The following is a 45,954-nucleotide window of genomic DNA, read 5'->3' on the forward strand; positions in this document are numbered from 1 at the left end:
TCGGCTGACCCGAACGTGAAGGAGGACGTTATGACGGATCAGCAAAAAATTACGATACTCTACTGCCGCCTCAGCAACGAGGATTCGCAGGATGGCGAGATGCGTACAGGAGGGCTTTGAACTGGTAAAGCAGGGATTGGTAGGCTGCTGGCTTTGCAAAGACCTATCTCGCTTTGGTCGTGATTACCTGACTGTAGGCCAGTACATCGACATCATCTTCCCCAGCTACGATGTGCGCTTCATTGCCGTCAACGACGGCGTGGACAGCCAGCGCGGGGACGGTGAGGGCTTTGCCGCAATCCGCAACTTATTTAACGAGTGGTATCCAAGAGATACCTCCAAGAAAGTCCGCACCAGTCTGCGTCAGCGCGGCACCAGCGGCAAGCATCTGGGCAAACCGCCCTATGGCTACCGCTGCGACCCGAACGACAAGGACAAGTGGATTATGGATGAGGATGCCGCCCCGATTGTCAAGCGCATCTTTGACCTCTGCATTGACGGCAAAGGCCCGGAGCAGATTTCGAGGATTCTTGAAAGGGATCAGGTTCTCACGACCAAGGCGCTGTATGCCAGTCGTAAGGGAAAGCCGATGCCCAAGAACCCGTATGGCTGGAGCGATCAATCCATCGTAGGGATTCTGGAACGGCAGGAATACACCGGATGCACCTGCAATTTCAAGACCTACTCCAAGTCCTACAAGCTGAAAAAGAGGATTCCCAACAATCCGGAGGATATGTTCATCGTGCCGGACACGCAGGAAGCTATCGTGTCTCAGGCACAATGGGACAGAGTGCAGGAGCTGCGCAAAAACAAACGCCGTCCCGTGAAAGCGGAACGGCAGGGATTATTCGCAGGACTGGTCTACTGTGCAGGCTGCGGCAGCAAGCTTCATTTCGCCACCTGCAAGGGCTTTGAGGGCAAGCAGGATCACTATCGCTGCTCCAAGTACAAGAGCGGACGGGGCGAATGCAGCGCACACTATATCCGGGAAGATGTACTGCGGGAACTGGTACAGGAACGGATTCAGGCGGTCAATGCGTATATCCGCAGCGATGTGGAGGGCTTTCAAGAGGAGTGGCTGCATTACCGCCGCGCCGATCAGGAATGAGACATCCGGGAAGATCAGAAGCGCGTGGAGCAGGCAATAAAACGCCTTGCCAATCTTGATGTGGTCATGTCCCGGCTCTATGAGGATTATGCTCTCGGTGAGATCGGCAAGGAGAAGTATAAGAAAATGACGGCTGATTATGAAGCGGAGCAGGAACGGTTAAAGCTCGAAATTGAAACAACGGAAGAATGGGTCGAGCAGCGGCAGGCAATGGGCGATGATCTGGACGCTTTCATTGCGCTGACGAAAAAGTATGTGGATGTCACGGAGCTGACGCAGACGATTGTCAACGAGTATATCAAGAAGATCATCATTCACGCACCGGATAAGTCTGACGGCAAGCGCCGACAGAAGGTTGAGATTTTCTTCAACTTCGTGGACGATGTGGGGATCCCCGTGCTGGCAGAACCCATGATCGCAGAATCTACCCTTGGACGCAGAAAAACGGCGTGACCTTCACGGTCACACCGTTCTCTGCCCCAACCGCAAGACTTATAGTTCCTTACGACTGTTAAGCCTTGGTTTCGGGTTCTTTTTGTGTGTAATTGAGAATGGAGAATTGAGAATGGAAAATGAACGCAGTTTCTTTCTGGTTTGTGCAGGGTGTATCGTATGGGAGTACAGTGTGCGCCCATAGCACGACCGAACGCGCCCGGTTAACGGTGTTTTGGGTGCCTCTACGGTTAGGTGTTTGCAAATGAATTGACAAATGGCGGGGCGCTCCGGAGTGGTCTCTTGCATTTTGGGCAATTCACCCTCTGAGGGCACTCAACCCTACGGAGTATGTAGAACGGGTGCCGTTTTCACGAGGTTTACCAGTATATTCATCATTTATTTTCTGTTTTCAATTCTCCGTTTGCAACACGGGAAATAAAATTTCAGACAAAAACAAAACAGGCTCGGATAAAACCGAGCCTGCTTTGCTGTGATCGGGAGGTGTGATCCGATCACAAAGAAGAAAAGAGTAAAAAAGAAAGGAAAAAGAGAGATAGTCAATTAGTAAAGCTGTGTTTTACAGCGTTTGTGCTGTTTTTAAGCACTTTCTTTGAACAATTAAAGTATAGCGTGGTTTTCGTCAAAATGCAAGAAAAAATGTTCGGCAGTTTGTATAAAAATACTATAAAATTTTTCAGCGGGAATTGTGCTTTGCGTTGAGCGTGTGAAAAACTGCCGTCTCTCAAACCGCTTCGTTTGTGAAAAATCGCGTCTGGTGGAAATCTATCCCTTGACATATTGCTCATATTGTATATAATGAGTATATACAATAAAAGAGGGGGGGACGGCATGGACATCATAGTATCCAACATGGACAGCACGCCGATCTACGAGCAGATCACACGTCAGATCAAGGCGAAAATCCTCGGCGGAGAGCTGCAGCCGGGGGAGGCGCTGCCGTCTATGCGCCTGCTGGCGAAGGAGCTGCGCATCAGCGTTATCACGACCAAGCGTGCGTATGAGGAGCTTGAGCGCGAGGGCCTTATCACCAGCCAGACCGGACGCGGCAGCTTTGTTGCACCGGTCAGCAGCGAACGTTTGCGGGAAGCGCAGCTTCGCACGGTGGAAGACCACCTGACGGATGCTGTGCAGGCGGCAAGACTGGCCGGACTGTCTGCGGACGAGTTCGCAGAGCTGGCACGGACACTGTTTGAGGAGGAAGGATTATGAGAGAGAATGCACTGGAGCTGCACGGCGTCTGCAAGAAATACGGCGGCTTTGCGCTCCGCAATGTGGGATTTACCCTGCCGAGAGGCACGGTAATGGGTTTAATAGGAGAAAACGGCGCCGGAAAGACAACGACCATCAAGGCGGTGCTCGACCTCATCCGGCCGGACAGCGGCGAGATTACCGTGCTGGGGGGACACGGCTCGAACCCGTCTGTCCGTGAGAAGATCGGCGTGGTGCTCGAGAACGGCGGTTTCCCGAGCACGATGAGCGCCGTACAGGTGAGCACGCTGCTCAGCAGAGCGTATAAAAACTGGAACGCGGAGCAGTTTGCGTCGTACATCGAAAAATTCGGCATTGACCGAGAGAAGGCCATCAAGGACTACTCCAAGGGCATGAAAACCAAGCTGAATATCGCGGCAGCGCTGTCGCATCATGCGGAGCTGCTGCTGCTTGACGAGCCGACGAGCGGTCTTGACCCGGTCGTGCGGGATGAAGTTCTCGACCTGCTGTATGACTTCATGCAGGACGAAAATCACGCGATTCTGTTGTCCAGTCATATCACGAGCGATTTAGACAAAATCGCGGACGAGATCACCTTCATCCACAAGGGCGAGGTGCTGCTGAGCGAGCCGCGCGACGAGCTGCTCGACACCTGCGGTATACTGCGCTGCACCGCCGATCAGCTGAACGCCCTTGACCCGTCCGCCGTGCGGGCAAAGCGCGTGGGTGCATTCGGCTGTGAAGCCTTGGTAAGACGTGACGGCGTACCGGAGAACTGGTCGGTTGAGCCGGTCAACATCGAACAGATCATGCTGTTCCTGACGAGAGGGGAGGACGCAAGATGAAAGCAATGCTGTATGCGGACTGGATGAATCTGCGCCGATCGATGAAAGCGATGGTGATCGCAATAGTTGTAATTGCGCTGGCCTCGATCGTTTCCGGAAACGGGCTGTCGTTTGTACCGGCTATGCTGTTCATGCTGTCACTCATGGTGCCCGCAATGCTCATGAGCAGCGATTATGCCTACGGATGGGATAAGCTGAGTCTGTCGCTTCCGGTCTCTCGGAGCGATGTGGTGAGCAGCAAATTTGCGATCAGCCTGCTGGTCAATCTGACGGTTGTGGCACTGGGCATGATATGCATTGCGGGCATGAATGCCTTCGGCGGTGATGCGATGGCGGAGGATATGATGGGTATGCTGGCCTGTGAGGCGGTCGGTCTGGCGCTCATGGGTATTGAATTTGTACTCGTTTTACGGTTTGGTCCGGATCGCGGTCGGTATTTACTTCTTGCCGTGGTGTGGGTGCCGATCATCGTGCTGACCGTCGTCAAAAAGCATCCGGCATTCAATAAACTTGTGCAGGCGGTCGGCGGCATGGACAGCTGGCCGGTCGGACAGCTTGCGGCGTTCTTCGGCGGACTGGTGATTGTCGGTGCTATCGTGTACGCGGTATGCTGGCGCATCGGCGTGGGCATTTACCGAAAAAGAGAGCTGTAAATGCATAAAATCCCTCTCGCTCCATATAAATAGGAACGGGAGGGACGGAGATTGAGGATTTTCAGCTTTACACTGCCTCTGGCGGTCGGCGGACTTGCGGCGTGGCTGACGATGGGCAGTATGTCGCAGTATGCGGCGCTGGTGCAGCCGCCGCTTGCACCGCCGGCATGGATATTTCCCATTGCGTGGACGATTCTCTATGTGCTCATGGGCTGGGCGAGCCTGCGCGTGCGGCAGTCCGGATCGCCGGAGCGTAGCAACGCGCTCGCGCTGTATTACACGCAGCTTGCAGTGAATTTCGTGTGGCCGCTGCTGTTTTTTCGCGTTGGACTGTACGGAACGGCGTTCTGGTGGCTGATTCTGCTGCTGGCGCTTGTGCTTGTCACCGCAAGGGCGTTTTACCGCATTGACAAGCAGGCGGGATGGCTGCTCGTGCCATACCTGGTCTGGCTGGTGTACGCGGCTTATCTCAATGCCGGAGTCTGGTTCCTGAATGGATGAAAAAAGGGAGCAAATCGTGTGATTTGCTCCCTTTACGTTACTCATATCTCAGTTTTACGTTTTCTGCATTGCACAGATCAACGTACTCCTTCGGCGGTTCGCAGTCGGTGATGAACGCGGTCAGATCCTTAAGGTGGCAGAACGTGACAATCGCTTCCTTGCCGATCTTGGACGAATCGACCATGCCGTAGATGTTATCCGCGCGGTGAACAACGGCACGCTTGATCTCGGCTTCGAGGAAGGTGGTGTTGGTCATGCCTGCAGTCAGCGACACGCCGGTCGCGCCCATGAACGCCTTGTTGATACGCATGGTGGACAGCGCTTCGATCGCGGACAGGCCGACAAACGAATCCGTAGTCGGGCTGTAAATGCCGCCGAGCGAGATAATATTAAGGTTATCGTACTTGGAGGCCTCGCTCAGCGCGCCGAGCGAGTGTGTGATGATCGTAATTCGCTTTTTTGCTACAAGAAACCGCAGCAGACACAGGGTGGTCGTGCCGGAGTCGATAAAAATGGTATCGCCATCCGCGACCTCCTCGGCGGCCAGACGGCCGATGAGAGACTTGTCGATCTGGTTGAGACCCGAACGGATGGGCGTCGGCACGGCACCGGAGGGAACCGTAGCGGTCACGCCGCCGTATACCTTGGTGATGTGGCCGCGCTGCTCAAGCTCGTTCAGGTCGCGGCGGATGGTATTCTTGGACACGCCAAAAACCTCGCACAGCTCGTCAATGCTGACGGTCTCGCGCGAGATGACATATTGCTCTATCGAATTGAGACGGCTGACTTTCATATTCACAGCTCCCACATAATAATATCCGCCCAGTAGTATCCGAATGTATCCACAATGTTTTCTTTAGTTTATCAAATTTGTAACCAAATGTCCACCGCTCCCCAAAATGAGAATATAGCATGAATTTGGCGGAAAAGGTCGGAAATACATGAAAACTCTCGGTGAAAAACGGCAGAAAGTAAGCAAAATCCGTAAAACCGCCTTTCAAAAATAATTTCTGGCAGTGAGCGGGGAGAGAAGCGCTAACCCGTCTGCGGGGAGAGGGATACGCAGACAAACAGCAGAAACAGGACGGGATACCCCTTTTGAAAATATATTTTTACCGTTTTGCAAGAGGTTTACCAACAAAATAAATACATATAACCAGCAGATAACCAACAAATTACCTAATTTTACTCGAAATAAATTAGATATTTTCCATAAGGCGTTTGAATGAAATTGGAATTTTGCGAACAAATGCAGGAATTTCGGTTGAAATTTTGGCGGTTTGGTGATACACTTGTATTCGTAAAACAGTGGCATTGTGCCGCTGTACGCTGGAACCTGTTCCGCGGAGAGAAAATTATATTTTGAATTAGGCAGGTGTATGCAATGCAGAAAGCAGAAAAGATGCAGGAGCTTCGTGTATTTGCTCAGGAAATCCGTGTGGAGACCCTGAAGACCGTCGGTTCGCTTGGCTTCGGCCACGTTCCGGGTGCAATGTCCGTTATTGATGCGCTGGCAGTTCTGTACGGCGAAGTAATGAAGGTTGATCCGAAGAACCCGCATTGGGAAGATCGTGACTGGTGCGTACTGTCCAAGGGCCACGCTGGTCCGGCTATGTACGCTACCCTCGGTCTGAAGGGTTTCTACCCGATCGAGGACGCTTATACCCTCAATCAGCCGCACACCAATTTCCCGTCCCATACCGACCGCACCAAGACCCCCGGTGTTGACCTGACGACCGGTTCTCTCGGTCAGGGCATGTCCACCGCTACCGGTGCTGCTCTGGGCAACAAGCTCGACGGCCGCGACAGCCATGTATTCGTATTCGTTGGCGACGGCGAGTGCGATGAGGGCCAGGTTTGGGAGGCTGCTCAGTTCGCAGCTCACTACAAGCTGGACAACCTCGTTTGCTTCGTAGACGACAACAAGTACCAGCTCGACGGTGCTGTTGACAAGGTTATGAGCCACGGCAAGGGCATCGGTGCTAAGTTCGCAGCATTTGGCTGGAACGTGATCGAGCTGCAGGACGGCAATGACGTAGAGCAGATCTACGACGCTGTTCAGCTCGCTTACGACACCAAGGGCGTACCGACTTGCATCGTCCTGAACACCGTTAAGGGCCTGGGCGCCACCTTTGCTGAAGGCACTGGCGCGCACTCCTCTCAGCCGACTAAGGAGCAGTGGGATGAAGCCATTGCTGCTGCTGAGAAGAAGCTCGCTGAGATCAAGGCACAGTAAGGGAGGGTATTGAACATGAGCTTTACTTTGATTGGCAAGCACGAGAAGGATTCTCGTAACAACCGTGACGGTTTTGTTACCGCTATGCTGGACCTGATGGAGAAGGACAGCAAGGTTATGCACGTTGACTGCGACCTCGAGAACTGCATCAATACCGGCAAGCTGGCTAAGGCTTTCCCGGAGCAGACCGTAAACGCAGGTATCGCAGAGGCTAACGCTATGGGCGTTGCCGCAGGTCTGGTTGCTACCGGCCGCACCGTATTCATGCACTCCTTCGGCTGCTTCGCTTCCCGCCGTGCATTTGACCAGGCATTCATGTCCGCAGCTTACGCTAAGCTGCCGGTACACGTTATCGGTTCCGACCCCGGCGTATGCGCTGCATACAACGGCGGTACCCACATGCCGTTCGAGGACTGCGCTCTGTACATGTCCGTACCGGAAGCAGTCGTTATCGACCCGGTTGACTACGCTCAGATCAACTGCCTGACCAAGAAGCTGGCAGCATCCGGCAAGTTCTCCTACATGCGCATGATCCGTAAGGGCTTCACCACCGTTTACGGCGATGGCTCTGACTTCGAGATCGGCAAGGGCGTTACCCTGAAGGAAGGCAAGGACGTAGCTATCATCGCTTCCGGCATCATGGTAGACGAGGCACTGAAGGCTCAGGAGCAGCTGGCTGCTGAGGGTATCTCTGCCAAGGTTATCGATATGTTCACCTGGAAGCCGCTCGACGAGCAGCTCATCCTCGATTCCGCTGCTGAGTGCGGCGCTATCGTAACCGCTGAGAACCATCAGGTAAAGGTTGGTCTGGGTTCTGCTGTTGCTAACGTTGTTATCAAGAACAACCCGGTTCCGATGGAGATGGTAGGCGTTGAGGATCGCTTCGGCCAGGTAGGCGCTGAGTCCTTCCTGCGCGAGGAGTACGGTCTGACCGCTGCTCACATCGTAGAGGCTGCTAAGAAGGCTATCGCTCGCAAGAACGGCTAATCTTCCTCGCAGATACGCGAAGTAAAATTGCATCGAAAAGCGTTCCGACGTATGTCGGAACGCTTTTTTGTCGTTACATTGCACAGAAGCAAGCGCAGATTTTGCATGGTCTGGAAATAGACAATATCACCCAAATCTGCTACACTGAAAGCACAACAGTAAAAGGAGGAGGTGTACCGCATGAAAAAACGGTACGCGGCAGGACTGGCACTGGCTCTTGTGGGGATTTTGAGCGTGTGCGGACAGCCGGCGGCAGACAACACAATCAGCCTTACACCGGTGGAGGAAACGACCGCAGACCAGAGTGGCAGACTGATTGAGTATAATTTTTCCGGCCACAGGAGCGAAGCCGAGGGCGTATTGTTTGGCTGTTATATATGGGATGGCAGCACATGGCAGAAAGATGAGGATGCCACGTTTGGGTTGCGTTGTTCGGCGACACTGGGCAGCGGCAAGGGCACGATCAAATTCGAGCGTGACGGCGATGCGGCGAATGCGAACTATAAGATTGGAATGGATTCGCCACAGCTTGGCGGATATGCACAGGTTATGGATTCGCCCGAGAGAAACAGTCTGCCGATGGAGGGATTGACGGCAACTGTTGCTGCATGGGAGGAACCTGTCAATGGCTTGGCAGTCGACACGGAAATTCCGTTGCTCGTGCGTGTGTTCCGCACGGACGGTACGATCATTCCGGTATCTATTGATGCGTTTTCGGAACCGGAAAACAGCAAAGCCGTACAGAAAAGCGTGTATGCGGAAGCGTACACTGTAATTTTCTGTTATGAAATGTAAATGCTGAAACGGAGGTGTACCACATGAAAAAACGATACGCAGCAGGACTGGCACTGGCTCTTGTGGGGATTTTGAGCGGGTGCGGACAAACAAAGACACAGCCGGCGGATAATACGATTTCCATCACGCCGGTGGAGCAGGCTACGACAGAGAAACAATCGGGTGCGGTTGTAGAGTATCATTTTTCTGGCAACAACACAGAAGCCAACGGAATAACATTCAACAGCTACACATGGGATGGCAATGCGTGGCAGAACATGGACAAACCTATCGGTGCGTATGGTATGGGTCTGAATAGCGGCACCGGCAAAATCATTTTCCGGCATGATGCCGATACAATCAATGCGGCGTATGATATTGAGATGACGTTCCCGAGTGGCGGCGCTTCGACCCAGTATGGAGATTCGTCCGAGCTGAGCAAACTGCCAACGGACAACCTGACAGTGGCTGTCGCGGGACAGAAGAAGCCAATCGACGATTTAGCAGTCGATGTAGAGATACCGCTTGTTGTGCGTGTGTTTAACACGGATGGAGCAACGCACACGGTAGATATCAATGCGTTTATCGAACCAGATAGCAGCGAAGAATTGAAAAACTGCATCTATGCGGATGCCATTACGGCAACATTCGTATATGACGACAGCATTCCTAAATAAAACATGCAATGCCCTGACCTCTTGTCAGGGCATTTTTCTCTTTACGCCAACCGCGAATTTCACTATAATAGAGGAAGCAGAAAGGGGAGAGAACCATGTCCCAAACAGACAGCCCACTGGGTACAGCGCCGGTCGGCAAGCTGGTTCTGCAGCTTGCCATACCGGCCATGCTGGCACAGTTTGTCAATATTCTATACAGCGTGGTCGATCGCATGTACGTCGGCCACATTGCAGGCGCGGGCGATGCGGCACTGGCGGGTGTCGGTGTGTGCGCGCCTGTGGTGACCATGATTACCGCCATCGGTGCGCTCATCGGCTTCGGCGGCGGACCGCTGATGAGCATCCGCATGGGGCGGCGCGACATGGACGGCGCACGTCAGATCATCACGAACAGCTTCTACCTTTTGCTGGCGCTGAGCGTGCTGGCGACCGTGCCGCTGCTTATTTTCAAGCGGCAGATCCTGTTCACCTTCGGCTGCAGCGAGCTCCTGTGGGACTACGCGCAGGCGTACTTTACGACCTATGTTTCCGGCACGGTGTTCGCATTACTGAGCTACGGACTCAATCAAATTACAATGAGTCAGGGATTTTCGGGTACCGCAATGCGGTCTGTTATGCTCGGAGCGGCCGTAAATATCGCACTTGACCCGGTGTTCATTTTTGCGCTGCACATGGGCGTGCGCGGAGCTGCTCTTGCGACCGTGCTGTCGCAGGCGTGCTCGACGGCGTACATCCTGCGTTTTCTGATGAGTGACAGAGCCGCCGTCCGTATTACCCGTCAGCCGGTCAATTTCGGCTGGATACGCCGTATTGTGCAGGTCGGTCTGTCGCCTGCGCTCATCATCGCGCTCGATAACGTGCTGCTCATCTCCATCAACGTTATGCTGCGAAAATACGGCGGCGCAGACAGTGATATGCTCATCGCGTGTGCCGCCATCATGCAGAGCTTCATGCTCGTCATCACCATGCCGCTCGGCGGAATTACGGCGGGCACACAGTCCATTCTCGGCTATAACTACGGCGCGTGCGACGAAAAACGCGTCATGAAGGCGTTCCGGTGCATTGTGCTGCTGTGCCTCGTGTTCTGCGGCATCATGTTCCTGCTCGCGCAGACGGTCTCGGGTGCTTTTGTCAAAATCTTTACCAAAGACCCGGCGTATATTGATATGGCGGCGTATATGATCCGCACCTACTCGCTCGGCGTGCTCGGACTGACCATCCAGTACCCGTTCGTGGACGGCATGACCGGCATGGGCCTTGTCAAATGGGGACTGACGTTTTCCATGCTCCGCAAGGGCATTTTCCTTGTCAGCGTGTTCGTCCTGCCGCCGATTTTCGGGGCAACGGCCGTTATGTTTTCCGAGCCGCTGTCCGATGTCGTGTCGGCGGTGTTCTCCGGCTGCGCGGCCATGTTCCTCTTGCCGAAGCTGGTGACGAAACAATGCTGCAAGTAGAGTGAAGAGTTGAGAGTGAAGAGCATGAGAAGTTTAACCTTCTTCATGTTGTTACATTGCACATAAAATCTAAATCGTAGGGTGCGACAAGGTGTACCTTTATGATAATATGAAAAACGGAGAAACACGATGAATCATTACGTTCATTCTCTATCCGCCATTCTCCATTCTCAATTACTTCCCGCTCTTTGTACAAACTACCCCTTTACGAACGCATTTCTACTCTGTATAATAAGGTAAGATAGAAAACTCTTTCCGTCGAACGGAACAAGAACGATAACGGAGGAACAGAACATGGACGTTAAGGAACGTGCACTGCAGGCACACGAAAAATGGGGCGGCAAGATTGAGGTCGTAGCCCGCTGTGAGGTAAACAGCAAGGACGATCTGTCGATCGCGTACACGCCGGGTGTTGCCGAGCCGTGCCTCAAGATCAAGGACGATCCGTCTCTCAGCTACACCTATACGCGCCGCCACAATCTGGTTGCGGTCATCACGGACGGCACCGCGGTGCTCGGTCTGGGCGATATCGGTCCGATTGCCGGCATGCCGGTCATGGAGGGCAAGTGCGCGCTGTTCAAGGCGTTCGCTGACGTGGACGCGTTCCCGCTCTGTGTGGCTTCCAAGGATGTGGACGAGATCGTACGCACCATTCAGCTGATCTCCGGCTCGTTCGGCGGCATTAACCTCGAGGATATCGCGGCTCCGCGCTGCTTTGAGATCGAGCGCCGACTCAAGGAGGTCTGCGATATTCCGGTATTCCACGATGACCAGCATGGCACGGCTGTCTGCTGCGGCGCGGCGCTGCTCAACGCCTGCCGCCTGACCGGCCGCAAGGTGGATGAGATCAAGATGGTCGTCAACGGCTGCGGCGCGGCTGCTATCGCCGTTACCAAGTTCCTGATGTTCCTCGGTGTCAAGCACATCACGATGGTTGAGCGCTTCGGCATCGTCTGCGAGGGCGATGAGCGTCTGAATCCGGCACAGCAGGAGATGGCCAAGGTCACCAACCGCGAGCACATGACAGGCACGCTGGCCGATGCTGTCAAGGGTGCGGATGTATTCTTCGGCATGTCCGCTCCGCAGGTGCTTACTGCAGAGATGGTCTCCACCATGGCCAAGGACCCGATGGTATTCGCTATGGCAAATCCGGTGCCCGAAATCTGGCCGGAGGACGCAAAGAAGGGCGGCGCTGCCGTTGTCGGCACCGGCCGTTCGGACTACCCGAACCAGATCAACAACGTGCTTGCGTTCCCGGGCATTTTCCGCGGCGCACTCGATGTTCGCGCAAGCGACATCAATGAGGAGATGAAGCTGGCAGCGGCTAAGGCGATCGCGGCCTGCGTTTCCGATGAGGAGCTGAACGCGGAGTATATCATGCCGATGGCGTTCGACAAAAAGGTCATCCGTTCGGTAGCCGATGCCGTTGCACAGGCTGCCCGCGATTCCGGTGTGGCCCGTATCTGAGCGCAGCAGACGAAAAGTTACAGATAAGACAAAATCAACCGCGCGGGAACAATCTCGCGCGGTTTTTGCGCAAAAGTGCGTGCACGCACACGCACAAGTTCGCGGAATGACAAAAACAGCGGATTGCACAACTCGGCTTTGTGAAAAAATGCGTTTGACATTTACAGTGCATAAGGGTACAATAAGAATAACAAAAATGCGTTTGTTCTGCGCAGACGCAGAGAGAAGATTATGGAGGGAATAACTATGTTAGATCCGAAGAAAGTAAGACTGGGTATCTGCCCGATCGGCTGGTCCAATGATGATATGTGGGATCTCGGCGACGAGAACACCTTCCAGCAGTGCATCTCTGAGATGAAGCTCGCTGGTTTTGACGGCTGCGAAGTAGGTCACAAGTATCCGGAGGACAAGACTGTCCTCAAGCACATGCTGGACGCACGCAACCTGACCATCGCTTCCAAGTGGTTCTCCTCTTTCCTGGTTGACAAGCCGTACGAAGAGGTAGAGGCTGAGTTCATCAAGGAGCTGGATTACCTGTCCTACGTTGGCGCTACCGCAATCAACGTATCCGAGCAGTCCGGTTCTATCCAGGGCCAGCTGGACACCCCGGTTCTGGACGACAAGAAGCGCGTTCTGACCGACGAGGAGTGGGATCGCTTCACCACCGGCCTGAACAAGCTGGGCAAGCTGTCCATGGAGAAGTACGGCATCCGCACCTGCTTCCATCATCACATGGGCACCGTATGCCAGACCGTTGAGGAGACTACCCGCCTGATGGAGAACACCGATCCGAAGTATGTATTCCTGTGCTTCGATACCGGCCACTTCACTTTCGCTGGCGAGGATCCGGTAAAGATGCTCGAGAAGTTTGCTGACCGTGTTGGCCACGTTCATCTGAAGAACATGCGTATGCCGCTGGTTGAGAAGGCTCGCGCTGAGCACTGGTCCTTCCTGGATGCAGTTCGCGCAGGCGCATTCACCGTACCGGGCGATCCGGACGGCTGCGTAGAGTTCGACGCTGTATTCGATCTGCTTGACAAGGCTGGCTACACCGGCTGGATCATGGTAGAGGCTGAGCAGGATCCGGCTAAGGCTAATCCGTTCGAGTACGCTAAGATGGGCCGTGAGTACATCACTGCACACACCGGTCTGGGCGGCGAGGTTGTTCTGAAGAAGTAATTCTTCGCATATCGCGCAATAAAACACGAAACCGAGGGCATTTGCCCTCGGTTTTTTGCGTTCCCCAAAGGATATATGTCGTTAAGAACCGTTTGCACCGACCGGAAGCCTCCCCTGAAAGGAGAGGGGAACCGCCGAACGGCGGTGGAGGGGTTTGCCGTACCCACGGCAGAGGATTTCGCACGCTGCGGCGTGCGGGAATGTTGCCGCTGCGCGCGGCGGGCGCACAAGAGGGTAGACAACCTGCGGTTTTCCACCCTCTTGTGAATCACCCCTTTTCCCGCAAGGGCTTGGGTGCAGATGGTAGACTGCGTAAGCATGAAAAAGGGGAACGGCAGTCGGGTTACCGTTCCGTAGGGCAGACCAATGTGTCTGCCCATTTCTTTACCTATACGCAATGTCAGATACCTTTCTGCTACACATACGGTTTAGTCTACGCAGGCGCGGCATACCCGTGCCGCGCAACATTTTTACCTGTGCAGATTATCCAAATCCTGCGATTGCAGCCGGTTTGTGCCGGAAAACGAGTTGCGCGGCACTGTTATGCCGCGCGTAGCGGCAATCCCCGCCGCAGTCTACGGCACAACTCTTCGCCCGGAAGTGGTGAACCGCCTGCGCGGTTCGGATGCCCCGAAAACCGGTGCCGAAACCCCTCAGTCGCAGCAAGCTGCGCCAGCTCCCCTTTCAGGGGGGCTTGCAACCGTCCGGAGGGCGCAAACCGCTTCGCCTTTTATTCATTTGCCGCTATATAAATCGTTGCAAATTCTCCGAAAATAGGGTAGAATAGTAAACAGGAATAGAATAAGGAGTGTGGAGCATGGAAGCACAGAAATATAAGCGCGTACTGATCAAGATCAGCGGCGAAGCCCTTGCGGGCGATAAGCATTTCGGCCTGAACTTTGATGTCATCGGTCCGGTATGCGATGTGATCAAAAAATGCAACGAAGAGGGCTGCGAGATCGGCATTGTTGTCGGCGGCGGCAACTTCTGGCGCGGCGTAAAGGACGGCGGCGGCAAGATGGAGCGCACCCGCGCGGACCACATGGGCATGCTGGCAACCACCATCAACGCACTGGCTCTGCAGGATGCTCTGGAGCAGCGCGGCGTGGACGTTCGCGTGCAGACCGCTATCGAGATGAACAAGATCGCTGAGCCGTACATCCGTTCTCGCGCGACCCGCCATCTGGAAAAGGGCCGTGTCGTTATCTTCGGCTGCGGCACCGGCTGCCCGTTCTTCTCGACCGACACTGCAGCGGTTCTGCGTGCGGCAGAGATTGGCGCGGATGTTATCCTGCTGGCAAAGAACGTAGATGGCGTGTACGATTCCGACCCGGCTGTCAACCCGGATGCCAAGAAGTACGACCACCTGAGCTACATGGACGTGCTCAATCAGGGCCTCGGCGTTATGGATTCCACGGCAACCTCGCTGTCCATGGATAACCATATCCCGATTCTGGTATTCGCGCTTTCCGACCCCGAAAATATTCACCGCGCTGTTAACGGCGAAAAGATCGGCACGATCGTTGAGGAGGTAAAAAAATGAAGGAACAGATCAAGTCCCACGAGGCAAAAATGCAGAAAACGCTGGACGTGCTCTCCAAGGAGCTGGCAGCAGTCCGCGCAGGCCGCGCAAACCCGGCGGTTCTCGATAAGATCACCGTTGAGTATTACGGTGCACCGACCCCGCTGAATCAGGTTGCGGCAATCTCTACTCCCGACCCGCGCACGCTGGCCGTCCAGCCGTGGGACGGCTCGGTGCTCAAGGCCATCGAGAAGGCGATCCAGGTCTCCGACCTCGGCATCAACCCGCAGAACGACGGCAAGCAGATCCGTCTGAACTTCCCGCCGCTGACCGAGGAGCGCCGCAAGGAGCTGATCAAGGGCGTTTCCAAGACCGGTGAGGAGGCAAAGGTTGCACTCCGCAACATCCGCCGTGATGCACTGGACAAGTTCAAGGCAGCGCAGAAGAAGAGCGAGATCACCGAGGACGAGCTGCACGACGGCGAGGACAAGATGCAGAAGCTGACCGATAAGTACGTCAAGGAAATCGACGCAATGGTCGCTAAGAAATCTAAGGAACTCGCAGAGGTTTAATTCAGGGGGAAGTCCGCTGCCTGCAGCGGCATGAAATCGGATTTTCGCAGAAAATCCGTAAAAAGCGGGAGCATGTATCTCGCTTTTTACACAAGGGAGCATAGCTGTGTGCCGCAAAGCGGCGCGCAGATGTGCTCGCAGGACGTATCCGAGCGTATGCTCGGTACGTTTCGATCGACCGAAAACGTGTTTTCGGTCGAGGAGCGAAGCGACATTGGGGGCGGCGGATTCGTCGCCCTTTTGCATGAAATTGGCAGGAAAATCTGCCGCAAGAGGGATAAACAGGGAGGAAACAGGTTGGGTCTGTTCACACGAAAAAAGAAGGATAACGCGCCCGAAAACCGTCCGGTGCCGCGTCATATTGCGGTCATCATGGACGGCAACGGCCGCTGGGCCAAGAAACGCGGTCTGCCGCGCAAGGCCGGTCACAAGGTCGGCGCGGAGACGTTCCGCACCATTGCCACCTACTGCAAGGACATCGGCGTGCAGTATTTCACGGTCTATGCATTCTCTACCGAAAACTGGAAGCGTCCGCAGGACGAGGTGGACGCGCTGATGAACCTGTTCCGCTCCTATCTGAAGGAGGCGGCGGAAACCATGTTCGAGCGCGGCGTAGCCGTGCGCGTGCTGGGCGACCTGACTGTTCTGCCGGAGGATATTCGCGCGCAGATCGCGGAGGTGGACGAGATTGCCGATCGGCTTGGTCCGGACGCGGCAACAGCCTCGCTGTGCATCAACTACGGCGGCAGGGACGAGATCAAAAACGCCGTCCGCGCCATCGCGCAGCAGGTGAAAGCCGGCGAACTGGCACCCGAGGATATCACCGAGGATACCATCACCGCCAATCTGTACACCGCGCACATGCCCGATCCCGACCTCATCATCCGTCCTTCGGGCGAGATCCGCACGTCCAACTTCCTGCTGTGGCAGTCCGCCTACTCGGAGTACTACTTCACCGATGTGCTGTGGCCGGACTTCAAAACCACCGATCTGGATGCGGCAATCGACAATTTTAACAACAGAAACCGTCGTTTCGGCGGCGTATAATATCCAATTAGGGTGATAAACGTATGAAAGCAAGAGTATTGTTTGGCGTGTTCGGCTTTGCCTTTGTGCTGCTGGCGCTGTATGTGTTCCCGCCGATCGTGCTGGAGCTTGTCGTGGCGGCGCTGTGCGTGTTCGCCACCTATGAGGTGCTCGGCTCGACAAAACTGGTGCGCAACCACTTGGAACTGCTGCTCGCAATGGCCGTCTCGCTGGGACTGGCTGTCGGTCATTTCAGCATCCTGCCGCTGCGGCTTGAGAGCGTGATGCAGGGACTGGTGCTGGTGCTGCTGTTCGGTTCGTTTGCGATTGAGCTGAAATATCACGACGTTATGAAGGCTTCGCAGGTCTCGTGGGCGTTTTTCGGTGCGCTGCTCGTGCCGTACCTGCTGCTCAGTCTGCTGCGTATTTTCCAGATGCACTACCACCACGGCGCGTTCATCGTGCTGCTGCCGCTGCTCGCTGCCTGGGGCGCGGACACCTGCGCTCTGTTCTCGGGCATGCTGTTCGGCAAGCATAAGCTGGCGCCGGTCGTCAGCCCGAAAAAGACGGTAGAGGGTGCTATCGGCGGCGTGGTCGGCGGTGCCGTCCTCGTGCTGATCGCGGCTTTGATTATGAACCGGACGCTCGGCCTTGAAATGCCGCTCTGGTCGGCGGTCGTGCTCGGCGCAGTTGGCGCGGTGCTCGGAGAGATCGGCGACCTGTCGTTCTCGGTCATCAAGCGCCAGACCGGCATTAAGGATTACGGACATATTTTCCCGGGCCACGGAGGAGTGCTGGATCGCTTCGACAGCGTGCTGTTCGTAGCGCCTTTCGCGGAGCTGCTCTTTAGAGTCATTTGGTAATTGAAAATTGAGAATGGAGAATGGGAAATTGTGGTATCGTGCTTTGCGCGATGATTAAATTCCGCCCTTTGGGCGGCACCATAATTTTCAATTTTCCATTTTCAATTCTCCATTATCCCCAATCGTTTAACAGGAGAAAAATAATGAAGAAGATTGCGATTTTAGGTTCAACGGGTTCGATCGGCACGCAAACGGTCGATATTCTGCCTTCGATCGACGCCGAAGTCGTCGCATTGACGACCAACCGGCGCATAAACTTATTGGAGGAGCAGGCGCGTGCCCTGCATCCGAAAATGGTCTGCGCGATGGACGAAAGTGCAGCCAAAGAGCTGAAAATCAAGCTGGCAGACACGGATATTGAGGTTTTGACCGGCATGGACGGTCTGATCGCCTGTGCCGCGGAGAGCGGCGCGGACATCGTGGTAACGGCGGTTGTCGGCATGGTCGGCCTGCTGCCGACGATGGCGGCCATCAAGGCGGGCAAGGATATCGCGCTGGCGAACAAGGAGACGCTCGTGTGTGCGGGTGGTCTGGTGATGAGCGCCGCAAAGCAGTACGGCGTGCGCATCCTGCCGGTGGATTCCGAGCATTCGGCTATCTTCCAGTGCGTGCAGGCGGCAAACGGCAACCCGATCGACAAAATCCTGCTGACAGCCTCCGGCGGTCCGTTCTTCGGCAAAAAAATCGAGGAAATGCGCGGCATGACGCGCGAGCAGGCGCTTGCACACCCGAACTGGAGCATGGGTGCAAAAATCACGATCGACTCTGCGACTATGATGAACAAGGGTCTGGAGCTGATCGAAGCCATGTGGTTGTATGATCTGCCGCCGGAGGACATCGAAATTGTCGTCCACCGCGAGAGCATTGTGCACTCGGCGGTGGAGTTTGCGGACGGAGCGGTAATCGCGCAGCTCGGTCTGCCGGATATGCGTCTGCCGATCCAGCTGGCGCTGACATGGCCGCAGCGTGTGCCGTGCAAGGTGCCGCGCATGTCGCTCGCGGAGGTCGCAAAGCTGACGTTCTACGCACCCGACTATGAGGCGTTTCCGGCGCTGAACCTCGCCAAGCACGCCGCCTCCCTCAAGGGCGACCGCGGCGCTGTGCTCAACGGTGCAAATGAGGCCGCAGTCGGTCTGTTTTTGAATGGTAAGATCGGTTTTACCGACATCGCAGAGCGCGTTGCATACGCACTCGATACCATTCCGTACAAGAAGGACATCACGCTGGACGACGTTCTGGCGGCGGACAAAGCCGCGCGCGAGATCGTGCTCGGCTGACCGAAAGGAGCTACGCTTTGCTGCAAATCATTCTGGCAATCCTCGCCTTCGGTGTGCTGGTCATCGTGCATGAGTTCGGACATTTCATCACCGCAAAACGCGGCGGTGTGCAGGTCAACGAATTCTGGATCGGCATGGGCCCGACTCTCCTCAAGCACGAGCATAAAGGCACGCTGTACTGCCTGAAGCTGCTGCCGTTCGGCGGCGCGTGCGTCATGGAGGGCGAGGACGGTGAAAGTGAAAATGAGCACGCCTTCGGCAAGGCGAAGCTGCCGCGCCGCATGCTCATCGTGTGCGCGGGCGCGCTGATGAATTTCCTCGTGGGATTCCTTATCGTGCTGGCGGTCATGCGTCCGAACGGACCGAACGGCGGCTATATCGTCTCCACCATCAGCGAGGTCAATCCGGCGAGCACCGCCGCCGCAGACGGCGGTCTGGAGGCAGGCGACGAGATTCTCAAAATCGACGGCTACCACATCCTCGTGCGGACGGATTTCGATACCGCGCTTGCGCGCACCGGTTCGACCACGCATGAAATTACCGTGCGCCGCAACGGCGAAAAGGTGACGCTGCCAGCGGTCAAGCTCGAAGCGACAGTCACCGATGCAAACGGCAACAAGCGCATTGGCATCACCTTTGCGGAACTGCCTGACAGCCTTGGCATGCACCTCAATATGAGCGTGCGCACCGCCGTCAACTACGCGCGGCTCGTCTGGTCGAGCGTGGGCATGCTCGTCAGCGGACAGGTCGGCGTGGATCAGCTTTCCGGTCCGGTCGGCGTGGCCGAGGTCATGGCAGATACCGCCAAGTACAGCATGATCTCGTTCTTCCAGCTTGTGGCATTTATCTCGATCAACCTCGGCGTGATGAACCTGCTGCCGCTGCCCGCACTGGACGGCGGTCGGCTCGTGTTCCTCATCATCGAGGGCATTCGCCGCAAGCCTGTGCCGCCCAAGTACGAGGGCTATGTGCACGCGGCAGGACTTATGCTGCTGCTTATGCTGATGGTGTATGTGACCGGGCAGGACGTACTGCGCATTTTTATGCGCAGTAATTGAGAATTGAGAATGGAAAATGGAAAATGAATGTGCGGCGCATAGCGCCGTTATGCAATCATCGCGCAAAGCGCGATACCACAATTCTTCATTCTCCATTTTCCATTTGTGAGAGGTTAGAGCTATGAAAATAACAAAGCAAATCAAGATAAGGGACGTATTGGTTGGCGGCGGCGCGCCCATCGCGGTGCAGTCCATGACCAACACGGACACGCGCGACGCGAAGGCTACTCTGGCGCAGATTCGCGCACTGGCGGACGCGGGCTGCGACATTGTTCGCTGTGCCGTGCCGGATATGCAGGCGGCAGAGGCGCTGCGCGAAATCTGCGCGAACTCGCCGCTGCCGGTGGTCGCGGACATTCATTTTGACTACCGCCTCGCGCTGGCGGCGATCGAGTCCGGCGTGGACAAGATTCGCCTGAATCCGGGCAACATCGGCGGCGCGGACCGCGTACAGGCAGTCGTGAAGGCGGCAAAGGAACGCCATCTGCCAATCCGCATCGGCGTAAACTCCGGCTCGGTGGAGAAGCACATCCTCGAGAAATTCGGCGGGCCGACGCCCGAGGCAATGGTTGAAAGCGCGCTGTACCATGTCGGTCTGCTGAACGACTGCGATTTTGATGACATCTGCATTTCTATCAAGTCGTCCTCGGTGCCGAACACCATGCAGGCGTACCTGCTGGCGAGTGAAAAGACCGACTATCCGCTGCACCTCGGCGTTACCGAGGCGGGCACCGAGTACATGGGCACGATCAAGTCGGCGGCGGGCATCGGCGGCCTGCTGGCGCTCGGCGTGGGCGACACCATTCGTGTGAGCCTGACCGATGATCCGGTCAAGGAGGTCTACGCGGCAAAGGCGATTCTCAAGGCTGTCGGCAGAGCGGAAGAGGGCATCAACGTGGTTTCCTGCCCGACCTGCGGCCGCACGCGCATCAACCTCATCGACATTGCCAAAGAGGTTGAGCAGCGCTGCCAGAGCATTCGCGGCAAGAAGATGAAGGTAGCTGTTATGGGCTGCGTGGTAAACGGTCCCGGCGAAGCGCGTGAAGCCGATCTCGGCATTGCGGGCGGCGACGGCGTCGGCCTGATCTTCCGCCGCGGCGAGATCATCAAAAAGGTGCCGCAGGAGCAGCTTGTGGATGCACTGATGGACGAAATCGCACATTATGAAGGAGAATAATCGTGGCTGGAAAGCTGATTGATATTTTTCAAAACTGCAAATGTGTAAATGAGGAGAAGCACCTTGCCGCAGGCGAGGTGCGTTCTCTGGCATTTGGGGATAATAACACGGTGATGGTCGTGGAACTCGGTCTGCACGAGGTTGTCAGCCGCAAGGTGATTGCCAAGGCGGAAAAGCAGATCGCGGACACCTACGGTCTTGACCGCGTGATGATCGAGCCGCGCTACAATATGCCGGGTGAGCTGTCGAACGCGTACATCAAGTCGCTGTATGACGACATGGCGTACCGCATGCCGTCAGCCAAGGGTCTGCTCGACCACACCAAGTGGGAATTTGCGGACGGTGCGCTCCAAATCCCGATGGACGAGGTGAGCGAAAAGCATTTCGCAAACGCACTGCGGCATCTGGAGGCGCGGATTCAGCGGGAGCTGGGGAGAAGCTGTCCGGTGCACGCGGTCCGCGCGGACGCGCAGGATTTTACACCCGCACCCGAGCAGGAGGAGAGCCGCGAGGAAATTCTGCACAAGGCTGTGGAGCAGGCGGCGGCAGCCGCGGCGGAAACACCCAAGCCGAAAAAGCCGCGTCCGGCGCCGCAGCAGCATACCGGCTATCAGCGCCCGCGCGCCGAGAAGGTGCGCGAGGACGACCTCATCTTCGGCAAGCTGATTCAGGACCCTATTATTTCGGTCAACGAGGCGATTGCCGCCTATGACATGGTCACCATTCAGGGCGAGGTGTTCTTCACCGACAGCAAGGACATCCACAGCAAGAAAACCGGCAAGGATTACGTCAAGATTGCGTTTGATATGACCGACCGCACCAATTCCGTGCGCGTTTCCAAGTTCCTTGCGGCGGACAAGGCGGGCGATACGGCATCTAAAATAAAGAAGGGACTCTACTGCACCGTGCAAGGCAAGATGGTGTACGACACCTTTGCCAAGGAGATGGTGCTCGAGCCGACTGGCATCGTCAAGGCGAAAAAGCCCGAGCGCAAGGACACCTACGAGGGCATGAAGCGCGTCGAGCTGCACCTGCACACCAACATGAGCGCGATGGACGGCATGAGCAGCACCGCGTCTCTGCTGTGCCGCGCCGCCAAGTGGGGACACCGCGCGATGGCGATTACCGACCACGGTGTGGCGCAGGCGTTCCCCGAAGCGCTGCACGCGCAGGAGGGCAAGCAGAAGGACATCATCGGTGACATGAAGATCATCTACGGCATCGAGGCGTACTACATCAATGACGAGAACAGTATTTCGGTCGTGCGCGGCAGGAGCGCCGAGCCGCTCGACGGTACGTTCATCGTATTCGACCTTGAGACCACCGGACTCAATCCGGCGAGCGAGGAAATTACCGAGATTGCCGCTGTGCGCGTTGTGGAGGGCGAGATTCGCGATTCCTTCCAGACCTATGTCAACCCGCACAAGCCGATTCCGCCGGAAATCACCGAGCTGACCGGCATTTCGGACGAGACGGTAGCAGACGCGCCCGACCTCGACAAAGCCGTGCCGGAATTCCTCAAATGGGCAGGCGAGGGACAGTACCCGCTTGTGGCGCACAACGCAGGCTTCGATATGGGCTTCCTGCGGACGGCCTGCCAGAGACTGGGCATCGAGCGGGAGTTTACAAGCATTGATACTCTCGAGATGAGCCGCCTGATGCTGCCGCACATGCACAAATTCAAGCTGAACATTCTGGCGAAGGAGCTGCAGGTCGGCCCGTTCGAGCACCACCGTGCGAGCGAGGATGCCGCCGTGCTCGGCCGCATTTACGTCAAGCTGCTCAAACGGCTCAGGGAGGAGATGCACGCGGTTACGACTGCGGATATCAATCCGGTGCTGGCGGCGACGACCGACCGCAAGAACAAGCTGAAAAACCTGCCGCGCTATCATTTTATCATTCTGGTGAAGAACCAGGCGGGACTGCGAAACCTGTATCAGCTGATTTCCAAGAGCTTTCTGGAATATTACAACAAGCGCCCCATTATGCCGCGCAGCGAACTCATCCGTCACCGTGAGGGACTGATTTTCGGCTCGGCGTGTGAGGCGGGCGAGGTGTTCCGCGCGCTGACCAAGGGCGAGCCATGGGAGGAGATCAAGCGGCTGGCGTCGTTTTACGACTATCTGGAGATTCAGCCGATCGGCAACAACAACTTCATGATCGCAAAGGGGATGGCGAAGGACGAGGAGCAGCTGCGCGACTGGAACCGCGATATTCTCCGTCTGGCGGATGAATTGGGGAAACCGTGCTGCGCCACCGGTGACGTACACTTCCTTGAACCCGAGGACGAGGCGTTCCGCCGTATTCTGATGGCGGGTCAGGGTTTCTCCGATGCGGACAATCAGGCGCCGCTGTACTTTAAGAGCACGGATGAAATGCTGAAGGAGTTCTCCTATCTCGGGGAGGACCGGGCATATGAGGTAGTCGTGAAGAACACCAATAGGATCGCCGACATGTGTGACGTGATTCGTCCGGTGCCGAGGGAAAACTACCCGCCGCACATCGACGGTTGCGAGGACGACCTGCGGAATATGTGCTATGAAAAGGCAAAGCGTATCTACGGCGACCCGCTCCCGGAGCCCGTGCAGGCGCGCCTTGACCGTGAGCTGAACTCCATCATCGGCAACGGCTACGCGGTCATGTACATTATCGCGCAGAAGCTGGTGACCAAGTCCCTCGCGGACGGCTATCTGGTCGGCTCGCGCGGTTCGGTCGGCTCGTCGCTGGCGGCGTTCATGTCGGATATTACCGAGGTAAACTCGCTCGCGCCGCACTATCTGTGCCCGGACGACAAATATCTCGAGTGGCACGAGGAATACTCGTGCGGTGTCGATCTGCCCGACAAGATCTGCCCAAACTGCGGCAAGCCGCTCACAAAACAGGGCTTTAACATCCCGTTTGAAACGTTCCTCGGCTTTGAGGGCGACAAGGTGCCCGATATTGACCTGAATTTCGCGGGTGAGTACCAGTCGCGCATTCACTGGTACACCGGCGAGATCTTCGGCCACGACCATGTGTTCCGAGCGGGCACCATCGGCACGGTTGCCGAGAAAACGGCGTTCGGCTACGTCAAAAAGTACATGGAGGAGCGCGGCATCGAGTGCTCCCGTGCGGAGGAGAACCGCCTCGCGGCGGGCTGCACGGGCGTGCGCCGCACCTCGGGCCAGCATCCGGGCGGCGTTGTCGTTGTGCCCAAGGAGATTGAGATTTACGACGTCTGTCCGATTCAGCATCCGGCAGACGACCCGGATTCCGACATCATTACCACCCACTTCGAGTATCACTCCATTGACGCGAACCTGCTCAAGCTGGACGAGCTGGGACACGATGACCCGACCATTATCAAGCATCTGGAGAACCTCACCGGCGTAAACGCGCAGGAGATTCCGCTCGACGACCCGGAGACCATGAGTCTGTTCCACTCGTGCAAGGCGCTCAAGTACAAAGGCGAAAACCCGGATACCGATCCGATCCTCGGTGACCTCGGCTGTGTGGCGGTGCCCGAGTTCGGCACCAAGTTCGTGCGCGGCATGGTCAAGGAGACGCACCCGTCCACGTTCGCGGAGCTGGTTTCGATTTCCGGTCTGTCGCACGGTACGGATGTTTGGCTCGGCAATGCCGCAGAGCTGGTCCGCAAGGGCATTCCGCTGTCCGGCTGTATCTGCTGCCGAGACGATATTATGAACTACCTGATCCTGCAGGGCGTCAAGCCCAAGCTGTCGTTCAAGACGATGGAGTCCGTCCGAAAGGGCAAGGGACTGACCGAGGAAATGGAAGCCGCCATGAACGAGCAGCATGTGCCCGAGTGGTACATCGACTCGTGCAAGAAGATCAAGTATATGTTCCCGAAGGCGCACGCGGTCGCGTATGTCATGATGGCGTTCCGTATCGCGTGGTTCAAGGTGCATCGTCCGCTTGCGTTCTATTCGGCGTACTTTTCCATCCGGGCAAAAGGTTTTGATGCGTCCTGCATGATCAAGGGCGACAAGGTTTGTCTGGATAAAATGTCCGAACTGCGCCAGAAGGAGCGCGACAAGACGATTTCAGCGGCGGAAAAGGATATGATGACGACTTTGGAGGTCTGCCACGAGTTTTACAGGCGCGGATTTACGTTCGAGCCGATGGATGTTTATAAATCGGACGCAACGCGCTTTCTTGTAACGGAAATCGGTTTGATTCCGCCGTTTACGTCCATGCCGGGCATCGGTGAGCAGGCCGCGCTCAGCATCGTGGAGGAGAGAAAAAACGGTAAGTTCCTCTCGGCGGAAGAACTGATCGTCCGGTGCCCGAAGGCGTCCAAGGCGGTCGTCGAGCTGCTTGAGCAGATCGGCGCGCTTGGCTCCATGCCGAAAACAACGCAGATGACCCTCTTTTAAGAGTTAAGAGTTAAGAGAGGGCGACTGCTTTCAGTCCGCCGTAAGCATGAAGTTTCGAAAGGAGTTTCTTATGGCAAAGTACGAAAAGCATCTGACGGGAAATTTTGACGAGCTGCTGGAGCTTGTAACGGACGGCGTGCTGAACGGCAGCATGTCTGCGTCCTACGAGAACGGCTCGGATTGGACAAACGGCACGGTCCGCTGCGCGGTGCGTGTGTTCGAGCGTTACAGCTACATGGGCGGCAACCGCGTCAGCATGAATGTCACTCTGGTCGGCAACGACCGCGACCTGTTTTTCTCCGCCATCACTTCGGGCGGCAGTCAGGCCGTGTTCTTCAAGCTCAATACCCTCGGCGAGGAGAGCTTTCTGGAAAAGCTGGTGCCAATCGTGGAGAACTATAAAAAGAGAGTAGAGTGAGGAGTTGAGAGTGAAGAGATAGGAGGAAGCGGGAGGGCGGAGAGAAAAAAGCCGCCTCTGCTTCATCTCCGCTCTTCACTCTTTCTTTTTCACTCGAAAACGGGAGTTCGAAGCGGAAAAGGCTGCCCACTGTGTAGGCTCCGCTCTCTAAAAAGGGTCTTGACAGTATATAGGGAACTATGGTATGATTTCATCATGATAAAGTGATAAAGGAGCGGCGGAGCAATGAACCGTTTTCGTATTTCCACCCCGGAGGGTACCCGAGACCTGTTATTTTCCTCGTGCCGTGCGCTGCGGCAGACGGAAAATGCTGTGCGCGACGCGCTGGAGGAGCGCGGCTACAGCGAGATCATCACCCCGGCGGTTGAGTATTTTGATGTATTTGCACAGGCAAACCCCGAGCTGGATCAGGATCAGATGCTGAAGATCATCGACAAGTCCGGCCGCATTTGCGTGGCGCGTCCGGATAACACCACGCCGATCGCGCGTATTGCAGCCACCCGACTGGATGACGCGGCGCTGCCGGTTCGCCTGTATTACAGCCAGAAGGTGTTCCGTTCGGTGTCCGGCGATCACGGCCACAAGGGCGAGTTCCTGCAGGTCGGCGCGGAATTCATCGGCGCGGACGGTCTGGAGGCCGACAAGGACATTCTCTCGGCTGCGTTTGCCGCACTCAGCAAGACCGGTGCGGACAACTTCCGCGTAGAGCTTGGTCACGCTGAGATCTACAAGGCGCTGATGGATGAGCTTGGCGCGGATGCACAGTCCGCTGAGGGCATCCGCCGCCTGATCGAAAACAAGTCGTTTGCCGCGCTCGGCGATGCGCTCGAGCCGTTTAAGGGCAAGCCCGCTGCAAAGGCGCTCGGTGCTATGCCGAATCTGTTCGGCGGCATCGAGGTGCTCGACGAGGTGGAAGCACTCACCGGCAACGTGCGCGTGCTTGGCGCGACCGCTTATCTGCGCCGACTGTATCAGGCGCTGGATGAGGCAGGCTACGGCGACCGCATCATGATCGACCTCGGCCTTGTCCACGAGATGGATTACTACACCGGCATCATGTTCCGCGGCTACATCGGCGGCGCAGGCGCGGCCATCCTCGCAGGCGGCCGTTACAACGCGCTGTGCGCCAAGTTCGGCAAGGATATGCCCGCGGGCGGCTTCGGCATCGATGTGGAGAGCGTTGCGGAGAGCCTTGCAGGACAGAGCCGTCCCGAGGTCGCAACCCGCCGGGATACCGTGCGTATCGCACTCACCAAGGGCCGTCTGGAGAAGAAAACGCTCGCGCTGCTCAAGGCCGCAGGCTACGATATCTCCGAACTGGAGGCCGGAACGCGCAAGCTCATCTTCACCCTGCCGGACAGCGGCGTGGAGATCGTGCTGAGCAAGGCCGCGGACGTAATCACCTACGTTGAGCACGGCGTGTGCGACATGGGCGTGGTCGGCAAGGATACCATCATGGAAAAGGGCGGCAGCTTCTACGAAATGGTAGATCTCGGCTTCGGCAAATGCCGCTTCGCCCTCGCTACCAAGAAGGGCAAGGATGTGTACGGCGGCTATAAGACCCCGGTTATCGCTACCAAGTATCCGGCGGTTACCAAGGCCTTCTTCAATAAGAAGAATATGGACGTTGAGACCATCAAGATCGAAGGCTCGGTCGAACTGGCGCCGCTGCTCGAACTGGCGGACGGCATTGTTGATATCGTGGAGACCGGCACGACGCTCAAGGAGAACGGTCTCGAGGTCGTTGAGGATGTAGCGCCCATCTCGGCTCGCGTGATCGTCAACCTCGCCAGCGCGAAGATGAAGAAGGCAGCGATTCAGAAGGTTATTGCAGAGCTGGAAAGTGGCTTGGAGAAGTAAGCCAATACATATATAACATAAATCATATCCATAGGGCGGGGTGCCCTGCGGAATATTGATACCAATGCCGGTGGACGAAAACGGTTGACACAAAAGGGGAATACCACAATGTTTATGAAAACAGTCCTCGCGGACGGACAGGCAGAGCAGCAGGTTATCCGCGAAATGAAAGCCCGTGCGGCAGGTGCGCGCGGGGATATTGAACAGATCGTGCGCGGCGTGATGGCGGACGTACAGCAGCGCGGCTGGGATGCGGTCGTGGAGTATGCCGAGCGGTTTGACGGCAAGGCGCCGTACATTGTCGAGCCGAAGGTGCTGGACGATGCGTACAACGCCTGCGACCCGAAGCTGATCGCGGCGCTGGAAAAGGCGGCGGCGAATATCCGCGACTACCACGAGCAGATGCTCGTCAAAACGTGGGAGTGGAACCGCTCGGGGGGCGAAACGCTCGGTCAGACCGTGCGCGGGCTTTCTCGCGTCGGCATTTATGTGCCGGGCGGTACGGCAGCGTATCCGTCAAGTGTGCTGATGAACGCCATCCCGGCCAAGGTTGCCGGTGTCGGTGAGCTGATCATGGTCACGCCGCCGACCGAGAACATGTCCAACGAAGTGCTTGCGGCGGCGAAGATCGCCGGTGTAGATACCGTCATCGCCATCGGTGGCACGCAGGCGATTGCCGCGCTGACCTACGGCGCGGGCTTCATCCCGCAGGTGGACAAGATCGTCGGCCCGGGCAACGCCTTTGTTGCGGCAGCCAAGAAGCTGGCGTTCGGCACGGTCGATATCGACATGATCGCCGGTCCGTCCGAGGTGCTCGTCATCGCGGACCACACCGCCAACCCGACCTACGTTGCCGCCGACCTGCTCAGTCAGGCCGAGCACGACAAGCTGGCCTCCGCCGTTCTGCTGACCGATTCCATGGCGCAGGCACAGGCGATTTCCTGCGAGATGGAGCGGCAGGCAAAGCAGCTCCCGCGGTGGGACATCATCAAGGAGAGCGTGGCGAACTACGGCTGCGCCATCGTGTTTGACGACCTGAAGGACGCCTGCAGGATGGCTGATGTGGTCGCACCCGAGCATCTGGAGGTCGTAACCGCCGCTCCGCGTGAGCTGCTGCCGTACCTGCACAACGCAGGCGCGATCTTCCTCGGGCAGTACGCGCCGGAGCCGCTCGGTGACTATATGGCAGGCCCGTGTCATGTTCTGCCGACCTCGGGCACGGCAAGATTCTTCTCGCCGCTGTCTACCGACACGTTTTTGAAGAAAACCAGCGTTATCGAGTACACGCGGGACGCGCTCGAAAGCTATGCACAGGATATTATCGCGCTCGCGCAGAGCGAGCATCTGGACGCGCACGCAAACTCCATCGCGGTGCGCTTTGCGGAGGAAAACAACGATGAGAACCGCTGAAATTAAACGAAAGACCAAGGAAACCGACATTTCGCTCAAGCTGACGCTCGAGGGCGGCGACCGCAAAATCGACACCGGCATCGGCTTTTTTGACCATATGCTCAACAGCTTTGCCGTGCATTCCGGCTTCGGTCTCACGCTCACCTGCAAGGGCGATCTGGAGGTGGACGGTCACCATTCGGTCGAGGACTGCGGCATCGCGCTCGGTCAGGCACTGGCAGAATGCGTCGGTGATAAGGCCGGAATCGCGCGCTTCGGTCAGGCGTTCGTGCCGATGGATGAGGCGCTCGGCTTCTGCGCGCTGGATATCTCCGGCCGCCCGTACCTCGTGTTCGACGCACCCATGCCGCAGCCGATGTGCGGTCAGTACGACACCTGCCTGACGGTCGAGTTCATGCGTGCGCTGGCGGTACACGCCGGACTGACGCTGCACCTCAAGTGCGAGTACGGCGAGAACGCGCACCATATTACAGAGGCGCTGTTCAAGGCGCTTGCACGCGCGCTCAAGCAGGCTGTTGCGGTTACCGGCGGTGGCGTTTTGAGTGCGAAGGGTGTTCTCTAAATTTCATAAACATGGTGCCAACCGTTACGGCAGGATGAGGTCATCCCGCCCTGTGGAACAGATTCCGAGAGGTACAACATGAGTTATATTGCAATCGTAGATTATGGCGCAGGCAATCTGATGAGCGTACACAACACGCTCGATTACCTGGGTTATGAAAATAAAATCGCGGCTTCGGCGGACGTGATCGAGAACGCGGCGGGCGTTATCCTGCCCGGTGTCGGCGCGTTTCCGGATGCGATGGCGGCTTTGAAGCACTCCGGTTTGACGGAGGCGGTGCTGAAGGCTGCAAAGGAAAAGCCGTTCCTCGGCATCTGCCTTGGTATGCAGATGCTGTTCGAGGAATCGGACGAGGTGCGTCCGTGCAAGGGTCTGGGTCTGCTGCCGGGACGCATTGAGCGTATTGAAACGGCGCTCAAGCTGCCGCAGATCGGCTGGAATGCGCTGGACATTCTGCGTCCGAATGCCATGACCGAGGGTCTGGAAAACGGCAGCTATGTGTATTTCGTGCACAGCTTCATGGCGTATCCGGCGGACGAAAACGACCTTGCCGCTGTGACGGATTACGGCACGCGCGTGCCTGCCATGGTGGCGCGAGGGAACCTGTTCGGCTGCCAGTTTCACCCGGAAAAGAGCGGTGAAGTGGGACTTGCGATGCTTCGCAACTTTGCAAAACTGACGGAGGTGGGAAAATGAGAGTTATCCCCGCGATTGATTTGAAAGACGGTCAGTGCGTGCGCCTGCAGAAAGGCGACTACGGCACTGCACATAAAGTAGCAGAAAACCCGGTCGAGACCGCACAGCGGTTCCTCGATGCCGGTGCAGACCTTGTACACATGGTTGACCTTGACGCCGCGAAGGACGGCTCGCACGCAAACTACGGCGTGGTGGAGCAGGTCATCCGCGAGACCGGCGCGACCGTGGAGCTTGGCGGCGGCATCCGCTCCATGCAGGATGTGGAGACCGTGCTTGCACTGGGTGTTTCGCGCGTTATCATCGGCTCGGCGGCTGTCCGCGACCCGGAATTTGTAGCCGAGGCGGTAAAAAAGTACGGCGACAAGATCGTTGTCGGCATCGATGCCAAGAGCGAGACCGTCCGCACGGACGGCTGGCTGGGCGATAGCGGTGAGAACTACATCGCGTTCGCGGAGCGCATGGAGTCCATCGGTGTACGCCACATCATCTTCACCGACATTGACAAGGACGGCATGCTCGCAGGTCCGAATTTTGACCAGCTGGCGGCGCTGCGCGCCTCGGTCTCCTGCGAGATCATCGCGTCCGGAGGCGTGTCCACCCTTGAGGATATCGCAGGCCTGAAAAAGCTCGGCATTGATGGTGCAATCGCAGGCAAGGCGGTGTATACCGGCACCCTCGATTTGGCAAAGGCTATCGAACAGGCCAAGTAACCGCCCTACGGTTACGATTGAACCTTCGATTTGAACGGAGTGAAAAACTTGTTAGCAAAACGCATCATCCCCTGTCTGGACGTAAAGGACGGGCGCGTGGTAAAGGGCGTGAACTTTGTCGGGCTGCGTGACGCAGGTGACCCGGTCGAGCTGGCAAAGTTCTACTCGCAGGAGGGCGCGGACGAGATCGTGTTTCTCGACATCACCGCCACGAGCGACAACCGCGACACCATTGCCGACGTTGTGCGCCGCACCTGCCGTGAGGTATTCGTGCCGGTAACGGTGGGCGGCGGCATCCGCACCGTGGACGATTTCCGCGAGATTTTACGCGCCGGTGCAGATAAAATTTCCATCAATTCCTCGGCGGTCAAGAATCCCGATCTGGTGAACGCCGCTGCGGAGAAGTACGGCAGCCAGTGCGTGGTCGTTGCCATCGATGCCCGCGCCAATGCCGAAATGCCTTCCGGCTTTGAGGTTTACGTTGCAGGCGGCCGCACCCCGACCGGCAAGGACGCGGTCGCGTGGGCGAAAGAGGTTTACGAGCGCGGCGCGGGCGAGATCCTGCTGACCTCGATGGACAAGGACGGCACCAAGTCCGGCTTTGACCTAAAGCTGACCAAGGCGGTTGTGGAGGTGGTCGGCATTCCGGTCATCGCGTCCGGCGGCTGCGGCTCGCTCGAGCATTTCTCCGAGGTGTTCGAGAAAACCGGTTGTGATGCTGCACTGGCGGCCAGCTTGTTCCATTATCGGGAACTGACGGTCGGAGAGGTTAAAGAGCACCTGAAAGAGAAGAAGATTCCGGTTAGAAAATAAAGCACAGGCTATACCGTAGGGTGCGCCGACTCGGCGCACCCTTCGGTAAACATGAATCATTATCCTAATAGGGAAGTGAATATTTTGGATTTAAGCAAATTTTTCAAAAAGGCTCCTCTGGTGCCGATTATCTGCCAGGATGAGCGCAGCGGCGAAGTCCTGATGCTCGGCTATGCGAACGAGGAGGCCCTGCAGCTAACGATGGACACCGGCACGGCATGGTTTTTCTCGCGCTCGCGCCAGAAGCTGTGGAACAAGGGCGAGACCTCGGGCAATTTTATCTTTGTCAGCAGGATTCTGTCCGACTGCGACGATGACACGCTCATCTATGTCGGCACGCCCAAGGGCCCGGTCTGCCACACCGGACACCGCACCTGCTTTTTCACCACGCTGTGGGAGAAGCCGGAAGAAAAGTAAAAGGAGAGCAGTATTATGAATTCGTTTGAGCAAATGGAAGCCGTTATCGCGCAGCGCCGCGCCGAGCCGCAGGAAGGCTCATACACCTGCTATCTGTTCGAGAAGGGCATTGACAAGATTCTCAAGAAGGTCGGTGAGGAGTGCGCCGAGACCATCATTGCAGCCAAGAACGGCGACAAGGCCGAGCTGGTCGGTGAGATCAACGACGTATTCTACCACATGATGGTAATGATGAACGAGTGCGGCGTGACCATGGAGGATGTCTGCAAGGAAATGGACATCCGCGCCCAGAAGATCGGCAACCTGAAGAAATTCCACGTTTCCGACCACAATACCTGATAGCTGACAGCATAAGACAGCCCTGTGCATATTTTGCACAGGGTTTGTTGTATTGTTGGCGGGAATATGATATGATGATACAAATACTTGAACAGAGGTGAAACTCATGCGCAGAAAAGACAGAGAAATCACCGGCCGAGAGAACATCGAGCCGATCCTGCAGGCCTGCAAGGTCTGCCGCGTCGCCATGACCGGCACGGACGGCTGGCCGTACGTCATTCCGATGAACTTTGGCTACACCTGGGATGAGGACGGGCTGACGCTCTACTTTCACGGCGGCGTGAAGGGCAAGAAGATCGATTCGCTGGGAGCCGACCCGCGCGTGTGCTTCGAGATGGACTGCGAGGAGGGTCTGACCGGCGAGGGCGACTTGGCCTGCCGGTACAGCTATGCATTCTCGTCCATCGTAGGGTACGGCAAGGTCGAGTTCGCGGAGGACAATGAGGAGAAACGGCAGGGCTTTGACGTTATCATGCAGCACCAGACCGGCAAGGGCGGCTGGACGTACACGGACGCGGCTCTGTCCGTTACCGAGGTGATGCGCGTGCGCGCGGAGTCGTTTGAGGCCTCGCGCAAGGCGCCGAAGGGATGAGCATGAAGCACATCGGTACCAAAATTCTGGCAGGCGTGCTGGTGGTGCTGCTGGCGGGAGCGGGCGTGCTGATCTGGCGAAATCTGCCGGAGGCGGCACCGCGCCTGCAGGAGCCGGAGGAGACCGTTCGGCAGGAGCCGGAGGTACAGCCGGACACCACAGCGACCCTGTGCGTGGCGGGCGATATTGTGGCGCACATGCCGCTTGTCGCGGATGCGTGGAACGGCGAAGCGTATGATTTTACGCACCTGTTCGCGGATGCAAGGCGGTATTACGAGGCTGCGGATTACACAACGGCCTGTCTGGAGACCACGTTCAACGGTCCGCCGTATTCGGGCTACCCGCAGTTCTGCGCACCGGATGCGCTGGCCTCCGGCCTGAAAACGGTCGGGTTTAACCTGCTCTCCACGGCGAGCAACCACAGCATGGATACCTGGTACAGCGGTCTGGTCCGCACACTGGATGTGCTGGACGCCGCCGGTCTGGAGCACGTCGGCACTTACCGCACACAGCAGGAGCGCGACACGGTGAAGATCATCGACGTGGGCGGCATCAAACTGGCCATGCTGGCGTACACCTTCAGCACAAACGGCCTGCCGGTGGACAGCGAGCACCCGTACAGCGTCAGCGTCTACACGACCGACTACATGACCGACTGCAGTGTGGTGGATTACGACCTGATTCAATCCGATCTGGACAAGGCGGGGCAGTCCGGTGCGGATGCGATCGCCGTGTATGTACACTGGGGCAACGAGTACCACACTGAGCCGTCCGAGCAGCAGGAGCAGCTGGCAGACTACCTGTTTGCGCACGGCGCGACATTGGTGCTCGGCGGGCACGCGCATGTGCCGCAGCCGATGGAGCTGCGGACGCTGCCGGACGGACGCACCGGCTATCTGTGCTACTGTCTCGGCAACCTGATCTCCAATCAGTTTGACCCGTACACCAACCTGACGGCAGCTGTCACGCTGACACTCACCAGAAGCGGGGAGACCGGACAGGTGACGGTTTCCGGCGCGGAGTACGCGCCGATGTTCATGCTGCACGCAAGCGATTCCAACGAGGGACGCTACCGCCTGCTGGATATTCGGAAATCCATGCAGGATTTTGAGCAGGGGGATACGTCGGTTGTAAACCGGTCGGTGTATGACCGAATGAAGCAGGGACGTTCCGACCTGCACCGTATCTTCGGCACGGATGAGGTGCTTTCGCTTGCAGCATAAGAAAAACAGCAGGTTTTCCTGCTGGTTTTTAACACTTTGGTAACATTTGATTTTCGACACGGTATTGACTTGCGGACACAACGCTGATAAAATAAGTACCATCCACAGAAAACCGTCCTGCTGAGCACCAAGGAGGAAAATGCGCATGCCCGAAGCCAAAAACAACCGCAGAGTACGCTTTACACGGTCTGCGCTGCGTGAAGCCCTGATTGACCTGATTCTGGAGAAGCCGCTGGTCTCTATCACGGTCAAGGACATCTGCGCGAGAGCGGACATCAACCGCTCGACCTTCTACCTGCATTTCAAGGACGTGACCGACATCCTTCGCACGACCGAGGACGAGATCATCGAGCACATGCACGAGCATGCGCCGATGCACGAACGGGAGTGCCGCGATCTGCAGGAGATCAAGGGATTCTTTATCGACTTTCTGGAGCAGATCCGGAGCAATCCGCGCATAATGAAGGTGATTCAGGTGCTGTGCAGCGAGCAGGGAGACCCGTATTTTGTACGCAAGCTGCAGACCATGACGTATGAAGCCTTCCTCGACGGCTGGGATATGCACATGATGCCGGAAATGAGCGAGCAGCGGAAGCTGCTTGTGTTTTCGTATATCATTTCGGGCATGGTATCCATGCTGTCCACCTGGGCGACCAGAGCGCAGGACACGCCGACCGAGCAGGTTGTATCGCTTTTGATGGGGTTGATGTGGCACGGACTGGACTGTTTTGCAGCATCCGACCCCAAAAGTGCTTTTCCGACCGAATAAGCCACTTGACATTTCTATGGGAAGATGGTATATTATAACTGCTTCGTAAATAAGCAATGTTTTCCGTCGATAGCATTGCGGATCGGCCCTTTTCGGTGTATTCCGGGAAGGGTCGATCACTTTTTATATAAAAATTTGAGGGGGAGAAGGAATTGCACAAACAGGGAGCTTTGCGCGAATTCGGGCACTATGCCGCGATGAACATCCTGGGGATGATCGGCATTTCGTGCTACATTCTCGCGGATACCTATTTCGTTGCGCAGGGACTGGGTTCACTCGGACTGGCGGCGCTCAACATCGCCATACCGGCGTACAACCTGATGAACGGCATCGGCCTGATGCTCGGCGTGGGCGCGGCAACGCAGTACACGATCGCGCGGGCGCAGAACGATCGGAGACAGGCGGACAGCGTATTCACGCACGCGGCGGCACTCGGGCTGCTGCTCGGACTGCTGTTCCTGCTCGGCGGACTGTGCTTTGCAAAACCGCTCGCGGGCCTGCTCGGCGCGGACGCGCAGACGCTCGGCATGACGACGACCTACCTGCGCATGCTGTGGTGCTTCGGGCCGTTCTTCGTGATGAACAACGTGCTGCTGGCATTCACGCGCAACGACGGTGCGCCGACCGTTGCCATGTGCGGCATGATCGCGGGCAGCCTGTTCAACATCGTGTTCGATTACATTTTCATTTTCCCGTGCGGACTGGGCATGTTCGGTGCGGCGCTTGCGACCGGCTTTTCGCCGTTTGTCAGCATTCTAGTGCTGCTGACGCACCTGCGGAGACCGTCCCGCGGCTTCCATCTCGTCAAAACGCCGCTGCGCGTCAGCCGTGTGCCGAGCCTGTGCGCGCCCGGTCTGTCCTCGCTCATCGGTGAGATCGCCTCCGGCGTAGTGCTGCTGCTGTTCAATCTGGTGCTGCTGCGCCTCAGCGGCAATACCGGCGTGGCGGCTTACGGCGTGGTGGCCAATCTTGCTCTGGTGGGAATCGCTGTCTTTACCGGACTGTGCACCGGCATACAGCCGCTGGTCAGCCGCAGTTCGGGTCTCGGTGACAGGGAACAGCTGCGGCGGCTGTTCCGTTGGGGCATCTGCACCGCGCTCGGGATTGCAGCCGTGCTGTGCGTGTCGGTTTTCCTCGGCGCGGAGCCGCTGACGGCGGTGTTCAACAGTGAGCATGACCCGCAGCTTGCCGCCTACGCGGAGAGCGGCCTGCGGATCTACTTCACGGGTTTCCTGTTCGCGGGCGTGAACATGGTTACGGCAGCGTTTTTCAGCGCGTCGGATAAGACCGTGCAGGGCTTTGCCATTTCGCTGCTGCGCGGCGTGATTGCTGTGCCGCCGATCCTGTTTCCGCTCGCGTGGGCGCTCGGCGTCGATGGCGTCTGGCTGACGTTCCCGATGGTGGAGCTGGTCACGGCGGTCGCTGCACTCATCTGGGCGCGGAAGTACATCATTGAGAATGAGTAATTGTGCGAGGCAGGAATTTTCCTCGAAGGTGCAGATTACCGTAGGGGCGGACCAATGTGTCCGCCCTTTTTTAACAATAATCAATCCATAAAACTGTATAATGTGCCATAAAACAGTGAAAAAGACGTGCAATGCACGTCTTTCGCTTAACAGGATTTCATCTGTATGGTATAATACTGGTGTTGCCCTACTTATTCCCGGCAACGGGAAGGAGGTGCGCCAAGTGAACTTCACCGTATCGTTAATCTGCTCCATTATGGCAAATGTAATTGCACACTACATTTGCAAGTGGCTGGATGAGCAGAAGTAAGGCAACATCAGCCCCGGCTTAAGCCACCGAAAAACGGAATAGAAAACCCCCGGAGACTGGTACTCTCCGGGGGTTTTCGCCAAGTGAACTAATTCATATCGTTGCTTATAGTATAGCACTGATTGCGAAATAATGCAAGCGTTTATCCTGTTAACCTTACAGCTCTTCCACAAGCGCCTTAAACAGCTTGCCGCGTTCCATGAAATTCTTAAAGCGGTCGAACGACGCGCTGGCTGGACTCATGATAACAACATCGCCGCTTTCTGCGTGGGCAGCGGCCTCCTGCACGGCTGTTTCGAGGTTTTCCACCTCGATAATCGGGGGATGCTCGCCCTCGATATTCTCCACGCACTCGCGAATCTTGGGTGCAGTAGCGCCGGTGAGCAGCAGCAGCTTTACATGGTCGCAGATAGGCTGACCGAGCACGTCATACGGGATATGCTTGTCGTAGCCGCCTGCGATCAGGATGACCTTCTGCTGGAAGGAATTCAGGCCTGCGATGGTTCTCGTTGGACTGGAGGCGATGGAGTCGTTGTAATACTTCACACCGTCCTTCTCGCGCACGAACTCGATGCGGTGCTCAACGCCGCCGAACGTGGTCGCCACAGCGCGGATATCGTCGTCAGAGGCATAACCCTGCACGACAGCCGCCGCCATCATCATGTTGTACACGTTGTGCGCGCCCGGAATGCGGATATCGGATGCGGGCATCAGCTCACGGCGCACGCCGCCGTCTGCGATGTAGATCATGCCGTCCTTGAGGAACACGCCGTTGGCCAGCTCCTGCGTTTTGCTGGTGCAGAACAGATTGCCGGACGCCTTGAGCGAGCGCGTCACCTCATCGTCGAGATTGAGGATCAGCTTGTCGTTTTCGCCCTGATTGCGGTAAATGGCAGTCTTGGCCTGCACATACTCGTCAAAATCCTTGTGGTAGTCCAGATGATTGGGCGTCAGATTGGTAATCGCCGCAATGTGCGGAGAGTGCTTCATGCCCATCAGCTGGAACGAGGACAGCTCCACGACTGCAAGGTCGTTTTCGGTCATCGTGTCCACGCGGGGGAGCAGGGGCGTGCCGATATTGCCGCCGAGATGCACGGTATAGCCTGCGTGCTTCAAAATCTCGCTGACGAGCGTGGTGGTCGTGGTCTTGCCGTCCGAGCCGGTGATGCCGATGATCGGACACGGGCAGACCGCGAAGAAAAGCTCCATCTCGCTGGTGATCTCCGAGCCGTTTGCGCGCGCCTTCTCAAGAAAACGCGGGTGAACGCCCGGGGTACGGAAGATAACGTCCTCATCGAGCGCATCAAGGTAATGCGGGCCGAGAACGAAGTCTACGCCGAGGGTAGCGAGGGTAGCATAGCCGTCGCCAAGCTCGGTGGGTTCTTTTTTGTCATGCACGGTAACGCGCACGCCTGCAGCGCGCAGCATACGGATGAGCGGCATATTGCTCACGCCCGCGCCGATTACGCCGACCCGTTTATCCGACAGGCCGCCGAGGTATTGTTCTAATGCTGTCATAAATGCGTAACACCGCCTTTTGTACTTTGACAGTATACATGATTTTTCACGATTTTGCAAGTCCGGTTTGACGAGAGCGTTTTTTTACGGTATAATGCTATTTGTGACTGGTGCAGACGGTCGCGTGCCTTCGGGCATGAGGAAAGTCCGGGCTGCACAGGGCAAGGATAACGGATAACGTCCGCCGAGGGTGACCTTAGGAATAGTGCAACAGAGATATACCGCTGTTTTATGTCCGCATAAGGCAGTAAGGGTGGAAAGGCGAGGTAAGAGCTCACCACGTCCCATGGCAACATGGGAGGTCTGTAAACTCTATCCGCAGCAACGCCGACTGGGACTATGATTGGCCCGATCGTCCCGACTGGCGGCTTGAGATGCACGGCAACGTGCATTCGAGATAGATGACCGTCCACGACAGAACCCGGCTTACGCACCAGTCATGCCATAGCACCGCAGATTTTTCTGCGGTGCTTTTCTTTTACCTTCTGCAGATGTGTAACCGTAGGGGCGAACATTGTTCGCCCGCAGCACAACCGGAGCCTGTGCAAGGAACGGCCAAGCATACGTTTAACCATAGTGCGGGCGCACACTGTGCCCCCTACGGGATAGATAGTACACTTCTATAAAAACTGCCGTTGCATTTTGTCGCTTTTTCCATATTCTGCGCCGAAAAAATTTGTTATACTTGAGGCAGGATAGGGAGGTGTATTTTATGAAAGGACTGGGAAAACGAATCCTTGTGATGGCGGCTGTGACAGCAGTCTGTGTGTGGGCGGCGGGCAAATCGAGTTACGCGGTAAAACCGTACCGACTGGATGAGGACACGCTTGCACAGCAGGTGCAGATGCTCAAGGAGAACAATCTGACGATGTTTTCCGGTGTAACGATATACGATGGTATCGTGATCGGTGACACGGCGTATTATGTAATGACGCAGGAGGGCATCGAGCAGGAATGCTTTCTGGGCGAAATGACTGCGAAACGCAGCTGGCTCGGTACATGGAAATTTTACAGTATGGGCTCCGGCGATTCCGGCATTAACTACGATATCACCTGCTGCGGCGGACACAATTTTTTGCTGCTGAGCGGCAAGGAACCGGAACAGCAGGTTGCAAAGGTGACGCTCAACTGGTATGGACAGACCTATGAGATGACGAATGAGAGTGCAAAGCCGTATTTTCTGCTCTGCACCGATCTGACCGGATACATGCCGGATGAGTTGCTCCCGTCGGAGGATATGTTCCGTTTTTATGATAAAAACGGCAAGGAGATTCCGCGCTGGTACGATTCATACAGCGGCACGATGAATGGTTCGAGTATTGCGGTCGCACAAGGCAGCATTTACAAGGCGGAATAGACAAGGAGCACCTGCGGTCGGCAGGTGCTTTCTTTTGATACCGAGATTGAATGGTTTGCGGGCGAACACTGTTCGCCCCTGCGGTAAAGCCGGCGATTACTCGACGCAGCGCAGACGGAACTCGCGCAAGGATAGCGACAATTCCTAACTGCTAATTCCTAATTACTGATGATCCGAACTTGCTTACAGCCATATAAATGTGTTATAATAAAATTTAATTGGACAAACACAAGGGGAGGAACCACTGTTATGATGATCGAATGTCCGCACTGTCATATGGAAACCGAACACAAGGTGATCGACCATATCAATATCGACCGAAATCCCGAGCTGCGGGCAAAGGTACAGGACCTGTCTGTCTTTCGTGTAAAATGTCCAAACTGCGGCGAAACCGTGCTCGCCGTACACCCGTGTCTGTACCATGACATGGCAAACCAGTTTATGGTATGGCTGTGGACTGAGGACGGTCAGGTTCCCAAGGCGGAATTTGATCCGCTGGCAGGCTACACCCTGCGTGTGACCGACAGCCTCAACACCTTCCGTGAGAAGATCAACATCCTCGAGCGCGGTCTGGATGACCGTACCATCGAGATCATGAAGCTGCTGCTGTTCGCACAGCTTAACCGCGACCTCGATGTTGTCGAGCTGCTCTTCCACGAGCTGGATGAGCGCACGGGTGATTTCCGCTTCGTGGCCGTGCTTTCCGACGGCGCGGAGCAGTATGCCGCCATGCCGGGCGCGGCGTATCAGCGTCTGCACGCGGATGTGGAAACCTATCTGTACACGCCGGGCGGCGAGTTCTCGCGCATTGATATGACGTGGGCGCATCAGGCACTCGAGCTGCTGCACGAGATGGGCTGACGGTTTACCTTCTCCGCAGGGCATAAAAAAGGATGTGCCGTTTTGACACATCCTTAGATTTTTTCATTCTCAGCCGATAAGCAGCTGCACCAGCGTACCGCCGATCACGGCAGTGGCAAACGTTGCGGCGATGACCGGCAGGGCACGATGACGGCCTTCCTTCTCCTCGAGAAGAACGATGTAGCCGAAGCCTGCGCCGGTGGAAAGACCGGCAACCAGAGCGCCGAAGCTGATCGTGCCGCCGACAAACAGCTCGCTGAGCAGCACGCTCATTGCACAGCTCGGAATCAGACCGAGCACCGCGCACAGCAGAGGCTGGAAGATGCTGTTGGTCAGCATGAGGGAAGCCACACGCTCCTCACCGATGCCGTGTACGACCATGTTGAGCGCGAACAGCACGACAAACAGGAAGATGGTGGTCTTGATGGTGTGGGACAGGATATTCGCCACCGGCGAGGTCTCACAGCCGCAGTCGCCCATCTCGATCTCGAGCGGGCCGTCGGTTCCGGCCTTGTGCCTCCGGAACACGGTGCAGCGCAGAACATAGCCGCCGATGACCGCGATCGCAAACTTGACCACGAGCAGCAGCACCACCTGCTGTACGCTTGCGCCGCCTGCCAGCATGATGGGCACCGCCTCATCCGAGGTGGCAAGGAACACGGCAACCAGCGTTGCCGGTGCAAGAAAGCCTGCCGAGAACAGCGCGGACGCTGCCGCGGAAAATCCGCACTGGGGGATGGAGCCGGCGAGCGCGCCGACCACCGGACCGAACTGCGCCGCACGCGAGAGCAGCTCCGGCGTATTGGTCAGCCGGTTTTCAATGTAGTACAGCAGTGCGTACACGATAAGCAGCAGCGGTACGGTCTTGAGCACATCGAAAAATGCTTCCGGCAGAACGTGATGAATAATTTCTAACAAATAGGTCACCTCATAGTTGATCTGTGGGTTGATAACATTCGTGTTGTCTCAGAGACAATTACAATAAGTATAGCATAGAACCCAGTCCGCAGGCAAGCGGGATTTGCCGGACTGCATACCAAAGATAGCAAAAGGAATCGAATATTTACCATGAAATTTAACGAACTCAAGTTGGAGAAAAACATCCTCAAGGCACTGAAGGAGGCCGGCTATTCCGAGCCGACGCCCATTCAGCAGCAGGCGATACCGCCGGTGCTCGAGGGCCGCGACCTGATGGGCTGCGCCCAGACCGGCACGGGCAAGACCTGTGCGTTCTCGGTGCCGATCATCCAGCGCCTGGCAAAGAGCGAGGGCGGAAAGGGCACTATCCGTGCGCTCATCCTCACGCCGACGCGCGAGCTTGCTCTGCAGATTTACGAAAACGTGTGCCAGTACGCGCGCTACATGCCGTGCAGTGCGGCGGTCATCTTCGGCGGCGTATCGCAGGTGCCGCAGGTCGAGGCAATCGAACGCGGTGTGGACATTCTCATTGCCACGCCGGGCCGTCTGTGGGATCTGATGGGACAGAAGATCGTAAAGCTGGACAAGGTAGAGTCTTTCGTGCTCGATGAGGCCGATCGCATGCTCGATATGGGCTTCTTCCCGGATGTCAAGCGCATCGTGAAATTCCTGCCGAAAAAGCGCCAGACCCTGCTGTTCTCGGCTACCATTCCGGCGGAGATCGCTGATCTGGCAGAGAAAATGCTGCATGAGCCGGAGCATATCTCGGTAACGCCGAGCGCAAAACCGGCGGACAAGATCGAGCAGCAGCTTTATTTTGTAGAAAAGCAGGAAAAGCGGGAACTTCTGCCGGATATCATCCGTCAAAGCAATGTACACCAGGTTCTGGTGTTCACCCGCACCAAGCACGGCGCAGACCGGGTTGCGCGCGACCTCAACCGTGCGGGCATCAAGACCAAGTCCATCCACGGCGACAAGTCGCAGAATCAGCGTCAGCGTGCGCTCGCGGACTTTAAGGAGTGCAAGATCGCGGTTCTGGTTGCGACCGACATTGCCGCGCGCGGCATCGACATCAACGACCTGCCGCTCGTTATCAACTTTGACCTGCCGAACATTCCGGAAACCTATGTGCACCGTATCGGCCGCACCGGCCGTGCCGGTCAGGAGGGCACCGCGATTTCCTTCTGCGACCGCTCCGAGCGTCCGTACCTCAAGGATATCGAAAAGCTGATCGGCAAGCGCATTCCGGTTGCCGGTGAGATTCCGCACGAGGAAAAGGAGGAGGAGAAGCGCGAGTCCGGTCAGCGCAAGACCGCGAACAAGCGCAGCCGCCGCAAGCCGGTCTCCGAGAACGCCACCGCCGAGGAGGTCGCCGCAGACGTTGCCCGCGAGAAGGAAGCCAAGAAGAAGGCGCGTCAGGCGAGAGCGAATGCCAAACGTCCGTCCCGCCGCGAGAAGGCCGCCGAGAAGCAGACCGAGCAGCAGGCGAAGGCAGCCGCGCCGCGCTCCCGCAAGGGCAGAAACGACCGAAACGACAGAAATGATTCGAGCCGCAGAGGCCGCCGGAACGACCCGTACGCCCGCTTCGAGAAGAACGAACCGCGCGTAGATGCCCACACACCGAGCCGCGCGTATGCGCTCAGCGATGAGGCTGCCGCGCGCATCCGCAGGAAGGTCGAGGCCGCATTGGCCGCTCGTGCCGCAAAGGCGGACGGCAAGGCTGCTCCGCAGCAGGAGAAGAAGGGCAGAGGACACGGCAGCAAGTCTGCGCAGAAGCCCGCACAGCAGCAGAACAAGACGGCACAGAGCAAGACGACCAATCACCGTCATAGACGCCGTCGCACCCCGAACAACAACCGTAAGGGTTAAGAAGTTGCTGTCATAACCATTGCACACCGCCTGAACGGCTTTTTTGCCAGCATACTGCGTTGTTTTCCCTTGCAATCCGTCAGGATTCCTGCGGAAAAACGCCTTGTCTGCTGACAAAAAATCTCGTTCATCCGGCGCACTCTGGCTATGAAAGCAACTTCAGTGATAGAGACAAACCCGAACCGTATCCCGCGGTTCCCGGATTGAGAGAGAAGGAGCAACACGAATGAACGGCGCAAAACACCGCTTCGCACTGGGACTGACCTGCTTTTTTCTGATCGGCATCACGGTTGTGTATCCGTTTCTGCTGTACACACCGAACGCGTTCGTCACTCGCTGGCGTGAGTGGTACATCGAAACCGCAATGGGCACCATGACGCACCAGTGGCTGGCCACCTGGTTCATCCCGGAGAACATCATCAACGAGGTGATGACCAAGCGCTACCTGATGAACCAGAAGCAGGAGGGCATCGTCAGCAACTGGGACGGCGCATGGGAGGAGAATGAGGAGGACACCGTCGAAACACCGAAGGACAAATTCTATGCCATGTTCAGTGAGCTGGACGAGAGCGAATTTGAGCGCTTTCTGGCGGATAATCCGGAGTATCTGGAGAACGGCTATGACCAGATCAACATCGATCTGATCGGTGAGCCGAGCCAGACGCATTACGACACCGGCCTCAAGACCAGGCAGGGCGACACGGTGTTGGCGGTCAACGCCGAGCACGGCATTCTGATCGTCGAGCAGACCGGCGAGGACACGCTCGGCATGGAGTACGCGGGCAAGATCGCGCTCTGCAAAAAGCCTGAGAATATCTTTGTCGGCACGAGCGAGGGCCTGGGCGATTACGGCTCGTTCGTATCCGATATGGTGAGAGATTATGACGCCATTCTGGGCATCAACGCCTCCGGCTTTGCCGATTTTGACGGCAACGGCACGGGCGGCACCGTGTACGGCTTCCTGAAAAGCCGGGGAGAGAAGTATCAGGACGCAGTAGGCGACGGCTGGAAGATCATCGGCTTTGACAACGAGGATCACCTGCAGGTCGGTGCGTTTAACGATACCTCCAGCCTGCGCGACGCGGTGGAGTTCCACCCGGCGCTCATCATCAACGGCGAGAATCTGGTCGCAGGCACCGGCCTGAACGAGCAGCAGCCGCGCACGGCCATCGGTCAGGCGAAGGACGGCACGGTTATCATGATGGTCGTTGACGGCCGTCAGATGCACTCGTTCGGTATTTCGATCGAGCGCTGCGGCGAGATCATGGAGCAGTACGGCGCATATCAGGCATCCATGCTGGACGGCGGTTCGTCCTCCGTTATGGTCTACCGCGGCCGCGAGATCACCAGTCCGACTACGCTTTCCCAGAATGAGGAAGGCCGTTATCTGCCGGATGCCTTCCTGGTGAAATAAAAATTATCACGATTTCGGAAAAAGCACTTGTATTTTCCGTCATTGCATGATAGAATAAATAAGCGCCTGTAAGACAGGCGCGATACGGAGAAGTATCGAAGTGGTCATAACGAGCTCGACTCGAAATCGAGTTGGCGGTAACACGCCACGTGGGTTCGAATCCCACCTTCTCCGCCAAAATAAAGACCATCCATCCGGATGGTCTTTATTTTTTACTCCGAAGGTGGGATTCGAAAGGCGGCTCTTAGAAACATGCCAGTGGCATGTTTCAACCGCCGTGGCTTTTCCGCAGAAAAGGAATCCCACCGCCCAGATCTCAGCGCTCGTTCCATACGGAGGGATGGGCGGCTCTTAGCAGAGTGCCGGTGGCACTCTGCAACCGCCGTGGGTGCCCGTAGGCCGACAACCTCTAAAATATTTAATGGTTGCTCGCCGCAGCAAATGGAATCCCACCGCCCAAACCTCAGCGCCCGCTCCATACGGAGGGAAAGGCGGCTCTTAGCAGAGTGCCGGTGGCACTCTGCAACCGCCGTGGGTGCCCGCAGGCCGACAACTTCTGAAATATTTAATGGTTGCTTGCCGCAGAAAAGGAATCCCACCGCCCAGATCTCAGCGCCCGCTCCATACGGAGGGATGGGCGGGGCAGAGTGCATGAGGTGCTTGCGTAACATCTCTGCAAAAAAATAAAAAATTTCTGCCGGCTGACGGAATTTCCCGAAGGGCGGCAGTTTTTCATGCCGCCAAAAGCCGAAGAAAAAGCGTGGAAAAGTGTCGATTTTCGCCTGTTTTGATAATAATTTTCAGCGTTTGAAAATTTCTCAAATTTTTTCGCAAATTTTGTTGACAAAGAGGGACACCCCTGATATAATATATCTTGTCGCTGAGAGACAAGCGGTTCACCGCGAGAGATCAATGCGAGTGTGCTGGAACTGGTAGACAGGCACGTTTGAGGGGCGTGTGTCGATCGACGTACGGGTTCAAGTCCCGTCACTCGCACCACCTTCTTTCAACAACA

41 protein-coding genes, 2 tRNA genes, 1 other RNA gene and 1 pseudogene are annotated in these 45,954 nt (G+C 56.7%); 42 read left to right on the forward strand and 3 right to left on the reverse strand.

Annotated elements, in window-relative coordinates; all coding sequences use genetic code 11:
- Nucleotides 1–91: 91 nt before the first annotated feature.
- The 6 genes from IEY11_RS00730 to IEY11_RS00750 all read left to right on the forward strand — a co-directional run bounded on the left by IEY11_RS00730 (nucleotide 92) and on the right by IEY11_RS00750 (nucleotide 4,772).
- On the forward strand, nucleotides 92–1,108 hold the full coding sequence (locus IEY11_RS00730) for a recombinase family protein (RefSeq protein ID WP_407926630.1): 1,017 nt from the start codon (nucleotides 92–94) through the stop codon (nucleotides 1,106–1,108).
- 24 nt (nucleotides 1,109–1,132) lie between these two features.
- Complete coding sequence (locus IEY11_RS15170; RefSeq protein ID WP_407926631.1) at nucleotides 1,133–1,561, forward strand: DUF4368 domain-containing protein; 429 nt, start codon at nucleotides 1,133–1,135, stop codon at nucleotides 1,559–1,561.
- 831 nt (nucleotides 1,562–2,392) lie between these two features.
- The gene (locus tag IEY11_RS00735; protein ID WP_110436467.1) at nucleotides 2,393–2,773 is read left to right on the forward strand and encodes a GntR family transcriptional regulator; all 381 of its coding nucleotides are present in this window, start codon (nucleotides 2,393–2,395) and stop codon (nucleotides 2,771–2,773) included.
- The gene (locus tag IEY11_RS00740; protein WP_188885480.1) at nucleotides 2,770–3,618 is read left to right on the forward strand and encodes an ABC transporter ATP-binding protein; all 849 of its coding nucleotides are present in this window, start codon (nucleotides 2,770–2,772) and stop codon (nucleotides 3,616–3,618) included. The genes IEY11_RS00735 and IEY11_RS00740 overlap by 4 nt, the downstream gene beginning before the upstream one ends.
- Nucleotides 3,615–4,271 carry an ABC-2 transporter permease gene (locus IEY11_RS00745; protein ID WP_188885481.1) on the forward strand — a complete coding sequence of 219 codons (657 nt, stop codon included), beginning with the start codon at nucleotides 3,615–3,617 and terminating at the stop codon, nucleotides 4,269–4,271. The genes IEY11_RS00740 and IEY11_RS00745 overlap by 4 nt, the downstream gene beginning before the upstream one ends.
- A gap of 51 nt (nucleotides 4,272–4,322) precedes the next feature.
- Nucleotides 4,323–4,772, forward strand: a complete 450-nt coding sequence (locus IEY11_RS00750; protein WP_243183923.1) for a TspO/MBR family protein — start codon at nucleotides 4,323–4,325, stop codon at nucleotides 4,770–4,772.
- Between the two features lie 37 nt (nucleotides 4,773–4,809).
- On the opposite strand, the gene IEY11_RS00755 is transcribed toward IEY11_RS00750, so the two are convergent.
- Nucleotides 4,810–5,565, reverse strand: a complete 756-nt coding sequence (locus IEY11_RS00755; RefSeq protein ID WP_117491063.1) for a DeoR/GlpR family DNA-binding transcription regulator — start codon at nucleotides 5,563–5,565, stop codon at nucleotides 4,810–4,812.
- Between the two features lie 591 nt (nucleotides 5,566–6,156).
- Between IEY11_RS00755 and IEY11_RS00760 the strand changes: the two genes are divergently transcribed.
- From IEY11_RS00760 to IEY11_RS00895, 29 genes and pseudogenes are all read left to right on the forward strand, one after another.
- The gene (locus IEY11_RS00760) at nucleotides 6,157–7,008 is read left to right on the forward strand and encodes a transketolase (protein ID WP_117491065.1); all 852 of its coding nucleotides are present in this window, start codon (nucleotides 6,157–6,159) and stop codon (nucleotides 7,006–7,008) included.
- Between the two features lie 15 nt (nucleotides 7,009–7,023).
- Nucleotides 7,024–7,995, forward strand: coding sequence for a transketolase family protein (locus IEY11_RS00765; protein WP_118480412.1), 972 nt, complete (start codon nucleotides 7,024–7,026; stop codon nucleotides 7,993–7,995).
- A 180-nt stretch (nucleotides 7,996–8,175) separates the two neighbouring features.
- Complete coding sequence (locus tag IEY11_RS00770) at nucleotides 8,176–8,790, forward strand: hypothetical protein (protein WP_118729414.1); 615 nt, start codon at nucleotides 8,176–8,178, stop codon at nucleotides 8,788–8,790.
- A gap of 23 nt (nucleotides 8,791–8,813) precedes the next feature.
- Nucleotides 8,814–9,446, forward strand: coding sequence for a hypothetical protein (locus tag IEY11_RS00775; RefSeq protein ID WP_188885482.1), 633 nt, complete (start codon nucleotides 8,814–8,816; stop codon nucleotides 9,444–9,446).
- A 95-nt stretch (nucleotides 9,447–9,541) separates the two neighbouring features.
- Entirely contained in the window at nucleotides 9,542–10,900 is a 1,359-nt protein-coding gene (locus tag IEY11_RS00780; protein WP_117751648.1) for an MATE family efflux transporter, read from the forward strand.
- A gap of 294 nt (nucleotides 10,901–11,194) precedes the next feature.
- Nucleotides 11,195–12,367 carry an NAD(P)-dependent malic enzyme gene (locus IEY11_RS00785; protein ID WP_116704966.1) on the forward strand — a complete coding sequence of 391 codons (1,173 nt, stop codon included), beginning with the start codon at nucleotides 11,195–11,197 and terminating at the stop codon, nucleotides 12,365–12,367.
- 246 nt (nucleotides 12,368–12,613) lie between these two features.
- Entirely contained in the window at nucleotides 12,614–13,546 is a 933-nt protein-coding gene (iolE, locus tag IEY11_RS00790; protein ID WP_110436478.1) for a myo-inosose-2 dehydratase, read from the forward strand.
- Nucleotides 13,547–14,363: 817 nt separating this feature from the next.
- The gene (gene pyrH / locus IEY11_RS00795; protein WP_188885483.1) at nucleotides 14,364–15,089 is read left to right on the forward strand and encodes a UMP kinase; all 726 of its coding nucleotides are present in this window, start codon (nucleotides 14,364–14,366) and stop codon (nucleotides 15,087–15,089) included.
- Nucleotides 15,086–15,640, forward strand: a complete 555-nt coding sequence (gene frr, locus IEY11_RS00800; protein WP_188885484.1) for a ribosome recycling factor — start codon at nucleotides 15,086–15,088, stop codon at nucleotides 15,638–15,640. The genes pyrH and frr overlap by 4 nt, the downstream gene beginning before the upstream one ends.
- A gap of 372 nt (nucleotides 15,641–16,012) precedes the next feature.
- Entirely contained in the window at nucleotides 16,013–16,687 is a 675-nt protein-coding gene (uppS, locus tag IEY11_RS00805; RefSeq protein ID WP_243183929.1) for a polyprenyl diphosphate synthase, read from the forward strand.
- Nucleotides 16,688–16,710: 23 nt separating this feature from the next.
- A complete protein-coding gene (locus IEY11_RS00810) occupies nucleotides 16,711–17,529 on the forward strand; it encodes a phosphatidate cytidylyltransferase (RefSeq protein ID WP_188885485.1) in 819 nt (272 codons plus the stop codon).
- A 140-nt stretch (nucleotides 17,530–17,669) separates the two neighbouring features.
- Complete coding sequence (locus tag IEY11_RS00815) at nucleotides 17,670–18,806, forward strand: 1-deoxy-D-xylulose-5-phosphate reductoisomerase (RefSeq protein ID WP_337495241.1); 1,137 nt, start codon at nucleotides 17,670–17,672, stop codon at nucleotides 18,804–18,806.
- A gap of 17 nt (nucleotides 18,807–18,823) precedes the next feature.
- The gene (gene rseP / locus IEY11_RS00820) at nucleotides 18,824–19,864 is read left to right on the forward strand and encodes an RIP metalloprotease RseP (protein WP_188885487.1); all 1,041 of its coding nucleotides are present in this window, start codon (nucleotides 18,824–18,826) and stop codon (nucleotides 19,862–19,864) included.
- A 121-nt stretch (nucleotides 19,865–19,985) separates the two neighbouring features.
- The gene (gene ispG / locus IEY11_RS00825; RefSeq protein WP_118646241.1) at nucleotides 19,986–21,041 is read left to right on the forward strand and encodes a flavodoxin-dependent (E)-4-hydroxy-3-methylbut-2-enyl-diphosphate synthase; all 1,056 of its coding nucleotides are present in this window, start codon (nucleotides 19,986–19,988) and stop codon (nucleotides 21,039–21,041) included.
- A 2-nt stretch (nucleotides 21,042–21,043) separates the two neighbouring features.
- Nucleotides 21,044–25,417 carry a PolC-type DNA polymerase III gene (locus IEY11_RS00830; protein WP_243183924.1) on the forward strand — a complete coding sequence of 1,458 codons (4,374 nt, stop codon included), beginning with the start codon at nucleotides 21,044–21,046 and terminating at the stop codon, nucleotides 25,415–25,417.
- A gap of 70 nt (nucleotides 25,418–25,487) precedes the next feature.
- Nucleotides 25,488–25,835 (forward strand): DUF6054 family protein, encoded by a 348-nt coding sequence (locus IEY11_RS00835; protein WP_110436485.1) that lies wholly within the window; start codon nucleotides 25,488–25,490, stop codon nucleotides 25,833–25,835.
- A 225-nt stretch (nucleotides 25,836–26,060) separates the two neighbouring features.
- Nucleotides 26,061–27,014, forward strand: a pseudogene (hisZ, locus tag IEY11_RS14745) (ATP phosphoribosyltransferase regulatory subunit); the annotation flags it as partial.
- Between the two features lie 57 nt (nucleotides 27,015–27,071).
- Nucleotides 27,072–27,695, forward strand: a complete 624-nt coding sequence (gene hisG / locus IEY11_RS00840) for an ATP phosphoribosyltransferase (RefSeq protein ID WP_227600469.1) — start codon at nucleotides 27,072–27,074, stop codon at nucleotides 27,693–27,695.
- Between the two features lie 108 nt (nucleotides 27,696–27,803).
- Nucleotides 27,804–29,105 (forward strand): histidinol dehydrogenase, encoded by a 1,302-nt coding sequence (gene hisD, locus IEY11_RS00845; RefSeq protein WP_188885488.1) that lies wholly within the window; start codon nucleotides 27,804–27,806, stop codon nucleotides 29,103–29,105.
- Complete coding sequence (hisB, locus tag IEY11_RS00850; protein WP_118480434.1) at nucleotides 29,092–29,667, forward strand: imidazoleglycerol-phosphate dehydratase HisB; 576 nt, start codon at nucleotides 29,092–29,094, stop codon at nucleotides 29,665–29,667. Before hisD ends, hisB begins: the two co-directional genes overlap by 14 nt.
- 78 nt (nucleotides 29,668–29,745) lie before the next feature.
- A complete protein-coding gene (gene hisH / locus IEY11_RS00855) occupies nucleotides 29,746–30,363 on the forward strand; it encodes an imidazole glycerol phosphate synthase subunit HisH (RefSeq protein WP_188885489.1) in 618 nt (205 codons plus the stop codon).
- Entirely contained in the window at nucleotides 30,360–31,073 is a 714-nt protein-coding gene (gene hisA / locus IEY11_RS00860; RefSeq protein ID WP_117491097.1) for a 1-(5-phosphoribosyl)-5-[(5-phosphoribosylamino)methylideneamino]imidazole-4-carboxamide isomerase, read from the forward strand. The genes hisH and hisA overlap by 4 nt, the downstream gene beginning before the upstream one ends.
- A 48-nt stretch (nucleotides 31,074–31,121) precedes the next feature.
- A complete protein-coding gene (hisF, locus tag IEY11_RS00865) occupies nucleotides 31,122–31,886 on the forward strand; it encodes an imidazole glycerol phosphate synthase subunit HisF (protein WP_188885490.1) in 765 nt (254 codons plus the stop codon).
- A gap of 84 nt (nucleotides 31,887–31,970) precedes the next feature.
- The gene (gene hisI / locus IEY11_RS00870) at nucleotides 31,971–32,303 is read left to right on the forward strand and encodes a phosphoribosyl-AMP cyclohydrolase (protein WP_116704955.1); all 333 of its coding nucleotides are present in this window, start codon (nucleotides 31,971–31,973) and stop codon (nucleotides 32,301–32,303) included.
- A gap of 15 nt (nucleotides 32,304–32,318) precedes the next feature.
- Complete coding sequence (gene hisE, locus IEY11_RS00875; protein WP_110436493.1) at nucleotides 32,319–32,642, forward strand: phosphoribosyl-ATP diphosphatase; 324 nt, start codon at nucleotides 32,319–32,321, stop codon at nucleotides 32,640–32,642.
- Nucleotides 32,643–32,748: 106 nt separating this feature from the next.
- A complete protein-coding gene (locus IEY11_RS00880) occupies nucleotides 32,749–33,234 on the forward strand; it encodes a pyridoxamine 5'-phosphate oxidase family protein (protein ID WP_188885491.1) in 486 nt (161 codons plus the stop codon).
- A 2-nt stretch (nucleotides 33,235–33,236) separates the two neighbouring features.
- On the forward strand, nucleotides 33,237–34,457 hold the full coding sequence (locus tag IEY11_RS00885) for a CapA family protein (protein WP_188885492.1): 1,221 nt from the start codon (nucleotides 33,237–33,239) through the stop codon (nucleotides 34,455–34,457).
- A gap of 145 nt (nucleotides 34,458–34,602) precedes the next feature.
- The gene (locus IEY11_RS00890; protein WP_158581313.1) at nucleotides 34,603–35,226 is read left to right on the forward strand and encodes a TetR/AcrR family transcriptional regulator; all 624 of its coding nucleotides are present in this window, start codon (nucleotides 34,603–34,605) and stop codon (nucleotides 35,224–35,226) included.
- Between the two features lie 152 nt (nucleotides 35,227–35,378).
- On the forward strand, nucleotides 35,379–36,692 hold the full coding sequence (locus IEY11_RS00895) for an MATE family efflux transporter (RefSeq protein ID WP_243183925.1): 1,314 nt from the start codon (nucleotides 35,379–35,381) through the stop codon (nucleotides 36,690–36,692).
- A gap of 466 nt (nucleotides 36,693–37,158) precedes the next feature.
- Here IEY11_RS00895 and murD read toward each other — a convergent pair whose 3' ends face one another.
- A complete protein-coding gene (murD, locus tag IEY11_RS00900; protein ID WP_117491109.1) occupies nucleotides 37,159–38,520 on the reverse strand; it encodes a UDP-N-acetylmuramoyl-L-alanine--D-glutamate ligase in 1,362 nt (453 codons plus the stop codon).
- A 104-nt stretch (nucleotides 38,521–38,624) separates the two neighbouring features.
- On the opposite strand from murD, the gene rnpB reads away from it, so the two are divergent.
- The 3 genes from rnpB to IEY11_RS00915 all read left to right on the forward strand — a co-directional run bounded on the left by rnpB (nucleotide 38,625) and on the right by IEY11_RS00915 (nucleotide 40,738).
- Nucleotides 38,625–38,964: RNase P RNA component class A (gene rnpB, locus IEY11_RS00905), an RNA gene on the forward strand.
- A gap of 268 nt (nucleotides 38,965–39,232) precedes the next feature.
- On the forward strand, nucleotides 39,233–39,877 hold the full coding sequence (locus tag IEY11_RS00910) for a hypothetical protein (protein WP_118729400.1): 645 nt from the start codon (nucleotides 39,233–39,235) through the stop codon (nucleotides 39,875–39,877).
- Nucleotides 39,878–40,126: 249 nt separating this feature from the next.
- Nucleotides 40,127–40,738 carry a CpXC domain-containing protein gene (locus tag IEY11_RS00915; protein ID WP_116704948.1) on the forward strand — a complete coding sequence of 204 codons (612 nt, stop codon included), beginning with the start codon at nucleotides 40,127–40,129 and terminating at the stop codon, nucleotides 40,736–40,738.
- Between the two features lie 69 nt (nucleotides 40,739–40,807).
- Here the strand turns inward: IEY11_RS00915 and IEY11_RS00920 are convergent, their stop codons facing one another.
- A complete protein-coding gene (locus tag IEY11_RS00920) occupies nucleotides 40,808–41,656 on the reverse strand; it encodes a putative manganese transporter (protein WP_188885493.1) in 849 nt (282 codons plus the stop codon).
- Between the two features lie 150 nt (nucleotides 41,657–41,806).
- Here IEY11_RS00920 and IEY11_RS00925 point away from each other — a divergent pair, with 150 nt between their 5' ends.
- From IEY11_RS00925 to IEY11_RS00940, 4 genes are all read left to right on the forward strand, one after another.
- Nucleotides 41,807–43,525 carry a DEAD/DEAH box helicase gene (locus IEY11_RS00925; RefSeq protein ID WP_188885494.1) on the forward strand — a complete coding sequence of 573 codons (1,719 nt, stop codon included), beginning with the start codon at nucleotides 41,807–41,809 and terminating at the stop codon, nucleotides 43,523–43,525.
- 226 nt (nucleotides 43,526–43,751) lie between these two features.
- Nucleotides 43,752–44,939 carry a phosphodiester glycosidase family protein gene (locus IEY11_RS00930; RefSeq protein WP_188885495.1) on the forward strand — a complete coding sequence of 396 codons (1,188 nt, stop codon included), beginning with the start codon at nucleotides 43,752–43,754 and terminating at the stop codon, nucleotides 44,937–44,939.
- An 86-nt stretch (nucleotides 44,940–45,025) separates the two neighbouring features.
- A tRNA-Ser gene (locus IEY11_RS00935) sits at nucleotides 45,026–45,116 on the forward strand.
- 737 nt (nucleotides 45,117–45,853) lie between these two features.
- Nucleotides 45,854–45,938, forward strand: a tRNA-Leu gene (locus IEY11_RS00940).
- The last annotated feature ends 16 nt before the right edge of the window (nucleotides 45,939–45,954 follow it).

Source organism: Butyricicoccus faecihominis (assembly GCF_014648015.1).
GTDB classification, from domain to species: Bacteria; Bacillota; Clostridia; order Oscillospirales; family Butyricicoccaceae; genus Agathobaculum; species Agathobaculum butyriciproducens.

Bases quoted from the DNA above. Each gene is read 5' to 3' on its own strand.
- IEY11_RS00730 (WP_407926630.1), top strand. From the start codon at position 92: ATGGCGAGATGCGTACAGGAGGGCTTTGAACTGGTAAAGCAGGGATTG.
- IEY11_RS00735 (WP_110436467.1), top strand. From the start codon at position 2,393: ATGGACATCATAGTATCCAACATGGACAGCACGCCGATCTACGAGCAG.
- IEY11_RS00740 (WP_188885480.1), top strand. From the start codon at position 2,770: ATGAGAGAGAATGCACTGGAGCTGCACGGCGTCTGCAAGAAATACGGC.
- IEY11_RS00745 (WP_188885481.1), top strand. From the start codon at position 3,615: ATGAAAGCAATGCTGTATGCGGACTGGATGAATCTGCGCCGATCGATG.
- IEY11_RS00755 (WP_117491063.1), bottom strand. From the start codon at position 5,565: ATGAAAGTCAGCCGTCTCAATTCGATAGAGCAATATGTCATCTCGCGC.
- IEY11_RS00760 (WP_117491065.1), top strand. From the start codon at position 6,157: ATGCAGAAAGCAGAAAAGATGCAGGAGCTTCGTGTATTTGCTCAGGAA.
- IEY11_RS00765 (WP_118480412.1), top strand. From the start codon at position 7,024: ATGAGCTTTACTTTGATTGGCAAGCACGAGAAGGATTCTCGTAACAAC.
- IEY11_RS00770 (WP_118729414.1), top strand. From the start codon at position 8,176: ATGAAAAAACGGTACGCGGCAGGACTGGCACTGGCTCTTGTGGGGATT.
- IEY11_RS00775 (WP_188885482.1), top strand. From the start codon at position 8,814: ATGAAAAAACGATACGCAGCAGGACTGGCACTGGCTCTTGTGGGGATT.
- IEY11_RS00780 (WP_117751648.1), top strand. From the start codon at position 9,542: ATGTCCCAAACAGACAGCCCACTGGGTACAGCGCCGGTCGGCAAGCTG.
- IEY11_RS00785 (WP_116704966.1), top strand. From the start codon at position 11,195: ATGGACGTTAAGGAACGTGCACTGCAGGCACACGAAAAATGGGGCGGC.
- iolE (WP_110436478.1), top strand. From the start codon at position 12,614: ATGTTAGATCCGAAGAAAGTAAGACTGGGTATCTGCCCGATCGGCTGG.
- pyrH (WP_188885483.1), top strand. From the start codon at position 14,364: ATGGAAGCACAGAAATATAAGCGCGTACTGATCAAGATCAGCGGCGAA.
- frr (WP_188885484.1), top strand. From the start codon at position 15,086: ATGAAGGAACAGATCAAGTCCCACGAGGCAAAAATGCAGAAAACGCTG.
- uppS (WP_243183929.1), top strand. From the start codon at position 16,013: ATGGACGGCAACGGCCGCTGGGCCAAGAAACGCGGTCTGCCGCGCAAG.
- IEY11_RS00810 (WP_188885485.1), top strand. From the start codon at position 16,711: ATGAAAGCAAGAGTATTGTTTGGCGTGTTCGGCTTTGCCTTTGTGCTG.
- ispG (WP_118646241.1), top strand. From the start codon at position 19,986: ATGAAAATAACAAAGCAAATCAAGATAAGGGACGTATTGGTTGGCGGC.
- IEY11_RS00835 (WP_110436485.1), top strand. From the start codon at position 25,488: ATGGCAAAGTACGAAAAGCATCTGACGGGAAATTTTGACGAGCTGCTG.
- hisD (WP_188885488.1), top strand. From the start codon at position 27,804: ATGTTTATGAAAACAGTCCTCGCGGACGGACAGGCAGAGCAGCAGGTT.
- hisB (WP_118480434.1), top strand. From the start codon at position 29,092: ATGAGAACCGCTGAAATTAAACGAAAGACCAAGGAAACCGACATTTCG.
- hisH (WP_188885489.1), top strand. From the start codon at position 29,746: ATGAGTTATATTGCAATCGTAGATTATGGCGCAGGCAATCTGATGAGC.
- hisA (WP_117491097.1), top strand. From the start codon at position 30,360: ATGAGAGTTATCCCCGCGATTGATTTGAAAGACGGTCAGTGCGTGCGC.
- hisE (WP_110436493.1), top strand. From the start codon at position 32,319: ATGAATTCGTTTGAGCAAATGGAAGCCGTTATCGCGCAGCGCCGCGCC.
- IEY11_RS00880 (WP_188885491.1), top strand. From the start codon at position 32,749: ATGCGCAGAAAAGACAGAGAAATCACCGGCCGAGAGAACATCGAGCCG.
- IEY11_RS00885 (WP_188885492.1), top strand. From the start codon at position 33,237: ATGAAGCACATCGGTACCAAAATTCTGGCAGGCGTGCTGGTGGTGCTG.
- IEY11_RS00890 (WP_158581313.1), top strand. From the start codon at position 34,603: ATGCCCGAAGCCAAAAACAACCGCAGAGTACGCTTTACACGGTCTGCG.
- murD (WP_117491109.1), bottom strand. From the start codon at position 38,520: ATGACAGCATTAGAACAATACCTCGGCGGCCTGTCGGATAAACGGGTC.
- IEY11_RS00910 (WP_118729400.1), top strand. From the start codon at position 39,233: ATGAAAGGACTGGGAAAACGAATCCTTGTGATGGCGGCTGTGACAGCA.
- IEY11_RS00915 (WP_116704948.1), top strand. From the start codon at position 40,127: ATGATGATCGAATGTCCGCACTGTCATATGGAAACCGAACACAAGGTG.
- IEY11_RS00925 (WP_188885494.1), top strand. From the start codon at position 41,807: ATGAAATTTAACGAACTCAAGTTGGAGAAAAACATCCTCAAGGCACTG.
- IEY11_RS00930 (WP_188885495.1), top strand. From the start codon at position 43,752: ATGAACGGCGCAAAACACCGCTTCGCACTGGGACTGACCTGCTTTTTT.